Annotated in this window: 49 protein-coding genes and 1 rRNA gene (1 of these 50 only partly in view); 26 read left to right on the plus strand and 24 right to left on the minus strand. The window is 63.4% G+C overall.

The features are described 5' to 3' along the window. Nucleotides 1–133 precede the first annotated feature (133 nt). The 7 genes from rrf to LU684_RS21415 all read left to right on the plus strand — a co-directional run bounded on the left by rrf (nt 134) and on the right by LU684_RS21415 (nt 12,231). Nucleotides 134–249, plus strand: a 5S ribosomal RNA gene (rrf, locus tag LU684_RS21385). A gap of 278 nt (nt 250–527) precedes the next feature. Beyond that, the gene (gene recC / locus LU684_RS21390) at nt 528–4,010 is read left to right on the plus strand and encodes an exodeoxyribonuclease V subunit gamma (RefSeq protein WP_191086982.1); all 3,483 of its coding nucleotides are present in this window, start codon (nt 528–530) and stop codon (nt 4,008–4,010) included. Next, the gene (gene recB / locus LU684_RS21395; RefSeq protein WP_232895000.1) at nt 4,007–7,681 is read left to right on the plus strand and encodes an exodeoxyribonuclease V subunit beta; all 3,675 of its coding nucleotides are present in this window, start codon (nt 4,007–4,009) and stop codon (nt 7,679–7,681) included. Before recC ends, recB begins: the two co-directional genes overlap by 4 nt. Continuing rightward, nucleotides 7,678–9,765 (plus strand): exodeoxyribonuclease V subunit alpha, encoded by a 2,088-nt coding sequence (recD, locus tag LU684_RS21400; protein ID WP_060517389.1) that lies wholly within the window; start codon nt 7,678–7,680, stop codon nt 9,763–9,765. The genes recB and recD overlap by 4 nt, the downstream gene beginning before the upstream one ends. A gap of 135 nt (nt 9,766–9,900) precedes the next feature. Continuing rightward, entirely contained in the window at nt 9,901–10,467 is a 567-nt protein-coding gene (locus LU684_RS21405) for a YfiR family protein (RefSeq protein WP_016489130.1), read from the plus strand. Next, nucleotides 10,464–11,735 carry a diguanylate cyclase domain-containing protein gene (locus LU684_RS21410; RefSeq protein WP_023046901.1) on the plus strand — a complete coding sequence of 424 codons (1,272 nt, stop codon included), beginning with the start codon at nt 10,464–10,466 and terminating at the stop codon, nt 11,733–11,735. Before LU684_RS21405 ends, LU684_RS21410 begins: the two co-directional genes overlap by 4 nt. Nucleotides 11,736–11,739: 4 nt before the next feature. After that, the gene (locus tag LU684_RS21415; protein WP_016489128.1) at nt 11,740–12,231 is read left to right on the plus strand and encodes an OmpA family protein; all 492 of its coding nucleotides are present in this window, start codon (nt 11,740–11,742) and stop codon (nt 12,229–12,231) included. A gap of 142 nt (nt 12,232–12,373) precedes the next feature. On the opposite strand, the gene LU684_RS21420 is transcribed toward LU684_RS21415, so the two are convergent. Beyond that, a complete protein-coding gene (locus tag LU684_RS21420) occupies nt 12,374–13,324 on the minus strand; it encodes a LysR family transcriptional regulator (protein WP_023046902.1) in 951 nt (316 codons plus the stop codon). Nucleotides 13,325–13,456: 132 nt separating this feature from the next. Between LU684_RS21420 and LU684_RS21425 the strand changes: the two genes are divergently transcribed. Together LU684_RS21425 and mmsB are read left to right on the plus strand one after the other, a co-directional pair. Next, nucleotides 13,457–14,983: a CoA-acylating methylmalonate-semialdehyde dehydrogenase gene (locus LU684_RS21425; RefSeq protein WP_232895002.1), complete on the plus strand. Its 1,527-nt coding sequence runs from the start codon at nt 13,457–13,459 to the stop codon at nt 14,981–14,983. Between the two features lie 9 nt (nt 14,984–14,992). Beyond that, nucleotides 14,993–15,880, plus strand: coding sequence for a 3-hydroxyisobutyrate dehydrogenase (mmsB, locus tag LU684_RS21430; protein WP_016489125.1), 888 nt, complete (start codon nt 14,993–14,995; stop codon nt 15,878–15,880). 232 nt (nt 15,881–16,112) lie between these two features. Here the strand turns inward: mmsB and LU684_RS21435 are convergent, their stop codons facing one another. From LU684_RS21435 to LU684_RS21470, 8 genes are all read right to left on the minus strand, one after another. Beyond that, nucleotides 16,113–16,457, minus strand: a complete 345-nt coding sequence (locus LU684_RS21435; protein WP_003258412.1) for a cupin domain-containing protein — start codon at nt 16,455–16,457, stop codon at nt 16,113–16,115. A gap of 119 nt (nt 16,458–16,576) precedes the next feature. Continuing rightward, nucleotides 16,577–17,509 carry a phosphatidate cytidylyltransferase gene (locus tag LU684_RS21440; RefSeq protein WP_016489124.1) on the minus strand — a complete coding sequence of 311 codons (933 nt, stop codon included), beginning with the start codon at nt 17,507–17,509 and terminating at the stop codon, nt 16,577–16,579. A 1-nt stretch (nt 17,510) separates the two neighbouring features. Beyond that, on the minus strand, nt 17,511–18,134 hold the full coding sequence (locus LU684_RS21445; protein WP_016489123.1) for a lysophospholipid acyltransferase family protein: 624 nt from the start codon (nt 18,132–18,134) through the stop codon (nt 17,511–17,513). A gap of 10 nt (nt 18,135–18,144) precedes the next feature. Next, a complete protein-coding gene (locus LU684_RS21450) occupies nt 18,145–18,576 on the minus strand; it encodes a hypothetical protein (protein WP_023046903.1) in 432 nt (143 codons plus the stop codon). Further along, on the minus strand, nt 18,573–20,024 hold the full coding sequence (locus LU684_RS21455; RefSeq protein ID WP_016489121.1) for a phosphatase PAP2/dual specificity phosphatase family protein: 1,452 nt from the start codon (nt 20,022–20,024) through the stop codon (nt 18,573–18,575). The genes LU684_RS21450 and LU684_RS21455 overlap by 4 nt, the downstream gene beginning before the upstream one ends. Then, nucleotides 20,025–21,779 (minus strand): bifunctional alpha/beta hydrolase/class I SAM-dependent methyltransferase, encoded by a 1,755-nt coding sequence (locus tag LU684_RS21460; RefSeq protein ID WP_145913672.1) that lies wholly within the window; start codon nt 21,777–21,779, stop codon nt 20,025–20,027. A gap of 31 nt (nt 21,780–21,810) precedes the next feature. Beyond that, a complete protein-coding gene (locus tag LU684_RS21465; protein ID WP_023046905.1) occupies nt 21,811–22,416 on the minus strand; it encodes a CDP-alcohol phosphatidyltransferase family protein in 606 nt (201 codons plus the stop codon). 83 nt (nt 22,417–22,499) lie between these two features. Then, nucleotides 22,500–23,381, minus strand: coding sequence for a LysR substrate-binding domain-containing protein (locus tag LU684_RS21470; protein WP_060517397.1), 882 nt, complete (start codon nt 23,379–23,381; stop codon nt 22,500–22,502). Nucleotides 23,382–23,458: 77 nt separating this feature from the next. Between LU684_RS21470 and LU684_RS21475 the strand changes: the two genes are divergently transcribed. Further along, nucleotides 23,459–24,223 (plus strand): sulfite exporter TauE/SafE family protein, encoded by a 765-nt coding sequence (locus LU684_RS21475; protein WP_023046907.1) that lies wholly within the window; start codon nt 23,459–23,461, stop codon nt 24,221–24,223. Here LU684_RS21475 and LU684_RS21480 read toward each other — a convergent pair. Further along, on the minus strand, nt 24,213–24,527 hold the full coding sequence (locus tag LU684_RS21480; protein ID WP_023046908.1) for a putative quinol monooxygenase: 315 nt from the start codon (nt 24,525–24,527) through the stop codon (nt 24,213–24,215). The genes LU684_RS21475 and LU684_RS21480 overlap by 11 nt on opposite strands. Nucleotides 24,528–24,690: 163 nt before the next feature. Between LU684_RS21480 and LU684_RS21485 the strand changes: the two genes are divergently transcribed. From LU684_RS21485 to ggt, 3 genes are all read left to right on the plus strand, one after another. Next, nucleotides 24,691–25,284 (plus strand): NAD(P)H-dependent oxidoreductase, encoded by a 594-nt coding sequence (locus LU684_RS21485; protein ID WP_016489115.1) that lies wholly within the window; start codon nt 24,691–24,693, stop codon nt 25,282–25,284. A gap of 182 nt (nt 25,285–25,466) precedes the next feature. Then, a complete protein-coding gene (locus tag LU684_RS21490) occupies nt 25,467–26,363 on the plus strand; it encodes a LysR family transcriptional regulator (protein ID WP_016489114.1) in 897 nt (298 codons plus the stop codon). 117 nt (nt 26,364–26,480) lie between these two features. Beyond that, nucleotides 26,481–28,148 carry a gamma-glutamyltransferase gene (gene ggt / locus LU684_RS21495; RefSeq protein ID WP_016489113.1) on the plus strand — a complete coding sequence of 556 codons (1,668 nt, stop codon included), beginning with the start codon at nt 26,481–26,483 and terminating at the stop codon, nt 28,146–28,148. Between the two features lie 134 nt (nt 28,149–28,282). Here ggt and LU684_RS21500 read toward each other — a convergent pair whose 3' ends face one another. Both LU684_RS21500 and ypfJ read right to left on the minus strand, forming a co-directional pair. Next, nucleotides 28,283–30,202 carry a HAMP domain-containing methyl-accepting chemotaxis protein gene (locus LU684_RS21500; protein ID WP_060517399.1) on the minus strand — a complete coding sequence of 640 codons (1,920 nt, stop codon included), beginning with the start codon at nt 30,200–30,202 and terminating at the stop codon, nt 28,283–28,285. Between the two features lie 173 nt (nt 30,203–30,375). Next, complete coding sequence (ypfJ, locus tag LU684_RS21505) at nt 30,376–31,269, minus strand: KPN_02809 family neutral zinc metallopeptidase (protein ID WP_016489111.1); 894 nt, start codon at nt 31,267–31,269, stop codon at nt 30,376–30,378. Between the two features lie 201 nt (nt 31,270–31,470). On the opposite strand from ypfJ, the gene pcaH reads away from it, so the two are divergent. Both pcaH and pcaG read left to right on the plus strand, forming a co-directional pair. Continuing rightward, entirely contained in the window at nt 31,471–32,190 is a 720-nt protein-coding gene (gene pcaH / locus LU684_RS21510; RefSeq protein ID WP_016489110.1) for a protocatechuate 3,4-dioxygenase subunit beta, read from the plus strand. Between the two features lie 10 nt (nt 32,191–32,200). Next, on the plus strand, nt 32,201–32,806 hold the full coding sequence (pcaG, locus tag LU684_RS21515; protein WP_003251601.1) for a protocatechuate 3,4-dioxygenase subunit alpha: 606 nt from the start codon (nt 32,201–32,203) through the stop codon (nt 32,804–32,806). A 98-nt stretch (nt 32,807–32,904) separates the two neighbouring features. Here pcaG and trmA read toward each other — a convergent pair whose 3' ends face one another. The 3 genes from trmA to LU684_RS21530 form a co-directional block, all read right to left on the minus strand. Next, nucleotides 32,905–33,990 carry a tRNA (uridine(54)-C5)-methyltransferase TrmA gene (trmA, locus tag LU684_RS21520; RefSeq protein WP_060517401.1) on the minus strand — a complete coding sequence of 362 codons (1,086 nt, stop codon included), beginning with the start codon at nt 33,988–33,990 and terminating at the stop codon, nt 32,905–32,907. Further along, on the minus strand, nt 33,987–35,282 hold the full coding sequence (locus tag LU684_RS21525; protein WP_016489108.1) for an NCS2 family permease: 1,296 nt from the start codon (nt 35,280–35,282) through the stop codon (nt 33,987–33,989). Before LU684_RS21525 ends, trmA begins: the two co-directional genes overlap by 4 nt. Before the next feature lie 222 nt (nt 35,283–35,504). Continuing rightward, complete coding sequence (locus LU684_RS21530; RefSeq protein WP_191086972.1) at nt 35,505–36,725, minus strand: MFS transporter; 1,221 nt, start codon at nt 36,723–36,725, stop codon at nt 35,505–35,507. A gap of 356 nt (nt 36,726–37,081) precedes the next feature. On the opposite strand from LU684_RS21530, the gene LU684_RS21535 reads away from it, so the two are divergent. From LU684_RS21535 to LU684_RS21545, 3 genes are read left to right on the plus strand one after another with little or no spacing between them, the layout of a single operon-like run. Further along, a complete protein-coding gene (locus tag LU684_RS21535) occupies nt 37,082–38,518 on the plus strand; it encodes a cytochrome ubiquinol oxidase subunit I (protein ID WP_016489106.1) in 1,437 nt (478 codons plus the stop codon). Between the two features lie 3 nt (nt 38,519–38,521). Next, nucleotides 38,522–39,529 (plus strand): cytochrome d ubiquinol oxidase subunit II, encoded by a 1,008-nt coding sequence (cydB, locus tag LU684_RS21540; protein ID WP_016489105.1) that lies wholly within the window; start codon nt 38,522–38,524, stop codon nt 39,527–39,529. A 9-nt stretch (nt 39,530–39,538) separates the two neighbouring features. Further along, complete coding sequence (locus tag LU684_RS21545; protein ID WP_016489104.1) at nt 39,539–39,694, plus strand: DUF2474 domain-containing protein; 156 nt, start codon at nt 39,539–39,541, stop codon at nt 39,692–39,694. A 174-nt stretch (nt 39,695–39,868) separates the two neighbouring features. On the opposite strand, the gene LU684_RS21550 is transcribed toward LU684_RS21545, so the two are convergent. Next, the gene (locus LU684_RS21550; protein WP_023047385.1) at nt 39,869–40,993 is read right to left on the minus strand and encodes a methyltransferase; all 1,125 of its coding nucleotides are present in this window, start codon (nt 40,991–40,993) and stop codon (nt 39,869–39,871) included. A gap of 96 nt (nt 40,994–41,089) precedes the next feature. Next, entirely contained in the window at nt 41,090–41,797 is a 708-nt protein-coding gene (locus tag LU684_RS21555; protein WP_060517403.1) for an autoinducer binding domain-containing protein, read from the minus strand. Between the two features lie 212 nt (nt 41,798–42,009). On the opposite strand from LU684_RS21555, the gene LU684_RS21560 reads away from it, so the two are divergent. Beyond that, a complete protein-coding gene (locus tag LU684_RS21560; protein WP_024718028.1) occupies nt 42,010–42,786 on the plus strand; it encodes a ferredoxin--NADP reductase in 777 nt (258 codons plus the stop codon). A gap of 33 nt (nt 42,787–42,819) precedes the next feature. Here the strand turns inward: LU684_RS21560 and mscL are convergent, their stop codons facing one another. Next, nucleotides 42,820–43,239 carry a large-conductance mechanosensitive channel protein MscL gene (gene mscL / locus LU684_RS21565; protein ID WP_016489100.1) on the minus strand — a complete coding sequence of 140 codons (420 nt, stop codon included), beginning with the start codon at nt 43,237–43,239 and terminating at the stop codon, nt 42,820–42,822. A 176-nt stretch (nt 43,240–43,415) separates the two neighbouring features. Between mscL and radA the strand changes: the two genes are divergently transcribed. Continuing rightward, nucleotides 43,416–44,786 (plus strand): DNA repair protein RadA, encoded by a 1,371-nt coding sequence (gene radA / locus LU684_RS21570; RefSeq protein WP_016489099.1) that lies wholly within the window; start codon nt 43,416–43,418, stop codon nt 44,784–44,786. Between the two features lie 172 nt (nt 44,787–44,958). Here the strand turns inward: radA and LU684_RS21575 are convergent, their stop codons facing one another. After that, a complete protein-coding gene (locus LU684_RS21575; RefSeq protein ID WP_016489098.1) occupies nt 44,959–46,476 on the minus strand; it encodes a nucleobase:cation symporter-2 family protein in 1,518 nt (505 codons plus the stop codon). Nucleotides 46,477–46,739: 263 nt separating this feature from the next. Next, nucleotides 46,740–47,105 (minus strand): PilZ domain-containing protein, encoded by a 366-nt coding sequence (locus LU684_RS21580; protein WP_232895003.1) that lies wholly within the window; start codon nt 47,103–47,105, stop codon nt 46,740–46,742. Between the two features lie 177 nt (nt 47,106–47,282). Between LU684_RS21580 and LU684_RS21585 the strand changes: the two genes are divergently transcribed. From LU684_RS21585 to yjiA, 3 genes are all read left to right on the plus strand, one after another. Next, nucleotides 47,283–49,349 carry a carbon starvation CstA family protein gene (locus LU684_RS21585; RefSeq protein WP_016489096.1) on the plus strand — a complete coding sequence of 689 codons (2,067 nt, stop codon included), beginning with the start codon at nt 47,283–47,285 and terminating at the stop codon, nt 49,347–49,349. 17 nt (nt 49,350–49,366) lie between these two features. Then, nucleotides 49,367–49,564, plus strand: coding sequence for a YbdD/YjiX family protein (locus LU684_RS21590; RefSeq protein WP_003251633.1), 198 nt, complete (start codon nt 49,367–49,369; stop codon nt 49,562–49,564). A 144-nt stretch (nt 49,565–49,708) separates the two neighbouring features. Next, the gene (gene yjiA, locus LU684_RS21595; protein WP_024718027.1) at nt 49,709–50,686 is read left to right on the plus strand and encodes a GTPase; all 978 of its coding nucleotides are present in this window, start codon (nt 49,709–49,711) and stop codon (nt 50,684–50,686) included. Here yjiA and LU684_RS21600 read toward each other — a convergent pair. Next, nucleotides 50,646–52,133 (minus strand): methylenetetrahydrofolate reductase C-terminal domain-containing protein, encoded by a 1,488-nt coding sequence (locus tag LU684_RS21600; protein WP_023047382.1) that lies wholly within the window; start codon nt 52,131–52,133, stop codon nt 50,646–50,648. The two genes, yjiA and LU684_RS21600, sit on opposite strands and share 41 nt — an antisense overlap. A 208-nt stretch (nt 52,134–52,341) precedes the next feature. Between LU684_RS21600 and LU684_RS21605 the strand changes: the two genes are divergently transcribed. Continuing rightward, entirely contained in the window at nt 52,342–53,142 is an 801-nt protein-coding gene (locus LU684_RS21605) for a 5-methyltetrahydropteroyltriglutamate--homocysteine methyltransferase (protein ID WP_442964206.1), read from the plus strand. A 168-nt stretch (nt 53,143–53,310) separates the two neighbouring features. Here the strand turns inward: LU684_RS21605 and LU684_RS21610 are convergent, their stop codons facing one another. Further along, nucleotides 53,311–54,489 (minus strand): acetyl-CoA C-acetyltransferase, encoded by a 1,179-nt coding sequence (locus LU684_RS21610; RefSeq protein ID WP_024718026.1) that lies wholly within the window; start codon nt 54,487–54,489, stop codon nt 53,311–53,313. 175 nt (nt 54,490–54,664) lie between these two features. On the opposite strand from LU684_RS21610, the gene LU684_RS21615 reads away from it, so the two are divergent. Both LU684_RS21615 and LU684_RS21620 read left to right on the plus strand, forming a co-directional pair. Beyond that, nucleotides 54,665–54,931: a PepSY domain-containing protein gene (locus tag LU684_RS21615; protein WP_232895005.1), complete on the plus strand. Its 267-nt coding sequence runs from the start codon at nt 54,665–54,667 to the stop codon at nt 54,929–54,931. Beyond that, nucleotides 54,928–55,461 carry a cytochrome b/b6 domain-containing protein gene (locus tag LU684_RS21620; protein WP_016489090.1) on the plus strand — a complete coding sequence of 178 codons (534 nt, stop codon included), beginning with the start codon at nt 54,928–54,930 and terminating at the stop codon, nt 55,459–55,461. The genes LU684_RS21615 and LU684_RS21620 overlap by 4 nt, the downstream gene beginning before the upstream one ends. Nucleotides 55,462–55,585: 124 nt before the next feature. Here the strand turns inward: LU684_RS21620 and LU684_RS21625 are convergent, their stop codons facing one another. Together LU684_RS21625 and LU684_RS21630 are read right to left on the minus strand one after the other, a co-directional pair. Continuing rightward, a complete protein-coding gene (locus LU684_RS21625; protein WP_016489089.1) occupies nt 55,586–56,695 on the minus strand; it encodes an agmatine deiminase family protein in 1,110 nt (369 codons plus the stop codon). A gap of 3 nt (nt 56,696–56,698) precedes the next feature. Beyond that, nucleotides 56,699–57,162, minus strand: partial view of an extracellular solute-binding protein gene (locus tag LU684_RS21630; RefSeq protein ID WP_031311934.1) — the final stretch only. The gene runs 622 nt beyond the window's last position; only the last 464 of its 1,086 coding nucleotides appear in the window; its start codon lies beyond the right edge, outside the window; the stop codon is at nt 56,699–56,701.

The following is a 57,162-nucleotide window of genomic DNA, read 5'->3' on the forward strand; positions in this document are numbered from 1 at the left end:
TAACACCCAAGCAATTTGCTGACGCAGATTGCGGTGGTGAAGATGATACGAACCGAAAGTTCGCAAAAAACCACAAACATCACATATCCGAATTCGCTGGGCTGTCCATCTGGACATTCTGGCTACAGAATTTCTTGACGACCATAGAGCATTGGAACCACCTGATCCCATCCCGAACTCAGCAGTGAAACGATGCATCGCCGATGGTAGTGTGGGGTTTCCCCATGTGAGAGTAGGTCATCGTCAAGATTCATTTCGCAAAACCCCTATCTGCGCATGCAGGTAGGGGTTTTGTCTTTGGGGGCAAAAAATTCAGCCCAGCTCGAATCCCTGTGGGAGCGGGCTTGCCCCGCGAACACGGGCGAAGCCCGTGGCATCCACCGCGCAGCCTGTTTCGCGGGCACGCCCGCTCCTACAGTGAAAGGGGCAACGCCAGCCAAGGGGGCTCAAAATGATGGCATTCGGCCCTTTCATGTTCGCGTGATATCGTTCCCCCTCAGCCACCAGCGCCTGCCAGAGACCCGCCGATGCCCAACATCACCCACCTCCACCCCGGCTTCATGATCGTCCACGGCAACCGCCTCGACGACCTGCGCAGCCTGGTGGTGAGCTGGATGCGTCGCTACCCCTTGGCGCCGCTGGAAAACGAAATTGCCCTGGTGCAAAGCAATGGCATCGCCCAATGGCTCAAACTCGCGCTGGCTGAAGACCCGCAGGCAGATGACCTGGGCGGCTGCGGCATCGCCGCCGCAATCGATGTGCAACTGCCCGGCAGCTTCATGTGGCAGTTGTACCGAAGCGTGCTGGGCCGTGACGAAATTCCCGAGGTTTCCCTGCTCGACAAGGCCCCGCTGACCTGGCGACTGATGCGCCTGCTGCCGGCCCTGATCGAGCGCCCGCATTTCGAGCCGCTGCGGCGCTTCCTCACCGACGACAGTGACCTACGCAAGCGTTACCAGCTCGCCGAGCGCCTGGCTGACCTGTTCGACCAGTACCAGGTCTACCGTGCCGATTGGCTCAAGGACTGGGCTGCGGGCGAGCACATCCTCAACACCGCCCGCGGCGAGCGCAAAGCGCTGCCCCCGGGCAACCGCTGGCAAGCCGAACTGTGGCGTGCGCTGCTGGAGGATGTTGGCCAAGAGGGGATGGCACAGAGCCGCGCCGGCGTGCATCAACGCTTCGTCGAGCGTATCAACAGCTTGCAGCAGGCACCCGCAGGGCTCCCGCCGCGGGTGATCGTGTTCGGTATCTCTTCGCTGCCTGCCCAGGCCCTGGAGGCATTGGCGGGCCTGGCGCGTTTCAGCCAGGTGCTGCTGTGCGTGCACAACCCCTGCCGCCACCACTGGGCCGATATCGTTGCCGACAAGGATCTGCTGCGCCATCAGTACAAGCGCCAGCAGCGCAAGCAGGGCATGCCCCTGCAACTGGACGACCAGTCGCTGCATCAACATGCCCACCCGTTGCTGGCAGCCTGGGGCAAACAAGGTCGCGACTATATCAACCTGCTCGACAGCTATGACGACCCTGGCAGCTACCAAGGTGTGTTCAGCGATGGCCGCATCGACCTTTTCAGTGACGGTTCGCCCACAACCCTGCTTAACCAACTGCAGGACGACATTCTTGAACTGCGCCCGCTCGCCGAAACCCGCGAGCTGTGGCCGCCAGTCGACACGGCGAAGGACCGCTCTGTTCGATTCCACATTGCCCACAGCCCGCAACGTGAAGTGGAGATCCTGCACGACCAACTGCTGGCCCGCTTCAGCGCCGACCCGACGTTGCGCCCGCGTGACGTGATCGTCATGCTGCCGGCTGTCGACACCTATGCGCCTCATATCCGCGCAGTGTTCGGCCAGTTGCACCGCAATGATCCACGCTACATTCCATTCACCCTCACTGACCAGGGCCAGCGCGGTCGCGAGCCTTTGCTGATCGCCCTCGAACACCTGCTCAAGTTGCCAGACAGCCGCTTTGCGGTCAGCGAAGTACTTGACCTGCTGGACGTCCCGGCAGTCCGCGCCCGCTTCGGTATCCGCGAAAACGAATTGCCCACGCTGCACCGCTGGATCGAGGGCGCAGGTATCCGTTGGGGCATCAACGCCGAGCAGCGGGCCAGCCTGGGCTTGCCCGCCGGGCTTGAACAGAACAGCTGGCGCTTCGGCCTGCGGCGCATGCTGCTGGGCTATGCCGTGGGGGTGGGCGAAGCCTGTGACGGCATCGAACCCTATGATGAAATCGGTGGCCTGGACGCGGCACTGATCGGCCCGCTGGTCGCACTGCTTGATGCGCTCGAAGTGGCCTGCCAGGCCTTGTCCGAGCCTGCGACCGTCAGCGAGTGGGGCGAGCGCCTGCATGCTTTGCTGCAGGTGTTTTTCCTCGCTGAGGGCGAGCGTGACGAGCTCCTGCTGATGCAGCTGCAGGAGCTGCGCGATGGCTGGCTTGAGGTGTGCGAGGCCGTCGGCCTGCAAGACCCGTTGCCGCTCACCGTAGTGCGTGAAGCCTGGCTGTCGGGCCTCGACCAGGGCAAGCTGTCGCAACGCTTCCTCGCCGGCTCGGTGAACTTCTGCACCCTCATGCCTATGCGCGCCATCCCGTTCCGGGTGGTCTGCCTGCTGGGCATGAACGATGGTGATTACCCGCGCGCCCAGCAACCACTGGACTTCGACCTGATGGCCAGCGACTACCGCCCCGGTGACCGCTCACGGCGCGAAGACGATCGTTACCTGTTGCTGGAAGCGCTGCTGTCGGCGCGTGACCAGCTGTACGTCAGCTGGGTCGGGCGCAGTATCCGCGACAACAGCGAGCGACCTGCCTCGGTCCTGGTAGGCCAGTTGCGTGATCACATCGCTGCAGGCTGGCATCTGGCCGGGGCGCAGGAGGGGTCGCCAGCGCAACCGGGCGAGCAACTGCTGCACGCACTGACCCAGGAGCATCCCCTGCAGCCTTTCAGCTCACGCTACTTCCAGAAGGGCAGCCCGTTGTTCAGCTTCGCCCACGAATGGCAGCTGCTGCACCAGCAGGGCGAGGAGGATGAGCAGATTGATACCGGCCTGCCGCCTTATCTTGACGATGAAGCCCTGAGCCTGACCCAGCTCAATGACTTTTTGCGCCACCCGGTGCGGCATTTCTTCAGCCAGCGCTTGAAGGTGTACTTCGAGGCGCTGGAAGCGCCCACTCCGGACGAAGAACCTTTTGTCCTTGATACCCTGCAGCGCTATGGCGCCAGTGAAAGCCTGCTTGGCGCCGCGCTGGCCGAACCGGATAACGCCGAACAGGCCTTGCGGGCCCAGGCCAGGCGCCTTCAGGCCTGTGGTTTGCTGCCGCTGGCCGGTTTCGGCGAGCTGCTGCAAAGCGAGTTGATCGAACCGCTCCCCGACCTGCTGCAACGTCACCAGCAGTTGCTGCAACGCTGGCCGCAGCCGGTCGAGGGCGCCTTGCCGGTGCATTTCAGGCACGGCCAGCACCGCCTCGAAGGCTGGCTGGGGCGGGTCTTCCAGGCGGATGACCAGAGCCTGCTCAGTATCACCACCGTACCCAATACGATCAGCGCAGGGCGCAACAACCTTAAGTGGCACCGCCTGATCGCCCCTTGGGTTACGCACCTGGCGGCCTGTGCGGCGGGCTATTCCTATTACAGTGCCTTGGTAGCCAGCGACCTGACCCTGTTGCTCGCACCGCTGGCGCAACAGCAGGCTGCGCAGCTGTTGGGCGACCTGCTGGTGGCCCGTCAGGCGGCGATGAATGCGCCGTTGCCCGTCGCGGCCAAGACCGCGTTCGCCTGGCTGGCCGAGGACGATGCCGATAAAGCCCTGGCTGCAGCTGCGCGCGCCTACGAAGGCGATGAACGCACCCGTTTCGGCGAGCGAAGTGAGAGCATTGCCTTGGCCCGCCAGTTCCGCGACTTTGCCGCACTCACCGCTGACGAAACCTTTGAAGGCTGGTGCGAAACCTTGTACCGCCCATTGTTCACCGCCCCTTGGCAGACCCTGGGCAACTCGGAGAAAGGCGCATGACCCAGGACCGTCCCCTGGCACTGAGTTTCCCCCTGCACGGCAGCCAGCTGATCGAGGCCAGCGCTGGCACGGGCAAGACCTTTACCATCTCGGCGCTGTACTTGCGCCTGATCCTCGGTCATGGGGGCGAGCAGGGCTTCGCACGCGAGCTGCTGCCACCGCAAATCCTCGTGGTCACCTTCACTGATGCAGCCACCAAAGAGCTGCGCGAACGCATCCGCGCGCGCCTGGCGGAGGCTGCACGGTTCTTCCGTGGCGAACTGGAAGGCGCCGATCCGCTGTTGCACCAACTGAGTGACGATTACCCGCAAGAGGCTTGGCCACGTTGTGCCGGCCGCCTGGAAATCGCCGTGCAGTGGATGGACGAGGCGGCGGTATCGACCATCCACGGCTGGTGCCAGCGCATGCTGCGTGAGCATGCCTTCGACAGCGGCAGCCTGTTCACCCAGACCCTGGAAACCGACCACAGCGAGTTGCTGGGCCAGGTGATGCGCGATTACTGGCGGCGCTTCTGCTATGGCATGCAAGGTGACGCACTGGCCTGGGTGCGTGACAACTGGGGTAGCCCCGATGCTTTGCTGCCGCGCATTCGCCCACTGTTCGGCCGCGTGCGTGCCCAGCAGGATGGGCCAGAGCCAGCCGCATTGATCCAGGCCTCGCTGCAGCAACGTGGCGAACAGTTGGCCAGGCTGAAAGCACCGTGGGCGCAGTGGGCCGAAGAACTGCGGCAGATCTGCCGCGATGCGCTGGCTGCCAAGCAGGTCGATGGCCGCAAGATGCAAGCCCGTTACTTCGAGCCTTGGTTCGACAAGCTCTGCGCCTGGGCCGGGGATGAGCAACGGGTAGAGCTCGACTTGGGCACGGGCTTCACCCGCCTGACCCCGGCGGGCATGGCCGAGGCCTGGAAGGGGGAACCGCCCGAGCACCCGGGCCTGAACGCCATGCAGAGCTTGCAGCAGCAATTGCAGGCCCTGGACAGTCCGGATGCCGCCCTGCTTGAGCACGCGGCCAATTGGGTATTGGCGCGTTTCGAAGTGGAGAAGCGCCGGCGTGCAGAAATGGGCTTCGACGACATGCTCGTGCGCTTGCAGCACGCCCTTGCCAGTGAGGCCGGCGAGCGCCTGGCCAGCCTGATCCGTGAACAGTTCCCGGTAGCCCTGATCGACGAGTTTCAGGATACCGACCCGGTGCAGTACGGCATTTTCGAGCGCATCTACCCTGTCAGCGAAAACCGCGCAGAAACCGGCCTGTTCATGATCGGCGACCCCAAGCAGGCGATCTACGCCTTTCGAGGGGCCGACATCTACACCTACCTTGCTGCCCGGCGCGCCACCAGCGGCCGCCTGCACAGCCTGGACACCAACTACCGGTCCAGCAAGGCCATGGTCGCGGCGGTCAACCAGGTGTTCCTGCAGGCCGAGGCGCGTGAGGCGGGGCGGGGGGCGTTTCTGTTCCGCGAGGCCGATGACAACCCGTTGCCGTTCGTCGAGGTCCGCGCCAAGGGCCGTGGCGAACAGCTGCTGATTGACGGGGTTGCCAGTGCAGCCCTGCACTGCTGGCAGCTGCAAAGCGAAGAACCAGTCTCCAGCAGTGTCTACCGCCAGCAGCTGGCAGCCAGTTGCGCCAGCCATATCGTCGCCTTGCTCAATGGCGGTCAGCAGGGCACGGCGGGCTTCCAGAATGCCGAGGGCGAATTGCGCCCGTGCCTGCCCTCCGACATTGCCATCCTGGTGCGTGACGGGCATGAAGCGCAGATGGTGCGCGCCGAATTGGCCGCACGCGATGTGCGCAGTGTGTACCTGTCAGACAAAGACTCGGTATTCACGGCTCAGGAGGCCCACGATGTGCTGGCCTGGCTCAAGGCCTGCGCCGAGCCAGACTCGGAGCGCCTGCTCAAGGCGGCCCTGGCCAGCCTCACCCTGGGCTTGTCGCTGGTAGCGCTGGACCGCTTGAACCAGGACGAACGGGTCTGGGAAGGCTGGGTCATGCGTTTTCGCCATTATCGCGATACCTGGCAACGCCAAGGCGTGTTGCCCATGCTGCGGCACCTGCTGCATGACTTCGAGCTGCCGCGCACGCTGGTCCGCCGCAGTGATGGCGAGCGTGTCCTGACCAACCTGCTGCACCTGGCCGAGCTGTTGCAGCAGGCGGCGGGTGAGCTGGACGGCGAACAGGCGCTGATCCGCCACCTCGCCGATCATCTGGCCAGTTCCGGGCAGGCCGGTGAAGAGCAGATCCTGCGCCTGGAAAGCGACGAGCAGCTGGTCAAGGTGGTGACCATCCACAAGTCCAAGGGCCTGGAGTATCCCTTGGTCTACCTGCCGTTCATCTGCACCAGCAAGCCGGTGGATGGCAGCCGCCTGCCACTGGCCTGGCATGACAGCGAAGGTAACGCCCACCTCACCCTCACCCCGAACCCGCTACAGATCGAGCGCGCCGATGACGAGCGCCTGGCCGAAGACCTGCGTCTGCTCTACGTAGCCCTGACCCGTGCCCAGCATGCTTGCTGGCTAGGTGTTGCCGACCTCAAGCGCGGTAACCAGAAGACTTCGCAGCTGCACCGCTCGGCTTTTGGCTACCTGCTGGGTGGCGGCCTTGCCCTGGCGGGCTCGGAGCAGCTTGCAGGCTGGTTGCAAGCGTTGGCGTCAACATGCCCGTACATCACCTGCTCGGGCCTGCCGCAGGCTGATGACCGGGTGTATCGCATGCCGCACGCCGAATGTGAGCGTGTGCCCGCACGCAAACCGCGCCGCGCGGCAGCCGAGCATTGGTGGATCGCCTCGTATAGCGCCCTGCGCATCGGCGATCAGACGCTTGTTGCCGACAGCTCGCAGGCACAGCAGTTGCTGGATGACGAAGTGGTCGATGCCCAGATACTGCGAGAGGTACCGGCCGACAGTGGCGATATCCACCGCTTTCCGCGAGGGCCGAACCCTGGCACTTTCCTGCATGGCTTGCTGGAATGGGCCGGCCGGGAGGGCTTCAGCCAGGTCAGCGAAAACCCTCAGCAGATCGAGCGTACCGTGGGCCAGCGCTGTAATCGCCGTGACTGGGCGGGCTGGATTCCCACCCTCAGCCACTGGATGCAACGCCTGCTGGGCGAGACGCTGCCATTGCCGGGCTGTGAAAAGGGCGTGACGCTCGGGCAGTTGCGTCATTACCAGATCGAAATGGAGTTCTGGTTCGCCAGCCACCGGGTCGACACCGAACAACTCGACCGCCTGGTGGCGCGCCACACCCACCCCGGCCTGGCGCGCCCGGCGGCGCAGCCGACCGTGCTCAACGGCATGTTCAAAGGTTTCATCGACCTGGCGTTCGAGCTGGACGGGCGTTACTACGTGACTGACTACAAGTCCAACTGGCTGGGCCCGGATATCCAGGCCTACGACGCCATGGCCATGGAAAAGGCCATTCTCGAGCACCGCTACGACCTGCAGTACGTCTTGTACCTGCTGGCCCTGCACCGCCAGTTGCGCGCTCGCTTGCCGGACTACGATTACGACCGCCATGTTGGCGGTGCATTGTTCATCTTCCTGCGGGGCGCCAGCAGCAGTGGCCACGGTGTGTATCACACCAAGCCACCGCGCGAGCTGATTGAACGCCTTGATGCGCTGTTCCGTGGCGAGCACCCGCCGGCACAGCAAGACCTGTTTGCCGGAGCCGTGATATGAGCCGCGCCAAGCGCCGAAACCTGGTCGACCTGTTGCCCACCCCGTTGCACGCCGAACACCTGCTGGCGCTGGCGCCACAGCATGACAGCGGTGACCTGCTGCAACTGCTCGACCGCTGGGTAGAGCGGGGCTGGCTGCGTGCCCTGGACCGCGCGTTCGTCTCGTTCCTCGAAGAGCGCGCCCCCGGTAGCGACCCCCTGCTATTGCTGGCGGCGGCGCTGGCCAGCCACCAACTGGGCCACGGGCATGTCTGCCTGGACCTGCAACAAACCCTGGCCGAGCCCGATTTTGCATTGTCACTGCCGCCGGAAGGCGACGCCTTGACAGGCCCCTTGCTGCTGCCCTCGCAGTTGCTGGCCGACCTCGATTTGAAGGACTGGCGCCAACGCATCGCCGCCAGCGCGCTGGTGGCTGCCGGCGATACCCCGGGGCAGCAGGCGCGGCCACTGGTGCTCAGCGGTGAGCGCTTGTACCTGCGCCGCTACTGGCGCTACGAGCGGCGCATCGACCAGATCCTGCGCCAGCGCCTGACCCAGGCCGAGGCGCCGCTGGCCGATCTGTCAGGTCGCCTGTCGCAACTGTTCGAAGGGGGAGCGCCAGCTGGCCAGGTGGACTGGCAGAAGCTTGCCTGTGCGCTGGCAACCCGTGCCGGTTTCAGCATCATCACCGGTGGCCCCGGCACAGGCAAAACCACTACCGTGGTGCGCCTGCTGGCCTTGCTGCAGGGGCCGGCAGTGGAGCAGGGCAGGCCGCTGCGCATCCGCTTGGCCGCGCCGACCGGCAAGGCTGCTGCGCGCCTGACGGAGTCGATTGGCCAGCAAGTCGAGCGCTTGCAGGTCAGCGCCGAAGTACGTGATCAGATCCCCACTGAAGTCAGCACTGTGCACCGTCTGCTCGGCAGCCGCCCCGGCTCGCGGCACTTTCGCCACCATGCAGGCAACCCGTTGCCGCTGGACGTGCTGGTGGTCGATGAAGCGTCGATGATCGACCTGGAAATGATGGCTAACCTGCTCGACGCCCTGCCACCCCGCGCGCGCCTGGTGCTACTGGGCGACAAGGACCAGCTGGCTTCGGTCGAGGCCGGTGCGGTGCTGGGCGACCTGTGTCGGGATGCCGAGGGGGGCCACTATTCGTCGGCGACCTCTGCGTGGCTGGAACAGATCAGCGGCGAGTCGCTGGCCGCCAGCGGCCTGAAGGCCGGTGATGAGCAGCGCAACCCGCTGGCCCAGCAATTGGTGATGCTGCGCTTCTCACGGCGCTTCGGGGAAGGCAGCGGTATTGGTCAACTGGCGCGGCTGGTCAACTGCCAGGACTCCCATGCGGCGCGCAACCTGCTGGCCACGCCGCCGGCCGATGTGCACAGCCTTGCCCTCAAGCACGAGCAGGACCGGGCTTTCGACCGCCTGCTACTCGACGGCCTGAACCGCGGTGCCGAAGGCCCGCAAGGCTATCGCAGCTACCTGCGCACACTTGGCCGCTACCGGCCTGCACTCGAAACTGCATTTGACGACCCCGCGTGGGAGCAATGGGCGGGCAAGGTGCTGCACAGCTTCGAGGACTTCCAGTTGCTGTGCGCGGTGCGTCGTGGCGCCTGGGGTGTCGAAGGCCTCAACGAACGGGTGGCGCGGGTGCTGCACGCTGCCGGGCTGATCGATAGCCAGCAGCCCTGGTACGAAGGCCGTCCGGTGCTGGTGACCCGCAACGACTACGGGCTGGGGCTGATGAACGGCGACATCGGTATCGCCCTGCGCCTGCCGGACGAGCGTGGTGAGCCGCTGCTGCGGGTGGCCTTCCCGCGTAACGACGGCAGTGGTGGTGTGCGTTTCGTGCTGCCGAGCCGGCTCAATGAAGTGGAAACGGTATTCGCCATGACCGTGCACAAGTCCCAGGGCTCGGAGTTCAGCCACACGGCCCTGGTGCTGCCGGATGCGCTCAACCCGGTGCTGACCAAGGAACTGGTGTACACCGGCATCACCCGGGCCAAGCACTGCTTCAGCCTGGTCGAGCCACGCCAGGGCATTTTCGAAGAAGCGGTGGCGCGCAAGGTGCGGCGTATTTCCGGGTTGATGCTCGAACAGGTGTAAGACCGCGAGGCCCTAGCGCTGGCTTGCCGGCGAAAGGGCCATCAATCCCGATACATGAGGGGCTCCTTCCTACAACGATGCGGCCATGTGCTATCGTTGCGCCGATAGCGGTAAGGACTTTAAGAGATTTCCCACATGAACGTGGCCGCAAGGCGAGTGACAAGCTGTGCGCTTTCGCTACTGCTGGCCGGCCTGTTCTATTGCGCAGACCCTGCCCGGGCAGACCCCGGCACAACCGCCGCCCAGGCGCAGCAACGTGCAAAGGCCGTCACCCAGGTGGTCCTGGGCATCTTCAGTTACGCCCGCTGGCCCGTCGAACCCTCACCCTTGCGTTTGTGCCTGGTCGGCCCGACCGAGTACGCCGATGACCTGATCAAAGGCCATGTTCAGGAGTCCGGGCGCCCGCTGCAGGTGCGGCGCCTGCTGGCAGAAGACACCCAGGTCGCCCAGGCCTGCGATGCCATCTACATCGGCAAACTCGACCAAGGCCAGCGCGACCGGCTGTTCGAGCGCGTCAGCGGCCACCCGGTACTGAGCATCAGCGAAGCGAACGACCCGTGCACGGTTGGTAGCCTGTTCTGCCTGCGGGTCAGCGATCAGCAGGTGGCCTTTGACGTCAACCTCGACTCGGTGGCGCGTTCCGGCGTACGCATCCACCCCAGTGTGCTGCAATTGTCGCGGCGCCGGGCGGTGCAGCCATGAAGCCGACCCGCAAGCATGGCGTGCGCCCAACCCTGCGTTCGGTGCTTGGGCGTGGCCACCTCAGCGTTGCCTTGCTCGCCGTGGGCCTGGCCGGTATTTCACTTACCCTGCTGGGCGTGCTGGCCTTGCGTGTCTACGCCAATCACAACCTGCACCTGATCGCCCGTTCGATCAGCTACACCGTGGAAGCGGCGGTGGTATTCGATGACAGTGCCGCAGCCAATGAATCGCTGGTGCTGATCGCCAGCAAAGAGGAGGTGGCCGAGGCCAAGGTCTTCAACGACGAAGGCGAGCTGCTGGCGCACTGGCAACGGGGCGATACGGGCATGCTCGCCAAGCTTGAAGTGCAGGTTGCCACCGCCTTGCTGGATGAACCGATCAACCTGCCGATCCTGCACCAGCAGCAGCAGGTCGGGCACATCGAACTGGTTGGCCAGGGCCGTAGCCTGTTGCTGTTCCTGCTGAGTGGCTTGGCCGGCATCCTGTTCTGCACAATACTCAGTGCCTTGGCTGCGCAATACCTGTCGCGGCGCCTGCTCAGCGATATCGTCCGCCCGCTGCGTGGCTTGGCCAGCGTCGCCCACGCCGCCCGCCGCGAGCGCAGTTTTGACCGGCGCGTGCCGGAAGCGGGGATTGCAGAACTCAACGAACTGGGCAACGACTTCAATGCCTTGCTCGACGAACTCGAGGTATGGCACAGCCACCTGCAGAACGAAAACCAGACCCTGGCGCACCAGGCCAGTCACGACAGCCTGACCGGCCTGCCCAACCGCGCCTTCTTCGAGGGGCGGCTGAGCCGTAGCGTGCGTAACGCGGCGCGGCAGCAGGAACACCTGGCGCTGCTGTTCCTCGACAGCGACCACTTCAAGCAGATCAACGACACGCTCGGCCATGCCGTGGGCGACGAAGTGCTGATCAGCGTGGCCGACCGCGTGCGGGCCCAGCTGCGCGAACACGACCTGGTGGCACGCTTGGGCGGTGATGAGTTCGCGGTGCTGCTGACGCCTTTGCAGTCGCGCGAGGACGCCGAGCACATTGCCGAAAAGATCATTGCCAGCATGCAGCTGCCCGTGCAGTTGGACAGTGGCCGCAGTATCGCCACCTCACTGAGTGTCGGTATTGCCTATTACCCGGATGACGGCGCTGACCCCGCCAGTCTTCTCAATGCCGCCGATGCGGCGATGTACCAGGCCAAGCGCAAGCGCCGTGGCCATTGGCAAGTGGCGCAGACGGAACGGTCCGCCAGTGAAATCAAGAACAGGAGTTGAACACGTGATACACGCTTTACGCTTTTCCCTTTGGACCTTGTTACTCGCCGTGCTGGCGCTGACCGGTTGCCAGAGCGCACCCCCCAAGGGCCTTACCCCAGAACAGATTGCCGTACTCAAGCGCGAAGGGTTTACCCCGACCGATGAAGGCTGGGCTTACGACTTGTCTGGCAAGGTGCTGTTCGGCAGCGATCTGGACGGCCTCAACGGCCAGAGCCAGGCGATTGTCGAACGCATTGGCAAGGCGTTGCTTGGCGTTGGCATCCAGGGCGTACGGGTGGATGGCCATGCCGATTCGTCGGGCAAAGCGGCGTACAACCAGCAGCTGTCCGAGCGCCGCGCGCAGAGCGTGACCAGGGCGCTGGTCGGGGTTGGCATGCAGGCGCAGAACATCCAGAGCCGCGGCCTGGGCAGCACACAACCGGTGGCGGACAACCGTACCAGTGCGGGGCGCACCGAGAACCGTCGGGTGTCGATCGTGGTGGCGTCCTACTGACCGCTGTCCGCTGAGCTATCACACTTCTCTGTATGAGCAGCCTTGTGCTGCGAAGAGGCCAGACCAGGCACAGCAGCCGTATTGCCATGACTGGCCCCTTCGCAGCACAAGGCTGCTCCTACAAAGGCGCTACGCAGCACCATCACTCCTGGGCAAAGCGCATCTCGCGAGTTTCGCCCATCAACAACGGTGCATTCGCCTCGGTCACCCCACGGATGTAATCCCACAGCAGGGTAATGCGCTTCAATTTGCGCAAATCCTCCCGGCAGTACATCCAGAACTGCCGCGTCACCTCGATCTCCTCGGGCAGCACCGTCACCAGTCGCGGGTCTTGCGCCGCAAGGAAGCACGGCAGTATCGCCAGCCCACGCCCCTGCAACGCGGCGGTGTACTGCGCAATCACACTGGTACTGCGCAAGTGTGCGCTGGCGCCGGGAATCAGGTTGGCCAGGTACAAAAGCTCCGAACTGAACGCCAGGTCATCCACGTAACTGATGAACGGGTGTTTGGCCAAGTCCGCTACCTGGCGGATCGGTGCATGGCTGTCCAGGTAGTCCTGGGTCGCATACAGCCGCAAGCGGTAGTCGCACAGCTTGCAGCACACATAAGGCCCATGCTCCGGTCGCTCCAGGGCAATTACGATGTCCGCCTCACGCTTGGACAGGCTGATGAAGTGCGGCAGCGGCAGGATATCCACAGAAATCGCCGGGTAGGCATCGACGAAGTGGCTTAGCTGCGGGGTAACGAAAAAGCTGCCGAAGCCTTCGGTGCAGCCCATGCGTACATGCCCCGACAATGCCACGCCCGACCCGGACACCTGCTCGCACGCCATGTGCAGCGTGCTTTCGATCGATTCGGCATAACCGAGCAAGCGCTGCCCCTCGGCGGTAAGGACAAAGCCGTTGGTCCGCGACTTTTCAAACAACAGCGTGCCCAACGCCCCCTCCAGCGAGCTGATGCGCCGCGACACCGTGGTGTAGTCCACGCTCAGGCGTTTGGCAGCGCTGCTGGCCTTGCGGGTGCGCGCCACTTCGAGGAAAAACTTCAGGTCGTCCCAGTTGAGCGCGCTCAGGGATGTGAGGTCTTTTTGCATGATGATCCGGTTTTTTTGTGCGTTCTTGTTGGATGTTTGCACATCTATACTCGAAACAAGCCTCAGGACGCCACCTCGCGTTTGCTTGGCGCTGGCGATCTCGTCCCGACAATAATTCCAAGGAGAACGCAGATGAACGCACCGCAATCCCCAAACCAGGCCAAGGTAGAGCAGGTGAAGCTGCTGATCGACGGCCAGTGGGTCGAGTCAAAGACCACCGAATGGCGCGACATCGTCAACCCGGCCACCCAAGAGGTGCTGGCGCGGGTGCCGTTCGCCACCGTCGAGGAAGTCGACGCTGCCGTGGCCGCTGCCCACCGCGCCTTCCAGACTTGGCGAAACACCCCGATCGGCGCGCGCATGCGCATCATGCTCAAGCTGCAGGCGCTGATCCGCGAACACACCAAACGCATTGCCCAGGTGCTCAGCGCCGAGCAGGGCAAAACCCTGGCCGACGCTGAAGGCGATATTTTCCGCGGCCTGGAAGTGGTCGAACACGCCGCGTCCATTGGCACCCTGCAAATGGGCGAATTTGCCGAGAACGTCGCCGGCGGTGTCGATACCTACACCCTGCGCCAGCCAATCGGCGTATGCGCCGGTATCACCCCGTTCAACTTCCCGGCCATGATCCCGCTGTGGATGTTCCCCATGGCCATCGTGTGTGGCAACACCTTCGTGCTCAAACCGTCCGAGCAAGATCCGCTGTCGACCATGCTGCTGGTCGAGCTGGCGCTGGAAGCCGGCGTACCGGCCGGCGTGCTCAACGTGGTGCATGGCGGTAAGCAAGTGGTGGATGCCATCTGCACTCACCCGGATATCAAGGCCATTTCGTTCGTCGGCTCTACTGAAGTCGGCACCCACGTGTACAACCTCGGCAGCCAGCACGGCAAGCGCGTGCAGTCGATGATGGGTGCCAAGAACCACGCAGTGGTGCTGCCCGATGCCAACCGCACGCAAACCATCAACGCCCTGGTCGGTGCCGCCTTCGGCGCGGCGGGCCAACGCTGCATGGCCACCTCGGTGGCGGTGCTGGTGGGCAAGGCCCGTGAGTGGCTGCCCGACATCAAGGAAGCGGCAAGCAAACTGAAGGTCAATGCCGGCTGCGAACCGGGCACCGACGTTGGCCCGGTGGTTTCCAAACGCGCCAAGGAGCGTGTGCTGGGCCTGATCGAAAGCGGCATCAAGGAAGGCGCCAAGCTGGAACTCGACGGCCGCGAGGTCACGGTGCCCGGTTACGAGCCGGGCAACTTCGTTGGCCCAACCCTGTTCTCGGGCGTGAAGACCGACATGCAGGTCTATACCCAGGAAATCTTCGGCCCGGTACTGGTTACCCTGGAGGTCGATACCCTCGACGAGGCCATCGCCCTGGTCAACGCCAACCCGTTCGGTAATGGCACCGGGCTGTTCACCCAGAGCGGCGCGGCAGCGCGCAAGTTCCAGAGCGAAATTGATATCGGCCAGGTCGGCATCAACATCCCGATCCCGGTACCGGTACCGTTCTTCAGCTTCACCGGCTCCCGCGGCTCCAAGCTCGGCGACCTCGGCCCGTACGGCAAGCAAGTGGTGCAGTTCTACACTCAGACCAAGACCGTCACCGCTCGCTGGTTCGATGACGACAGCGTCAATGACGGTGTGAACACCACCATCAGCCTGCGCTAAGGAGAAGTCATGCGTATTGCATTCATTGGTCTGGGCAATATGGGTGCGCCCATGGCCCGCAACCTGATCAAGGCCGGGCATCAACTGAACCTGTTCGACCTCAACAAGGCCGTGCTGGCCGAGCTGGCAGAGCTGGGTGGGCAGATCAGCCCATCACCCAAGGACGCGGCAGCCAACAGCGAGCTGGTGATCACCATGCTGCCGGCTGCTGCCCATGTACGCAGCGTGTACCTGAACGAAGATGGCGTGCTGGCCGGTATTCGTGCCGGTACGCCTACCGTGGACTGCAGCACCATCGACCCGCAAACCGCCCGTGATGTGTCCAAGGCGGCAGCGGCCAAAGGCGTAGACATGGGCGACGCGCCGGTGTCCGGTGGCACTGGCGGCGCGGCGGCCGGCACCCTTACCTTCATGGTAGGCGCCAGTGCCGAGCTGTTCGCCACGCTCAAGCCGGTACTGGAGCAGATGGGCCGCAACATCGTGCACTGCGGTGAAGTCGGCACCGGGCAGATCGCCAAAATCTGCAACAACCTGCTGCTGGGCATCTCGATGGTCGGTGTGTCCGAGGCCATGGCCCTGGGCAACGCGCTGGGCATCGATACCAAGGTGCTGGCCGGCATCATCAACAGTTCGACCGGGCGTTGCTGGAGTTCGGACACCTACAACCCGTGGCCGGGCATTATCGAAACGGCGCCGGCATCGCGTGGTTATACCGGTGGCTTTGGCGCCGAACTGATGCTCAAGGATTTGGGGCTGGCCACTGAAGCGGCACGCCAGGCTCACCAACCGGTGATCCTGGGTGCTGTGGCCCAGCAGCTGTACCAGGCCATGAGCCTGCGTGGCGAGGGTGGCAAGGACTTCTCGGCCATCGTCGAGGGTTATCGCAAGAAAGATTGACGCAAGAGGTGGGCTTCATCGCGGGCCAGGCGGCCTTCCCTCTGTAACTGCGCACCAGAGGGAAGGGCACCTGCCCCGCGATTTTTTTTGCCCGTATTTCAGGCTAGAGATGGTTGTAGGAGCAGCCTTGTGCTGCGAAGAGGCCAGCCAAGACAACACAACTGCTGTGTCTGAACTGGCCTCTTCGCAGCACAAGACTGCTCCTACACAGGGCTATGTGTAGCTTCAGGGATCAGGCGAAGACAAAATACTTGCGCACGGTCTCGACCACTTCCCAGGTGCCTTTCATACCTGGTTCGATCACGAACACGTCGCCGGCCTTCAGGTGCTTCGGCTCTTCGCCTTCCGGGGTGATGATGCAGTAGCCATCGAGGAAGTGGCAGAACTCCCACTTCTCGTAGTTGACCTCGAACTTGCCCGGGGTGCAGATCCAGGTGCCCATGATCTTGCTGCCGTCGGCCGACAGGTAGGCATTGAGGTTGACGGTGTGCGGATCGCCGCCGATGCGCTTCCACTTGGTGGCGTCCACGACCGGCGTCGGGCAGGTTTCGCGCAGGACGGTGATGAAATCGGACATGTGGCAACTCCTGGTGACTGGCTGAATGACGGGTCACCATAGGGCCATCGGCCGAGCCGCAGTTGCCTGGGCTCGACGTCCAGCTGTCTGGTCGCGCTATGCCAGACGTTTGATATTCGCTACGCCCACCAGTACCGCACAAAGTGGAAGAACACTGGCGCGGCAAAGCACACCGAGTCCATGCGATCGAGCATGCCGCCGTGGCCTTCGATCATGTGGCCCCAGTCCTTCACCCCGCGGTCGCGCTTGATCGCCGACATCACCAGCCCGCCGAAGAAGCCCATGGCGTTGACCGCCAACGCCATCAGCGCGGCCTGCCAGAAGGTGAACGGGGTGATCCAGCACAACAGGGCGCCGATCAGGGTGGCCAGTGCCACGCCGCCGGCCAACCCTTCTACGGTCTTGGACGGTGACAGGTTGGGGGCCACCTTGTGCTTGCCAAACAGCTTGCCGCACACGTACTGCAGCACGTCGCTGATCTGCACCACCAGGATCAGCCAGGCGATCAGCAGCAGGTTCCGCCCCTCGTAGCCGGGGATGTCCAGGGTCATCAAGGCGGGCACCGACGATACGCAGTACACCGCGATCATCAGCCCCCACTGCACCTTCGACGCACGTTCGAGAAAGCGCGTGGTATCGCCGCCGAAGCTGGCCAAAATCGGCAGCAGCAGGAACAGGTACACCGGGATGAAGATGCTGAACAGGCCGTACCAGTCCATGGCGATCAGCACGTACTGCACCGGCAGTGCCACATAAAACGCTGCCACCAGCGCCGGGTAGTCGCTGCGCCGGGTCGGGGTGAGGGTCATGAACTCGCGCAGGGCGTAGAACGACACACCATAGAACAGCACGATCACGCCGTATTTACCGAACAGGAAGGCAATGCCGATTACCAGCACCATCACCCACCAGGCGTTGATGCGGGCGTTGAGGTTGTCGATTACCGCGTGTGGCGCCGGGCCGGCGCGCCACTTGAGCAGGCGGCCGGTCACGCTGGCGAGCAGCAGCAGGGCGCCGATGCCGGCGAACAGGGAAAGGGTGTTGTCGTCCATCTCAGGCATCCTTCGGGGCCAGGTTCAGCAGGGCCTGGCTGGCCCGCTCGAGAAAGGCCTGCTTGCTTTCGTCAGCGTGCAGGTGCAGGGGTTCGCCAAAGCTCAGTGTGCACAGCAACGGCAGGGGCAGGGCACGGCCCTTGGGCATCACCCGGTTGAGGTTGGCGATCCATACCGGTACCAGCTCGACATCGGGATGGGCCGCGGCCAGGTGGTACAACCCGCTCCTGAACGGCATCAGTGGCTCGTCACCCAGGTTACGCGTGCCTTCCGGGAAGAAGATCAGCGAGTCGCCTTGGGCCACGGCTTCAAGGATCGGCTGTAGCGGGCTGCCTTGCCCTTCGCTGCGTTGGCGGTCGATCAATACGCCGTTGAACACCTTGCGAATGAGAAAATCGCGGATGCCCGGCTTGGCCCAGTAGTCCGCGCCGGCCACCGGGCGGGTGCGTTTGCGCAAGGGCTGCGGCAGCGAAGCCCACAGCAGTACGAAGTCACCGTGGCTACTGTGGTTGGCGAAGTACAGGCGCTGCACTGGCAGCGGCGTGCAACCCAGCCACAGGGCGCGGGCGCCCGTGATCAGGCGGGCGGCGGAGGTGATGAGGTAGGCGGTCAGGTTGGCGAGCATGGATCGGTGGTCATCCCTTCAAAGGCAGTGTCAGCAGGGTAGCCAAGGCCAGCGACAACTGCAGGCCCAGGCACACTGCCTGGCGGCGCAACAGGCCCAACGCGGCCTGGCTGCGTTCAGGCCAGGCGCGGGCGTCCGTGGCCTGCGGTTTCAGTTTCAGCTCGAACAGGGCGCGGTCCAGGGCCTGGGTGTCCGCTGCCAGGTGGTTGCTGCTGGCGAGGTGGGTGAACAGTTCGGCATCCATGGCCACGCGGATGGCCCAGTACTTGTGCACTACGCCAAGCACCAGCAGCACGCCGCACAGCAAGCTTGCCAGCGTTTGAAGGGGCGCACCCAGCAACGGCGCAAGGCCGTAGGCCAGGGCCAGCAGGGTGAACCCGTCGGACACGCGTTCCAGCTGTTTGCCGCGGCCCAGCAGGCAGGCCACCACCCGCAGGTTCATGGCTGTGCTCCAAGCTGTTGCAGGGCCCGGCGGTGTGCCGGGTGCAGGACGATGCCGGGGCGGGCTTTGCGGATCAGTGCTTCGGCCTGCTGGGCGTCGCTGCAGCGGCCGGAGAGCAGCAGCCAGGCGGCCACGGCGCTGGCGCTGCGTGAATAGCCCAGAGCGCAGCAGACCAGTACGGGGCCTTGGGCGCGCAGGCGTTCGATGGCGTCGGCGGCCTGCTGTAAAAGGGCAACGTCCGGCGCTATCAGGTCCAGGGTAGGGAAACACTGATACTCAAAGGCTGGCGCGGCCGTTGTAGGAGCGGCCTCGTGTCGCGAAAGGGGCGCGAAGCGGCCCCGGTTTTTCAGCTTTGCGGCAGACATCGCCGGGGCCGCGGCGCAGCCCTTTCGCGACACAACGCCGCTCCCACAAATGTGCGCAGCAGGGCGGCTGACAGCGCACGGCAGCTCGGCGCACAAATCGACAATTGCGGCGAACGGCGTGCTGCGCCCAGGGACCCTCCCCAGATACACGCCATCGCACACCTCATCGGCCTGCGGGTGGTGCCAGGTCCAGAGCCGCGAATTGACCCACGCTCCAACCAGGTACGGTGTCAGCAGCCATATGGCCGCGCTCGACAAGCGCCCATCGGCGCCTTTCTGAAACCCGCCTGCACCGAACACGGCATAATTCAGCGCAACCAGCGCCAGCGATAGACTCGGCCAAGCCAACCACAACCAGGCACCGCTCAATTCAACGGCAGGCACTGCGCACAACACTGCGCCCAGGGCATAACAAAACGCGACCCACCAGCGCTTGGCATCCCGTGCAAAGTGCACCTGCTGCCAGGGCAGCCGCCCTTGATACGGCCACAGCCAGACGCAGGCAAACCCCGCCAGTGCCCCCGTGGGTACATCGATGAAATGGTGCTGCCAGGTGGTCAGTACCGACACCCCGATCAACGCCATCCAGCCATGCATCAGCCATCGCCAGGGCTGACGCCGCACATGCCGGGCAAACATCGTCCAGATGATCACCAGCAGCGCAATGTGCAGCGAAGGCGCCTGGTTGAACGGCTTGTCGAACCCCATTAGCACATCGAACAGCCAGCCGAACAGCCCGCCCAGCTCCGGCCGTTCGAAGGTGAACCGCAGCGGCCACAGCAGGAAGCAGGTGACACTGATCACTTGTGCGCTGAGCAGTGCCAGCGCATGCCGGTCCATTTCCTGGCGCGTACGCGGCAGCAGAAAGGACAGCCCGTAGAGCAAGTCGATCGACCAGTACGGGATGATCGTCCAAGGCCACAGCGGCATGCTGCGCTCCCAGCCGAACACCAGGCTACCGACATCACTGCGGCCGGCGGTATGGTTGTTCGCCAGCCCGTAACTGAGGAAGAACAACGGCCCCAGCAGCAGAAGCCAGAACACCCCTCGGCGTACCAGCCCAGGCTCGCGTGGTGGGTTCATTCAGCGCACCCGCTGTGCCAGGCTGACGCTGAAAATACCCCATTCATCGATGCGCTGGGCCAGCTTGCGGAAGCCGGCTGCTTCTACCAACTGGTCCATTTCGGCCTGGCTGCGGCGTCGCATCACCCAGGCCTCGCCGCCTCGGTGGCTGGTGAGCGCGCGGGCGATCATTTCCAGTTGTGGGTGCCACGGCTGGCCGGTGTAGACCAGATAACCGCCATCTTCCACTGCATCGGCCAGGCCGGCCAGCGAGTTGCCCACCAGTTGGTTGCTGGGGAACAGTTCGTAGAGCCCCGATACAACGGCCAGGGTCGGTGGCTGCTCCAGCGTGGCGAGGCTCTGGCGGTCGAAGGCATCGCCCTGGACGAAACGGGCGATGTCAGCCAGGCCCTTTTCGGCGATCAGCGCGCTGCCTTGCTGCACGTTCAGCTCGCTGTAGTCGCGCAGCAGGATCGAATCAGGCAACTGCTCAAGGTCTTGCAGGGCTTCGAGGATGTAGCGGCCATGACCGGCGGCGATATCGACAATGTGCACTGGCCGTTGTTGTTCGCGCAGCCGGTTGATGGCCAAGCGCAGCAGCTCTTCGACGTGGAGCTTGCGCTGGCGAATACCGCGCCAGCCGATAGCGTCGAGGTAGTGCTGGTCGATCAGGCGGCCCAGCTTGCCCTTGCCGGTCGGTTGGTTGCGGTACACATAGTCGAGCGTGCTGCCCGAGTCGAAGCCGGTGTCAAAGCCCAGTTTCACACCCGCAGACAGTCCCTTGCCCAGGCTTAGCCCAGCGCGGGTAGCGCGCCAGTAAAGGTCACGCGGCGAGTGGCGTGGCAATGGTGCGGCCAGGCTTTCGGCTTCGGCGCAACTGGCGCCGGTCTTGTCGGCATCGAGCAGTGAGGGCAGCGCGGCGGGGCTGGCGAAGCAATGCTCCACAAATCGCTCGATGCGCTTCAGGGCATGGGCCCGGTCACGTTCGCCAAGGGTATCGTGGAAGAAACCCGGCAGGAGGTGCATTTCCTTGCGCGTGCTGCCCAGCCGTTCGAAAAAGCGTTCCTGCGGCTGGCGCTCGACCACGAAATCGGCCCCGGATACCAGCAACTGGGTCGGTACCTGAATGGCCTGGGCATCCGCCACCACCCGGTCAGCGGCTTCGTACAGGCCCAGCAGCATGGTCACCGAAATCGGCCGGCTGATCAGCGGGTCGGCCACGTATGACATGACCCGCTCGGGGTCGTGCGTGAGCAGGCGGGGCTTGACGTAGCTGTTGACGAAGAAGTTGCCGCGCAAGGCCTTGAGCAGCTTCAGGCCCGGGCGGGCGAACGGCACGTAGAGCTTGACCTTGAACGCTGGTGAGGCCAGTACCAGGCAGCGCACCTTGGGTGCATAGTCGTGGGCCCAGGTGGCAATCAGTACAGCGCCGACGCTTTGCGCCAGCACCACCATGTCGTGCTCGGCGATGCCGTGATGTGCCTGGATATGTTCGATGAAGGTTTGCACGTCGCGCACGCTGGTGGCAAACCCCGGGCTGTCGCCACGTGCGCCTGGCGACTGGCCATGGCCGCGGGCATCCCAGGCGAAGAAGTCATAGCCCTGCATGTCCAGTTCATCGGCCAGGTGGGCCATGCGCCCGCCGTGTTCATGGCCGCGGTGGAACATCACCACGGCCCGGCGTGGCTGGTGCTCGTTGCGGGTGGCAGGCCAATGACGGTAGTGCAACTCGACACCGTCATGGGTGGAGAAGTGCAGCGCTTGCGCTTGGCGCATGATCAACGTCCTTTTTGCGGCGGCTTTGGGCTCAGCGGGTTTCGGCCAGCCCCTGGCGAACCCGGTTGTAGAGGGTATAGAGCGAGAGCGCGAGGATGACCAGCAGCAAGCCATTGACCCAGCTGCCGTTCAGCAGGCCAAAGGCGACCCCGGTGCCCAGCACGCCGAAGGCAAAGGCCCGGTCGCTTTTGCCCATGGGGCCGTCATAACGCCGCGATGCACCGGCTAGCGGGCCCATGACACCGGCGTATTCACTGAAGGTGGCACACAGCACCAGCAGCACCACCAGCGTTGGTGAAACCCCGGCCAGCAGGGCGAAGGGCAGGTACAGGGCGGCGTCGGCGATTACGTCGCAGAGTTCATTGAGGTAGGCGCCGAGGGTGGATTGCTGGCCGAACTCCCTGGCCAGCATACCGTCGACCGCATTCAGCGCCATGCGCAGCAGCATCCAGACCGGTATCAGGATGAACAGCCAGGTAATGTGGGGCAGGCTGGCCAGCAGCAGGCCCAGCAGGATCGACACCACTGCGGCGGCGACGGTGACCTGGTTGGCGGTGACACCGCGGTCGTAAAGGCGCTGGACTGCCGGGCGCAGCAGGGCCTGGAAGCGTGGTTTGAGCTGGTAGATCGATGCCACTGTGAAATCCTTTTTCGTGGTGCGATGGGAGGATTGTGTGCGACCGGCCAAAAAAATGCACTTCCTGTGCAGGAACTGCCGCTTCAACGGGTGAGGGTGGTTACCAATGCTGCGGCATAGCCCGGTAACGCCGCAAAATCCCGCGCGCACACCAGCAACTTGCGGTTGGCCCACGCCTCTTCCAGCGCCACCCAGTGCAATGGCAACACGCCCTGCCAGCGCTTCACGGCTGCCAGCGGCACCACCCCGACGCCGGCCCCGCCAGCAACCATGCGGATCACCCCATCGAAACCCTCGGCCCGCACCCGTACTTGCATGCGGCGCCCCTCGCGCAGTGCCTGCTCCTCCAGATACTGCGCCAACGCGCTACTGGCGCCCAGCCCGACATGGCCATGGACCAGGCTGTCGATGAAGCGGGGCGCGGCCTCACTGGCCAACGGGTGGCCCAAGGGCGTCACCAGCACCAGCGGGTCATCGCGAAACGGGCGGGTCTGCAGGTGTTGATTGGGCGCGGCGGTCGATACGATGCCAAGGTCCGCCATGCCCTGGGTAATCGCCTGCACGATGCGCAGGCTCGGCAACGCCTGCACATCCACGCTGACCCCGGGGTTTTCAGCCAGATAGCTGGCCAGCAGCTCCGGCAGGTACTCTGTAAGTGCTGCTGTGTTGCACAGCAAGCGCACCTGGCCCTGCTGCCCTTGCGCGTACTGGCCCAGATCAAACTGCAGGCGCTCGACCTGCTGGCCTATCAGACGTGCATGCTGCAGCAGTGCCTGGCCAGCCGGGGTCGGCTGCACGCCACGGCGGTTGCGCGCCAGCAACGGGATACCCAGCGATGCCTCCATGGCGCGGATGCGCGCGCTGGCGGCCGGCAGCGACAGGTGGCTGCGGCTGGCGCCGGCGGTGATGTTGCCGCATTCCAGGGTGTGCTGGAACAGTTTGAGGTCGATCAGGTCGAAATGCATGTGGCTCTGTCATTGCAAGAGTCTGGCTGAGTATATGGCAGATTTTCCCGCAGCCCGGAACCGGCCATCATCCGCCCATGACTACTTCGCTCGCTTTCTACCAGAACATTGGCCCGGCATTGTCGCTGCTGGTGGTACTGACCTTCCTGCTGGCGGGTGCGGTGAAGGGGGTAATCGGCCTGGGCCTGCCGACCATCGCCATGGGCCTGCTGGGCCTGGCTATGCCACCGGCGCAGGCTGCAGCATTGCTGATCGTGCCTTCGACCCTCACCAACATTTGGCAACTGGCCAGCGGCGGGCACCTGCGTGCGTTGCTGGCGCGGCTGGGGCCGATGCTGGCGCTGATCTTCATTGGCACCCTGCTGGGCAGTGCCTGGTTGGGGATCGACAGTGGTCCATGGGCCGCGCACGCACTGGGTGCGGCCTTGTTGGCATATGCGTTGTACGGCCTGCTCGGCCCAAGCTTGCACCTGGCGCCGGCGCACGAGCGTTGGCTAGGGCCGGTCTGCGGGCTGATGACGGGGGTGATCACGGCGGCAACCGGGGTGTTCGTGATACCTGCTGTGCCCTACCTGCAGAGCCTGGGCCTGAGCCGTGAACAGATGATCCAGGCCCTGGGCCTGTCGTTCACGGTTTCAACCGTGGCGCTGGCGGTTGGCCTGGCCGGGCAGGATGCCCTGGGGGGCCAGGCGTTGGGGGCTTCGCTGCTGATGCTGGCGCCCGCCTTGCTCGGCATGCTGGCCGGGCAGTGGTTGCGTCAGCGCATCAGCGCGCTGCTGTTCAAGCGTTGCTTTTTCATCGGCCTGGCCGCACTCGGCGGCCACTTGCTGATCAACGGCTAGCGGACGAGGCACTGAGCATGTCGACCCGCTGGATATCGAAATCGCGCTCCAGGTAGTCCATGCGCTTTTCAAAAAACGCCTTCATGTGCGGCAAAGCCGAGTGCACGTCCAGTGCAGCCTGGTCGGCCCACACTTCAAAGAACACGAACAGGCTTGGGTCCTGCTGGTCGCGCAGCATGTGGTACTCGATGCAGCCCGGTTCCTGGCGGCTGGGCTCGACGTAGGGGCGGAACAGGGTTTCGAACGCATCAGCCATTTCCGGGCGGGTCTTGGCTTTGAGGATGAAGGCGAACTGCTCACTCATGGGGCACTACTCGATGATGGGTGGTGAAACGATTCTAAGGCAATAATGCTTTACCCATTCGTGACTTCTGCTCAATTGTATTTTGCCCCGTCATTGCTGTATCCCAGCCCCGCGAGCCTCTAACCTGCCGGCATCAAATTTTCACTCGGCCCGGGAGGCCAGCATGAAAAAGATCCTTCTGCTTAATGGTGGTAAACAGTTCGCCCATTCCGAAGGCCGCCTCAACGCGACCTTGCACGAAGCGGCCATCGCTCACCTGGACCGTGCCGGTTACGATGTGCAGCAGACCTTCATCGACGGCGGCTACGACGTGCAGGCCGAGGTCGAGAAGTTTCTCTGGGCCGATGTGATCGTGTACCAGATGCCGGGCTGGTGGATGGGCGCACCCTGGACCGTGAAAAAGTACATCGACGAAGTCTTTACCGCGGGCCATGGCAGCCTTTACGCCAACGATGGCCGTACCCGTTCGGACCACTCGCAGAAATACGGCAGCGGTGGGCTGGTGCACGGCAAGCAGTACATGCTGTCGCTGACCTGGAATGCGCCGCAGCAGGCGTTCGATGACCCGAGCGACTTCTTCGAAGGCAAAGGTGTGGATGCCGTGTACTTCCCGTTCCACAAGGCCAACCAGTTCCTTGGCATGACTGGCCTGCCGACTTACCTGGCGGTGGATGTGATGAAGCGCCCGGATGTGCCGGCGGCGTTGGCTGCTTATGAAGCACATCTGGACAAGGTGTTCGGCAGGGCACAGCAGTAGGTTGCCTTTACCGGCCTCTTCGCGGGGCAAGCCCGCTCCCACAAGTTCTCCACAGTTCCTGATAGTTGTGCAAAACCTGTGGGAGCGGGCTTGCCCCGCGAAGAGGCCGGTAAAGGCGCCGCTGGACGTGGCCTCGACAAGCGGCTATCTAATCCTTGCGCAGACCAACCACAGGCCCAGATGTGAAAACCCGATCCGAAGAACTCCAGGTATTCGTCGCCGTCATCGACTGCGGCTCGATTTCTGCTGCCGCCGAGCAGATGGGCCAGACCCCATCCGCCGTCAGCCGCACCTTGTCGCGCCTGGAGGGCAAGCTGGGTACCACCTTGGTCAACCGCACCACCCGGCGCATGGACCTCACGGAAGAGGGCCGTTACTTCCTTGAGCGCTCGCGGCAGGTTCTGGAGCAGATGAACGAGATGGAAGAGCGTCTGTCGATGAACCGCCAGACACCCAGCGGGCGCTTGCGTATCAACGCCGCTGCGCCGTTCATGCTGCATGCCATCCTGCCGTGGATCGGCGAGTTTCGTCGCCAGTACCCCGGCATCGAGCTTGAACTGAACACCGATGATCTGATCATCGACCTGCTGGAGCAAAGCACCGATGTGGCGATCCGCATTGGCGAGCTGGCCGATTCCAGCCTGCACGCACGCAACCTGGGGTGCAGCCCGGTACAGGTGCTGGCCAGCCCGGCCTACCTTGAGCAGCACGGCACGCCGCAGCGGGTCGAAGACCTTGCCAGCCACTGCCTGCTCGGTTTCAGCCAGCCCGAATCGCTCAACCATTGGCCGCTGCGCCACGCTCAGGGTGACCGCTTCAGCATCCGCCCGGCGCTGATCGCCTCCAGCGGTGAAACCCTGCGCCAGCTGGCGTTGGCCGGCGAGGGCATCGTCAGCCTGTCGCACTTCATGACCCACGAGGACATCCGCACCGGGCGCCTGCAGGTGCTGCTGAGCGAGGCCAACAATGGCTACCGCCAGCCGATCCACGCGGTGTACTACCGCAACACCCAGCTGGCGCTGCGTATCCAGTGCTTCCTCGATTTCATCCAGCGCAAGCTGGCGATGTACGCCTGCTGAGTTGCCTGAACGCGACAGATCCTGTCCACAGGCGGCGAAATTTCCTACGGTTGATTGCACAGTCGAAACGCTTGGGTCTTACTGAGTGCTCAACAAAAACAACACCAAGGAAGTGTCATGCGTATTGTCCCGTTCCAGTACCTGGCTCTCGCAGCCGCGATCCTGAGCTGTTCCTCGGTTTATGCCGCCACGCTGGAGGGCGGCGCGGTGGCTGCACCCGATCAATATGGTGCACAGGTCGCCGCCGATATTCTGAAAAAGGGCGGTAACGCGGTAGATGCCGCAGTGGCCACTGCCTTCACCCTGGCGGTGACTTATCCGGAGGCCGGTAACATTGGCGGTGGTGGGTTCATGACCCTGTTCGTCGACGGCAAGCCGTACTTCCTCGACTACCGCGAAGTCGCGCCAAAGGCCGCTACACGCAACATGTACCTGGACGACAAGGGTGAGGTCATCGAAAACCTGAGCCTGGTCGGAGTTCGCGCTGCGGGTGTGCCAGGCACGGTGATGGGCCTGTGGGAGGCGCACCAGAAGTTCGGCAAGCTGCCCTGGAGCGAGCTGCTGACCCCGGCCATCGGCTATGCGAAAAACGGTTTCAAGGTGGCTGAAAAACAGTACCAGTACCGCAACGATGCCCAGGGCATGTTCAAGACTGCGACCAACTTCAATGACTACTTTGGCAACATGAAGGTCGGCGAGTTGTTCAAGCAGCCAGAAATGGCTCAGACCTTGGAACGCATTGCCGACAAGGGCGTGAGCGAGTTCTACCAGGGCAAGACCGCCGACCTGCTGGTGGCACAGATGCAGGCTGACAAGGGCCTGATCACCAAGGATGACTTGAAGGATTACAAAGCCGTATGGCGTGAGCCGATGGCGGTGAGCTGGCGTGGCAATGTGGTCTATACCGCACCACCGCCAAGTTCTGGCGGTGTCGCCCTGGCCCAGCTGTTGGGCATCAAGGAAGACCGCGCGGCGGACTTCAAGGGCGTAGCGCATAACTCGGCGCAGTACATTCACCTGTTGGCCGAAATCGAGAAGCGCGTTTTCGCTGACCGTGCCGACTACCTGGGCGACCCGGCCTTTACCAAGGTGCCGGTGGACCAATTGGTGGCCAAGGACTACCTGGCCAAGCGCGCCGCGCAGGTCAACCCCAAGGCCATTTCCGACACCGACAAGGTCAAACCGGGCCTTGAGCCGCACCAGACCACGCATTTCTCGATCGTGGACAAGCAGGGCAATGCGGTCAGCAACACCTACACCCTCAACCTCGACTACGGCAGTGGCGTGGTGGTGAAGGGCGCAGGCTTCCTGCTCAACGATGAGATGGACGACTTCAGCGCCAAGCCAGGCGCTGCGAATGCCTTTGGCGTAGTCGGTGGCGATGCCAACGCAATCGAACCGGGCAAGCGCATGCTGTCCTCGATGAGCCCCAGCCTTATGACCCGTGATGGCAAGGTCGAGCTGGTCATCGGTACCCCAGGCGGTTCGCGGATCTTCACCTCGATCTTTCAGGTGATGAACAACCTGTACGACTACGGTATGCCGCTGGACAAGGCGGTGGCGGCACAGCGCGTGCACCATCAGTTGCTGCCCAAGGACACTATCTACTTTGACAGCTATGCACCCCTGACCGGGCCGGTGGCGGATGAGCTGAAGAAGATGGGCTACGTGCTTGAGGACCAAGGCTGGGAGATGGGCGATATCCAGGCGATCCGGGTGGATGGGGCGAAGCTTGAGACCGCTTCCGATCCGCGTGGGCGTGGGGTGGGGATGATCGTCAAGTAAGCGGACACCTGTACCGGCCCTATCGCCGGCAAGCCAGCTCCCACAGGGATGCCGATGCCCACGAGGCCTGTGCGGTCCCTGTGGGAGCTGGCTTGCCGGCGATAGGGCCGCAAAGCGGCCCCGGGTTACCCAGGTCAGACGCGGAACTGGCTGACCAGCATTTGCAACTGCCCACCCAACCGCGCCAGCTCCACACTCGACGCTGCCGTCTCGTCACTGGCCGCCGCCGTCTGCTCGGACACATCACGCACATTCAGGATGCTGCGGCTGATCTCTTCAGCCACCGCACTCTGCTGCTCCGCCGCCGCCGCAATCTGCTGGTTCATCGACTGGATGCCCGACACCGTACTGGTGATGTTCTCCAGCGAGGCTCCGGCCTTGCGCGCCAGCTCGACGCTGCTGTCGGTCAAGCTACGGCTGCCCTGCATGGCGTTCGCCACTTGCTGGGTGCCATGCTGCAGGCTGGCAATCAGCTCTTCGATCTCTTCGGTGGACTTTTGCGTGCGCTGGGCCAAGCCGCGCACTTCGTCGGCGACCACGGCAAAACCACGCCCGGCCTCGCCAGCCCGTGCCGCCTCGATCGCCGCATTGAGCGCCAGCAGGTTGGTCTGTTCGGCCACCGACTTGATCACGTCCATCACGCTACCGATCTTCTGGCTTTCCTGCTGCAGCAGGTTCATGGCTTCGGTGGAACGGTGCATGTCCTCCGCCAAGCGCTCGATCTGGCCAATCGCTTCGCCGACCACGCGGTCGCCGGCGCGGGCTTCGTCGTCGGCACCGGTGGCGGCATGCGAGGCCTGCTCGGCGTTGCGCGCCACTTCCTGAACGGTCGCGGCCATTTCGTGCATGGCAGTGGCCACCTGGTCGGTTTCGACCTTCTGGCTGTTGGCGCCGGCACTGGTCTGCTCGGTGACCGCCGACAGCTCTTCGGCGGCGCTGGCGATCTGGGTGACGCCATCACGGATGCCGCTGATCAGCTCGCGCAGGGTGGTGCCCATGCGCGCGATGCCTTGCTGAAGCACGCCCAATTCGTCGCGGCGGGTGATGCGCGCGTGGTGGGTGAGGTCGCCGCTGGCGATCTTTTCCACCGCTACCAGGGTTTCACGCAGTGGGCCGGTGATCTGGCGGGTGATCAGTACCGCTGCCAGGATGCCGACCAGCAGTGCCAGCAGGGTAGCGATGGCCTGCAGGCTACGGGCCTGGGTGCTCTCGATGTCGCGGCGTTCCAGCTGGATCTGGTACAGCGCATCGCTGCGCTTGACGATATCGGCGCCCTGCACGGTCATTTCGGCGCGTGAGGTGGTGATGTTGGCGACCGCGTCGCGGAACTGGCGCACGGCGTCACGGTAGGCCAGTACCGCGCTTTCGAACTGTTGCAGGCGGGCGTCTTCGGTGGGCAGCTGGCGCTTGAGGTTGTCGATATCGGCTAGCGCTGCATCCAGCTGGCGCAGGGCGGCCTGCTCGTTGGCAGCGCTGTTGTCGGCAATGTAGCCGCGCACGTCGATGCGCACCTGCAGCAGTTGCTGGCGGGCCTTGCTGATCAACAGGTACTGGGCCAGGCGTACGCTGTCGGCCTCTGGGCGCGCCATGACTTCCTGACTGAGGGCGTCCATCGCCTGATCGGCGCGGGTGGCCGAGCTGTCCATGGAGACGCGGGCTGCGCGGGTGGCGTCGTAGCCTTGGCGCATCTTGTTGAGCGACACCTTGTAGGCGCTGATGGTTGCGCCCAGCTCATTCAGCAGTTTGACGTTGTCCGGGCTGTTGAAGGTGCTGGCCAGGTAGGCCTGCTGCTTGCTGAAGGCATCCAGCTTGGTCTGGGTGTTGGCGGCGGCGGCATCGTCGCCGTTGGCGATCATGTACTGCAGACGCGCAATACGCAGGTCGGTCAGGTCTTTGTTGAGCTGGCCGATGTCACCCATCCAGTTGCTGCGGTCGATGAGGCTGCCCAGGCTGGTCCAGCCAGTCAGGGCCAGCAGGCCAGTGAGGATCAGCACCAGGCCGAAGCCCAGGCCAAGTTTTAGGTTGACGCTGATGTTGGCGAACCAGCTGTTCATGCACGCACTCCAGAAGTAGTTTTCGCTCTCTTGATCTTCGATCGCAAGGCGTTGTTGTTCTGGGTGCCCGCTGACTCGTGCAGGGGTTATCGGCAATGATCCGGGAAGCTGAAACGCTTTTTCAGCAGATTTGTAACTGGATAACCAGGGGCCGCTATGCAGCCCCGGCAGTTTCAGAGGCTGCGCGCGCTGAAGGTATCGCAGCTGTTCACCTCACCTTGCGCAAACCCGGCCTTGAACCAGCGCACTCGCTGCGCCGAGGTGCCATGGGTGAAGGAGTCCGGTACCACGCGGCCGCGGCCTTGCTGTTGCAGGCGGTCATCGCCAATGGCGTTGGCCGCGTTCAGCGCTTCCTCGACGTCGCCCGGCTCCAGCCAGTTCAGGCGTTTTTGCGCCTGGTAGGCCCATACGCCGGCCAGGCAGTCGGCTTGCAGCTCCTGGCGTACCAGCAGCCCGTTGTCGCCCTCCATGCGCTGGCCGTTGCGGCGGGCGGCGTCGACCTTGGCCGAAACGCCCAGCAGGGTCTGCACATGGTGGCCGATTTCGTGGGCAATCACGTAGGCTTGGGCGAAGTCGCCGGCCGCAGCGAAGCGGGTTTCCATTTCACGGAAGAACGACATGTCCAGATAAACCCGCTGGTCTGCCGGGCAGTAAAAGGGCCCCACGGCCGCCGAGGCAAAGCCGCAGGCCGAATTGACCTGGCCACTGAACAGCACCAGCTTGGGGTCACGGTATTGCTTGCCGGCTTCGGCAAACAGCGCTTTCCAGGTGTCTTCGGTGTCGCCCAGGACCGAGGCAACGAACTCGGCTTGCTGGTCGTTGGCCGGTGGCGCCTTGCCGCCCGCACCACTGGGCGCTGTCTGCTGTTGCTGCTGCGCCATCTGGCCGGTGAGCTGGCCAAGAATCTGCAACGGGTCCTGCCCCGTGAGCCAGCCGATGCCGACGATCAGCAGAATTGCGCCGAGCCCCAGCCCCTTGCCGCCGCCGAAGCGCATGCCGCCGCCACCGCCACCTTCGCCCCGGGCATCGACCACGTTGTCGCTGCGTCGGCCTTTTCGCCATTCCATGTGTGCTCTCCCGAGCCGTGAAACAAGAAGACAAAGATTAGTTCACGGCAGCGTCAGGTGTCAGGCCAAAGTGTTCATCCATAACCATTTGGTTATGGAACTAGTGGTCGATTTCAATATTCAATGGCCGCGACCTGCCGGAAACTGTAAGTCCGCCTGCCACGCCCAGGCGTTCACATAATTCCAAGAGAGGAAACCGGCATGCCCGCCCAGGACAACAGCCGCTTCGTGATCCGTGATCGCAACTGGCACCCCAAAGCCCTTACGCCTGACTACAAAACGTCCATTGCCCGCTCGCCGCGCCAGGCACTGGTCAGCATTCCACAGTCGATCAGCGAAACCACTGGTCCGAACTTTTCCCACCTGGGCTTCGGCGCCCACGACCATGACCTGCTGCTGAACTTCAACAACGGTGGCCTGCCAATCGGCGAGCGCATCATTGTGGCCGGCCGCGTCGTCGACCAGTACGGCAAGCCTGTGCCGAACACCCTGGTGGAGATGTGGCAAGCCAACGCCGGTGGCCGCTACCGGCACAAGAACGACCGTTACCTGGCACCGCTGGACCCGAACTTTGGTGGTGTCGGCCGTTGCCTGACCGACAGCGACGGCTACTACAGCTTCCGCACCATCAAGCCGGGCCCGTACCCATGGCGCAACGGCCCGAACGACTGGCGCCCGGCGCACATCCACTTCGGCATCAGCGGCCCGTCGATTGCGACCAAGCTGATCACCCAGTTGTATTTCGAGGGTGACCCGCTGATCCCGATGTGCCCGATCGTCAAGTCGATCGCCAACCCTGAAGCTGTACAGCAGTTGATCGCCAAGCTCGACATGAGCAACGCCAACCCGATGGACTGCCTGGCCTACCGCTTTGACATCGTGCTGCGCGGCCAGCGCAAGACCCACTTCGAAAACTGCTGAGGAACCCGCCATGCCAATCGAACTGCTGCCGGAAACCCCTTCGCAGACCGCCGGCCCCTACGTGCACATCGGCCTGGCCCTGGAAGCGGCCGGCAACCCGACCCGCGATCAGGAAATCTGGAACCGCCTGGCCAAGCCGGACGCGCCAGGCGAGCACATTCTGCTACTCGGCCAGGTGTATGACGGTAACGGCCACCTGGTGCGCGACTCGTTCCTGGAAGTGTGGCAGGCCGACGCCAATGGCGAGTATCAGGATGCCTACAACCTGGAGAACGCCTTCAACAGCTTCGGCCGCACCGCCACCACCTTCGATGCTGGCGAGTGGACGCTGCACACGGTCAAGCCGGGTGTGGTGAACAATGCTGCTGGCGTGCCGATGGCGCCGCACATCAACATCAGCCTGTTTGCCCGTGGCATCAACATCCACCTGCACACGCGCCTGTACTTCGATGATGAAGCCCAAGCCAACGCCAAGTGCCCGGTGCTCAACCTGATTGAGCAGCCGCAGCGGCGTGAAACCTTGATTGCCAAGCGTTGCGAAGTGGATGGGAAAACGGCGTATCGTTTCGATATCCGTATTCAGGGGGAAGGCGAGACCGTCTTCTTCGACTTCTGAGTTGAAGCCCGGGGCCGCTTTGCGGCCCATTCGCGGGGCAAACCCGCTCCCACAGGTACTGCACTGTCCTGTGGGGGCGGGCTTGCCCCGCGAATGCTTTAACGCCGAACCAGCAACACCCCACTCTCCATGTGGTGGGTATAGGGGAACTGGTCAAACAGCGCACAGCGCTCGATGCGGTGGGTGTCCTGCAACTGGGCGATGTTCGCCGCCAGGGTTTCCGGGTTGCACGAGATGTACAGAATCCGCTCGAAACGCCGGGTCAGCTCGCAGGTGTCCGGGTCCATCCCTGCCCGCGGCGGGTCGACGAACACCGTACCGAACGCGTAGCTCTTCAGGTCGATGCCTTCCAGACGACGGAACGGCCGCACCTCATTCAGCGCCTGGGTCAGCTCCTCTGCCGACAAACGCACCAGTCGCACGTTATCCACAGCGTTCTCTTCGAGGTTGCTGAGCGCAGCATTGACCGAGGTCTTGCTGATTTCGGTCGCCAGGACCTGACGCACGCGGGTGGCCAGTGGCAGGGTGAAGTTGCCGTTGCCGCAGTACAGTTCCAGCAAATCGTCCTGGCGCTCGCCAATGGCCTCGTAGGCCCAGCTCAGCATTTTCTGGTTCACCGCGCCGTTGGGCTGGGTGAACGCACCTTCCGGCTGGCGATAGCTGAACACACGGCCGGCCACGTCGAGTTTTTCCACCGCGTAGTCGCGGCCGATCACCAGGCGCTTGCCCTTGGAGCGGCCAATCACGCTCACACCCAGCGCTTCGGCCAGTTGCCGCGCTTGCGCTTCCCAGGCCTCGTCCAGCGGGCGGTGGTAACACATCGTGATCATCGCATCGCCGGCCAGGGTGGTGAGGAACTCCACCTGGAACAGGCGATTGCCCAGTTCCTCACTGGCTTGCCAGGCCGCCTTCAGGCGCGGCATCAGTGCATTGATGCGCTCGCTGGCAATGGGGAAATCGTCGATCAGAATCGCCTTGTGCTTGTCGCCCGGGGCGAACATGGCGTAGTGGCGCTGGCCGTCCTCGCGCCACAGGCGGAACTCGGCGCGCAGGCGGTAGTGCTCGCGCGGCGAGTCGAAAACTGCGGGTTCCGGCGCACCGAAGGGCGCCAGCAGCTCGCGTAGCCGGGCCACCTTGGCGTCCAGCTGGGTGGCGTAGGAGGAGGGGTCGAAAGCAGCACTCATGCGTTGAACCAGCCCAGCTTGATGACGAACAGGATGGAAAGGATCACCAAGGCCGGGTTCAGGTCGCGGTGGCGGCCGGAGATCAGCTTGACGGCGGTCCAGGAGATGAAGCCGAAGGCGATACCGTTGGCGATCGAGTAGGTCAGCGGCATGGCCAGGGCGGTCACTACCACCGGCGCGGCTTCGGTGACGTCGTCCCAGTTTATTTCTGCCAGGCCCGAGGCCATCAGCACCGCGACGAACAGCAGCGCCGGTGCGGTGGCGAACGCCGGCACGCTACCGGCCAGCGGAGCGAAGAACAACGCCAGCAGGAACAGCACGGCAACCACGATGGCGGTCAGGCCGGTGCGGCCACCGGCGCTCACGCCCGCAGCGGACTCGATATAGCTGGTGGTGGTCGAGGTCCCCAGCAGGGAACCGGCCATGGCGGCGGTGCTGTCGGCGATCAGGGCGCGGCCCATCTTCGGCATGTGGCCGTCCTTGCCCATCAGGCCGGCGCGCTTGGCCACGGCGATCAGGGTGCCGGAGTTGTCGAACAGGTCAACGAACAGGAACGCGAAGATCACGCTGATCAGGCCCACATCGAGGGCACCGGCGATGTCCAGCTGCAGGAAGGTGGGTGCCAGCGAAGGGGGCATCGACACGACCCCGCCGAACGGCGTCACACCCATTGCGATCGACGCGACGGTGACGGCCAGGATGCCGATCAACACCGCGCCGCGCACCTTCAGCGACTCAAGGCCGACGATCAGGAAGAAGCCCAGCGTGGCGAGAATCACCGAGGGCTGCTTGAGGTCGCCCATGCCCACCAAGGTGGCTGGGTTATCGACGACGATGCCCGCGTTATGCAAGGCGATCAGCGCCAGGAACAAACCAATACCAGCAGCGATGGCCGAGCGCAGCGGCAGCGGGATGCTGTTAACGATCCACTCGCGGATGCGGAAGATCGACAGCAGGAAGAACATCACCGCCGACAGGAACACCGCGCCCAGCGCGACTTGCCAGGTGTGGCCCATGTGCAGCACCACGGTGTAGGTGAAGAACGCGTTCAGGCCCATGCCCGGCGCCAGGGCGATCGGGTAGTTGGCAATCAGGCCCATGGTGGTGGAGCCGATGGCCGCTGCCAGGCAGGTGGCGACGAAGATCGCGCCCTTGTCCATGCCGGTCTCGCCGAGGATGCTCGGGTTGACGAACAGGATGTAGGCCATCGCCAGGAAGGTGGTGACGCCCGCGAGAATCTCGGTGCGCACGTTGGTGTTGTGTGCTTTTAGTTGAAACAGCCTTTCCAGCATGCCCGCTCCCCAAGGCGCCCCCGGCGCCATGAATGTATCGACCCCATCAGCAAAGCACAGACCGTACCGGTTGCCGTGGTTTTGTGTGGGGAGGAAAAAAGCCGCGCATCATACCAGCATGCTTGGCAGGGGCCTATGGCCGTTGGGGAATGGGTTTCCATAGCCGGTACCGGCCCTGTGGGAGCGGGCTTGTCCCGCGAAGAGGCCGGCACAGGCAACTGATCAACCGTTATGCAACCGGTCCCGCTTGGCCAGTGTCGGGAACATTTTAATCCACACCCCGGTCACCAGCAGCGTGCCCACCCCGCCCATCACCACTGCCGGCACTGTGCCAAACCAGTGCGCCGTCACCCCGGATTCGAACTCGCCGAGCTGGTTCGAGGCACCAATGAACAACCCGTTCACCGCGCTTACCCGGCCACGCATTTCATCTGGTGTCTCCAGCTGCACGAACGAACTGCGAATGACCATGCTGATCATGTCCGCCGCGCCTAGCACCACCAGCACCGCCAGCGAGAACCAGAACGAGGTCGACAGGCCGAAGGCGATGGTGGCCACGCCGAACACGCCGACAGCGGTAAACATGGTCCGCCCGACGTTGCGCTCGAACGGGAAGCGTGCCAGCCACAGCGACATGCACAACGCCCCCACCGCCGGTGCCGAGCGCAGCAGGCCCAGGCCCAGCGGGCCGGTCAGCAGGATGTCCTTGGCGAACACCGGCAGCAGCGCGGTGGCCCCACCCAGCAATACAGCGAACAGGTCCAGCGAAATGGCCCCGAGAATATCGGGCCGGCTGCGGATGAAGCGGATGCCGGCCAGCAGTGATTCGATGCTGGCGCGCCCGCGCTGCACGACCTGGCCGCGTGCCTGCAGGCTCAGGGTGAGCACGCAGGCGATGGCGTACAGGGCCACGGTGGGGCCATACACCCAGAGGCTGCCAAAGGCATACAGGAAGCCGCCCACCGCCGGCGCCACGATGGTTGCCGACTGGGTCGCCGACGCCGACGCTGCCACTGCCCGAGGGAACAGGCCGGGCGGCACCACGTTGGGCAACAGCGCCTGGGTTGCCGGCATTTCGAACGAGCGCGTGGCGCCGAGCAGGAAGGCGAGGGCGAAGATCAACTCGCGGGTGACGTTGTCGGTGGCGCTGCCTACGGCCAGTGCCAGGGCAATCAGCCCCTGCAGGCTCTGGCACAGGGCAGCGACCTTGCGCCGGTCATAGCGGTCAGCCACATGCCCGGTGTGCAGCATGAACAGCACACGCGGGGCGAACTCGACCAGGCCGACCAGGCCCAGGTCCAGCACATTGCCGGTCAACTGGTAGAGGTGCCAACCAATGGCCACGGTGAGCATCTGAAAGCCGCTGGCGGTGAATACACGGGCCAGCCAGAAGGCCAGGAAGGGACGGTGGTGACGCAACAACTGCGGTGCGGAATCGGACATCGGAAACCAAGGGCCTCGGCGCAGTAGAGGGGGTGCGCAGCGTATCACCTGTTTGTAACAAGTGGTTACTGTTTGCCCGGATCGGCACTTTTTCACGCTGTATGAAAGAGGGTGGGGCAACGGGTCACGCGACAAACAACCACACGGCTCGCCGGCCTATTCGGGACTATGCTTCTAGGCATTCGTTGATCTGGGTCAACCGTTGCTTTTGCAACAACCGACGAACGAATTGGCCTGCGGGCCGGAATCCCCACGATCGAACAGAACAATTCCAACGCGCCGCACTCGACTACCGTGGGGGCAGTGGGCGACGGGGCCACAAGCCCGGACGCCGGATTATCTGAAGAGGAAGCACCATGTTCGGAATAGAGGCCTTAGAGCTCGCCCGAATGCAGTTTGCCTTTACCGTGTCGTTCCACATCCTGTTCCCGGCCATCACCATTGGCCTGGCCAGCTACCTGGCAGTCCTCGAAGGGCTATGGCTGCGCACCCACCAGCAGGTCTACCGCGACCTCTATCACTTCTGGTCGAAGATCTTCGCCGTCAACTTCGGCATGGGCGTCGTCTCTGGCCTGGTCATGGCCTACCAGTTCGGCACCAACTGGAGCCGTTTCTCCGAGTTTGCCGGCGCCGTGACCGGACCGCTGCTGACCTATGAAGTACTGACCGCCTTCTTCCTCGAGGCGGGTTTCCTTGGCGTCATGCTGTTTGGCTGGAACCGTGTGGGCCGCGGCCTGCATTTTTTCTCCACGTGCATGGTGGCGCTCGGCACGCTGGTCTCCACGTTCTGGATCCTCGCTTCCAACAGCTGGATGCAAACCCCCCAAGGCCACGAGATCATCGATGGCCGGGTGGTGCCGGTGGACTGGTTTGCAGTGGTGTTCAACCCATCGTTCCCCTACCGACTGATGCACATGGCCACGGCCGCGTTCGTTTCCACAGCCTTTTTCGTCGGCGCCTCGGCGGCCTGGCACCTGCTGCGTGGGCGTGACAACCCGGCTGTGCGCAAAATGCTGTCGATGGCCATGTGGATGGCGTTGATCGTGGCTCCGGTCCAGGCGGTGATCGGCGACTTCCACGGCCTCAATACGCTCAAGCATCAGCCGGTGAAAATCGCGGCGATCGAAGGGCATTGGGAGAATGTACCTGGCGAGCCGACCCCGTTGATCCTGTTCGGTATCCCCGACATGAAGGCCGAGACCACGCGCTTCAAGGTCGAGATCCCGGCGCTCGGCAGCCTGATCCTGACCCACAGCCTGGACAAGCAGGTGCCGGCGATGAAGGAGTTTCCACCCGAGGACCGGCCCAACTCCACCATCGTCTTCTGGTCGTTCCGGATCATGGTCGGGCTCGGCTTCCTGATGATCTTCGTTGGCCTGTGGAGCCTGTGGCTACGCAAGCGCGGCACGCTCTATACCTCCCGCCCGTTCCTGTATATGGCGCTATGGATGGGGCCCTCCGGGCTGATCGCATTGCTCGCCGGCTGGTTCACCACCGAGATCGGCCGCCAACCGTGGGTGGTGTATGGCCTGATGCGTACGGCGGACGGTGTGTCGAATCACAGCTACGCCCAGCTTGGTTTCACGTTGGTGGCCTTTGTGGTGGTGTATTTCGCCCTGTTCGGCACCGGGCTTGGCTACATGATGCGCCTGGTGCGCAAGGGCCCGCAGACTGGAGAAGGCGACGCGCCTACACCGGGCGGACCTGGCCAGAAGCGCACGCCCGCGCGGCCGCTGTCTGCCGCCGATGATGGCCATGAGGCCAAGACTGCCAGCCTGAGCAAGGAGGACTGAGCCATGGGTATCGACCTTCCGCTGATCTGGGCCGTAATCATCATCTTCGGCGTCATGATGTACGTGGTGATGGACGGTTTCGACCTGGGGATCGGCATGCTTTTCCCCTTCGTCAAGGGCGAGCAGGACCGTGATGTGATGATGAACACCGTCGCCCCGGTATGGGACGGCAACGAAACCTGGCTGGTCCTGGGCGGTGCCGGGCTGTTCGGGGCGTTCCCGATGGCCTATGCAGTGATACTCGAAGCATTGTACCTGCCACTGATCCTGATGCTGATTGGCTTGATCTTCCGCGGTGTTGCCTTCGAGTTCCGCTTCAAGGCCACCTCCGACAAGCGGCATATCTGGGACAAGGCGTTCATCTGGGGCTCACTGGTCGCTACCTTCTTCCAGGGCGTGGCCCTGGGCGCCTTCCTCGAAGGCTTCAAAGTGGTCGACCGGCATTTTGCCGGGGGTACCCTCGACTGGCTCACCCCGTTCAGCCTGTTCTGTGGCGTGGGGCTGATCGTTGCCTACACGCTGTTAGGGTGCACCTGGCTGATCATGAAGACCGAAGGGTCGCTGCAACAGAAGATGCACGATCTTGCACGGCCGCTGGCGCTGGTATTGCTGGTAGTGATCGGTATCGTCAGCCTGTGGACACCCATCGCTTATCCACAGATTGCCGACCGCTGGTTCAGCATGCCTAACCTGATCTGGTTCATGCCGGTGCCGCTGCTGGTACTGGTGACGTTCTACGGGCTGCTCAAGGCGGTGGCGCGCAATGCGCACTACACGCCGTTCCTGCTCACCCTGGTGCTGATCTTCCTCGGCTACAGCGGGCTGGGCATCAGCCTGTGGCCGAACATCATCCCGCCGTCGATTTCGATCTGGGATGCTGCAGCGCCACCGCAAAGCCAGGGCTTCATGCTGGTGGGCACGCTGTTTATCCTGCCGTTCATCCTCATGTACACCTTCTGGAGCTACTACGTGTTCCGCGGCAAGGTGACCCATGAAGACGGCTATCACTAGGAGGGCCGCATGATGACCGGCAAACATGGCCTGGAAGAGAAGAAACCGCTGTGGCAGCGACTGGGTTGGCTGGTGCTGATCTGGGCAATGAGCGTTGCGGCCCTGGGGGTGGCAGCGTGGGTGATGCGGCTTTTCATGGGAGCAGCAGGATTGACCACCCATTGAGAACAACGGGGACATCTGTGGGAGCGGGCTTGCCCCGCGAACACCGGCAAAGCCGGTGCCATGCACCGCGCGGCCCCCTTCGCGGGACAAGCCCACGCCCACAATGACCGGTGTTCTCTGCGTGACAGCGCAGCCCAAGGGCTGGGCAACCTCCCACAGGATGCCCGCAGGGGCTTACTTGCGGGCTTTCAGGATGACGAACTTGGGCGTCGCCGCCACCTGCTCCACCCCTCGGAACAACCGCGCCAGCTTGCTGTGATAGCCCAGGTGGCGGTTACCCACGATATACAACGCCCCACCCACCACCAGCGCTTCGCGCGCCTGCTGGAACATGCGCCAGGCAAGGAAATCGCCCACCACCTGCTGCTGGTGGAACGGCGGGTTGCACAGCACTACATCGAGCGACTGCTTCTCCACCCCTGCCAACCCATCGGCTGCAATGAAAGTCGCCGGGCGCTCGCCCAACGCGGCTTGCCAGTTTTCCTGCGCCGATTGCACCGCCATGTACGATTCGTCGACTAGCGTGTACTGGGCATCGGGGTTGGTCAGTGCGCTGGCAATTGCCAGCACGCCATTGCCGCAGCCAAGGTCCGCCACCCGTGCGTTGCCCAAGTCGCGTGGGAGGTGTGGCAGGAATGCCCGGGTGCCGATATCCAGGCCTTCACGGCAGAACACGTTGGCGTGGTTGACCAGCTCCAGCGCAGGCGCGTCGAGGCGGTAGCGGCTCGGGTAGGGCGAGCTTGCGGCCGGCCGTTCGGCCAGCGTCGCGGTCAGCAGGCGAGCCTTTTTCTGCGCCAGCGAGGCTTGCACCGGGCCGATGTACTTTTCCATCAGGTCGCCGGCTGCGTGTGGCAAGTGCTTGATCATCGCCCCGGCAATCACCTGCGCGCCTGGCGCCAGGTGGCCCTGCAGGCGGATCAGTTGTTCTTCAAGCAGGGCCAGTGTCTTGGGCACGCGCACCAGCACCCGGTCGAACGTGCCATTCCAGTGTTCGCTGGCCGGTACGAAGGGCACGCTGTCGAACGGCAAACCGTTGCGCGCCAGGTTCTTTTCCAGGGCAAGGTGCGCCAGGTGAGAATCGCCGCTGCTGACCACCTGCAGCCGGCCCGCCAGGCTGGCGGCCAGGGCACCGAAGCTGTCATTGAGCACCAGTACCCGGCAGTTGGCGTCGGGTGCCTGTGCGTGCAACTGCGCAAGCAGGTACTCGTCGGCGGCGTCGAACGCCTGCAGCGGGTCGTTGGCCTGTTCCGGCTGGCGGATCAGGTCGAGTTCGGCGTAGGGGGTGGTCAACAGGGGCATGGCGTCTGGCTCGGGTATGAAACTGCCCGTTGCGGTTCGCCCCGGGCTTTGCCGGGCAATTCTACAGGGCTTTGCCCAAGGTCGCAGGTCTGAAGGTCAGATCCAGCCACGCAGGGCAGCGATGGCGATGGCGCCGGCCTTGTTGGCGGCGTTGGTCTTGGTGATCACGCTGCGGATATGGAAGTTCACGGTGCTCTGCGACAGTGACAGGATGCAAGCCACGTCGGCTGCGGTCTTGCCAGCGGCCGACCATTTCAGTACTTCCAGTTCACGCTCGCTCATTTTAGGTTGCGGTGGGCACAGTGCGCTCAGGTGGTGTTCGCCGAGTACGGCATGCAGGGTATGGCACAGCCACTGCACGCTGCCGGCCTTGTCGTACAGCTCCACGATGTCGATTGATTGGGCTGGTCTGGCCACGCTGATCTGGCTTTCATTGTGCTGCAGGTCGTGCAGTGATTGCGTCCAGCCATGACGCAAGCCGTACTGGCAGGCCGCTTCGCGAAACTGCGGGGCCTCACGATACAGTTCGTCGGTCCACAGCACCGGCATGGTCGAACTGTGGCTGACGCTGGCGGCCGGGTCCTGCTTGTAGAACTCATCGCGCTGGTAGCGCTCGATCCACTCCGCCGGGTAGTTGCTGTAGAGGTACACCCTGGGTGTCTGCGTGGCGATCTGGATGCGCATGTTCAGCCCGAGGTACTCCATGTCCAGGTCTTGCGCCAGATGTACCGCGATGTCGAACAGCTTCCGTGGGCTGCGTTCGTTGACGAACGCTTGAAGGTGTTCGGGATTCCAGTGAAGCATCAGAAATTCCTCGGGTGCGTCGGATCCAATCCATTTGGGTACCCGGCTTATTGTAGGAAAAGACCTAGCATGGCGTTGGGAATTTTTTGTTATAGCGCTTAGGGGTTTCTGCAAATTCGGCACGATCCGGTTGTGTGAGGCCCTACAAAGCAGTGGTTTTTATCCGCGCCACTTTGCGCGACACTGTGCGCACGTCAACCCTGGAGCCCGATATGACCGCTAGCGCCGAAAAGTTCACCCGCCAGACCCTGCTCGATGTTCAGCCGCTCACGCCGAACCTCTTCAGCCTGCGGGTTACGCGCGATGCGGGGTTCCGCTTCCGTTCCGGACAGTTCGCCCGCCTTGGTGTGACCAAGGCCGATGGCAGCGTGGTGTGGCGCGCCTACTCCATGGTCAGCGCACCCCATGACGAGCACCTCGACTTCTTCTCCATCGTGGTGCCAGGGGGGGAGTTCACCAGTGAGCTGAGCCGGCTGGGGGCGGGTGATACCTTGCTGATCGACCGCCAGGCCTTCGGTTTCCTTACCCTTGACCGCTTCGTGGGCGGGCGCGACCTGTGGCTGCTGGCGACCGGCACCGGTATTGCGCCATTCATGTCGATCCTGCAGGACTTCGAAGCCTGGGAGCGTTTTGACAGCATCAAGCTGGTGTATTCGGTGCGTGAAGCGAAAGAGCTGGCCTACGTGGATGAAATCGCAGGGCTGGAGCAGCGCGACTATCTGGCTGAGTATGCCGGCAAGCTGCAGTTCATTCCGGTGGTGACCCGTGAGCAGCACCCCGGGGCTTTGAATCAGCGGATTACCACGCTGATCGAGAATGGCGAGCTGGAGCAGGCGGCGGGGTTGGAGCTGTCGCCCGAGCATTCGCGGGTGATGCTGTGCGGTAACCCGGAGATGATCGATGAAACTCGCAAGGTGCTGAAGGCGCGTGACTTGCAGCTGAGCCTGAGCAAGCGGCCGGGGCAGGTGGCGGTCGAAAACTATTGGTAATGCTATTGGGGCCGCAAAGCGGCCCCAGCAACCTCAAGGCAACCGATTCTGGTTCTGCGTCTTGAGCAAATCGCGAATTTCGGTCAGCAGCGTCTCTTCAGCAGAAGGCACCGGCGGCGCAGTCGGTGCCACGGCTTCTTCGCGCTTGAGCCTGTTGATCGCCTTCACCCCCATGAAGATGGCAAAGGCAACGATCAGGAAGTCGATCACGGTCTGGATGAACTTGCCATAGGCCAGCACCACTGCCGGAATGTCACCGTCGGCAGCCTTCAGGGTAATGGCCAGGTCGCTGAAGTCCACCCCCCCGATCAACAGGCCCAGTGGCGGCATGACCACGTCGCCGACGAAGGACGAGACGATCTTGCCGAAGGCCGCGCCGATGATGATACCGACCGCCATGTCGACGACATTGCCTTTGACCGCGAAGGCCTTGAACTCACTGATCATGCCCATGTTTGGTTCCTTGTAACAAAAGGTAAGGTTAACGCAGTGTAAGCCACTAAAACGCTTCATGCGTTGTGTTCAGGGCTACTGACTGCGCTTAGAACGAATAGTTTTGTCGCATCCCGAAGCGTTCGAGACACGTCCTGCTCGGCTATGATGGCGGTTTTTTCCAGGAGACCCCACCCATGGCCAAGGCCAAGCGCTTGTATGGCTGCACCGAGTGCGGCGCGACCTTCCCCAAATGGGCCGGCCAGTGTGGCGAATGCGGAGCCTGGAACACGCTGGTCGAAACCATGATCGAAAGCGGTGGTGCGGCCGCGCCCAGCAGCGGCCGCGCCGGCTGGACCGGCCAGCAAGCGCAGATCAAGACCCTGGCCGAAGTCAGCGTTGAGGAAATCCCGCGCTTCACCACCAGCAGCACCGAACTGGACCGCGTGTTGGGCGGTGGCCTGGTGGATGGCTCGGTGGTGCTGATTGGTGGCGACCCAGGCATCGGCAAATCGACCATCCTGCTGCAGACCTTGTGCAACATTGCCTCGGGCATGCCGGCGCTGTACGTCACGGGTGAAGAGTCGCAGCAGCAAGTGGCCATGCGCTCGCGGCGCCTGGGCTTGCCCCAGGACAAGCTCAAGGTCATGACCGAAACCTGTATTGAAACCATTATCGCCACCGCGCGGGTCGAGAAGCCTCGGGTAATGGTGATCGACTCGATCCAGACTATTTTCACCGAGCAGTTGCAGTCGGCTCCTGGCGGGGTAGCCCAGGTGCGCGAGAGCACGGCGCTACTGGTGCGTTACGCCAAGCAGAGCGGCACGGCGATCTTCCTGGTCGGCCACGTGACCAAGGAAGGCTCGCTGGCCGGCCCACGGGTACTGGAGCACATGGTCGATACCGTGCTGTATTTCGAAGGTGAGTCCGACGGCCGCCTGCGCTTGTTGCGAGCGGTGAAAAACCGCTTTGGTGCGGTCAACGAACTGGGCGTGTTCGGCATGACCGACCGGGGCCTGAAAGAGGTGTCCAACCCGTCGGCGATCTTCCTTAACCGTACCCAGGAAGAAGTACCGGGCAGTGTGGTGATGGCGACTTGGGAAGGCACCCGGCCAATGCTGGTCGAGGTACAGGCGCTGGTCGACGACAGCCACTTGGCCAACCCGCGCCGGGTAACCCTGGGCCTGGACCAGAACCGCCTGGCCATGTTGCTGGCGGTGCTGCACCGCCACGGCGGTATTCCCACCCACGATCAGGACGTGTTCTTAAATGTGGTAGGCGGGGTCAAGGTGCTGGAAACGGCGTCGGACCTGGCGCTGCTGGCGGCGGTGATGTCCAGCTTGCGTAACCGGCCACTGGCCCATGGGCTGCTGGTGTTTGGCGAGATCGGCCTGTCGGGCGAGGTGCGGCCGGTGCCTAGCGGGCAGGAGCGGTTGAAGGAAGCGGCCAAGCATGGCTTCAAGCGGGCGATCGTGCCCAAGGGCAATGCGCCGAAAGAGGCGCCGGCGGGGCTGCAGGTAATTGCCGTCACCCGTCTGGAACAGGCCCTGGATGCATTGTTCGAGTAATCCGTAGTCAGGCCCGGCCCTATCGCCGGCAAGCCAGCTCCCACAGGACCACAGTTTCCAGGTCCTGTGCAGTACCTGTGGGAGCTGGCTTGCCGGCGATAGGGCCAGTACAGTCAAACGAAAAAGGGGCCGACGATGCGCGTCGGCCCCCCTCTCACCGCTCAGTCAGCGGTCAATGCTCGGCAACTGCCTCGCGCCTGACCGTCTGGTTGCCATGCTCGTCCAGCTCCAGCATCGGCACTTCGTTGCCTTCGGCATCGAACAGCTTGCCATCCTTGAAGTAGTCGCCATCACGCAGCGCGGAAATGTCGGAGTACTGGATGGTGCGTTCGTAAGCTGCAGCGAACACGGACTGGTTTTCCGAGTTGCCGGTGGTGAAGTGGTTGAATATCAGGTTCAGCAGGATGGCCATGATTGCCGCCGAGCTGATGCCCGAGTGGAAGATGGTCTCGAACCAGTTCGGGAAGTGGTGGTAGAAGGTTGGTGCGGCGATCGGGATCATGCCGAAGCCCAGCGAAGCCGCGACGATGATCAGGTTGACGTTGTTCTTGTAGCTGACCTTGGACAGGGTGCGGATACCGCTGGCCGCCACGGTGCCGAACAGCACGATGCCCGCGCCGCCCAGTACCGGGGTCGGTACTGCCGCAATCACCCGGCCCATGACCGGCAGAAGGCCGAGTACCACCAGAATCACGCCACCCGTGGCCACCACGTAACGGCTCTTGACCCCGGTCACGGCCACCAGGCCAACGTTCTGGGCGAACGCGCTCTGGGTAAACGAGCCGAAGATCGGCGCCAGGATGCTCGATGCCATGTCGGCGCGCAGGCCGTTGCCCAGGCGTTTGGAGTCGACCTTGGTCTCGATGATCTCACCCACGGCGAGGATGTCGGCCGAGGTTTCCACCAGGGTTACCATGATCACGATGCACATCGACAGGATCGCGGCGATGTGGAATTCCGGCATACCGAAGTGGAACGGCGTGGGGAAGGCGAACATCGGGCCTTCGGCGACCTTGCTGAAGTCGGTCATGCCCAGCGCCCAGGCGATGAGGGTGCCGAACACCATGGCCAGCAGGATCGACAGGCGCGAGATGGTCGCGCTGCCCAGCTTGCTCAGCAGCAGCACGATGGCAAAGGTCAGCCCCGCCAGGCCGATGTTGGCCACGCTGCCAAATTCCGGCGAAGCGCTGTTGCCGCCCATCACCCAACGAGCGGCGACCGGCATCAGCGTCAGGCCGATGGTGGTGATGACGATGCCGGTCACCAGCGGCGGGAAGAACTTGGTGATGCGCGAGAACACCGGGGTGATCAGAAAGCCGATCAGCGATGCTGCCATGACTGCGCCGAGCACACCGGGCAGGCCACCGCCGCCCTCGCTGCTGAGGATGGCACCCATGGTCGCCACACCGGCAAACGACACGCCCTGCACCAGCGGCAACTGGCAGCCGAAGAACGGCAGGCCGAGGGTTTGCAGCAGGGTGGCCAGGCCACCGGCAAACAGCGAGGCGGCAATCAGCATGCCGATCTCGGCGCCGTTGAGGCCTGCGGCCTGCCCCAGGATCAGGGGTACCGCGACAATCCCTCCGTACATGGTCAGCACATGTTGCAGACCGTAGGCCAGGTTGGCACCAAGGCCGAGGTTTTCGTCCTCGGGGCGCTTGGCGGGAGACGTGCTAGGGGACGTAGTCATGGAGCAGGCTCTCTGTTTATTTTTGTGTCGCTACTGTAGACAGTTCCTGCAAATGATTGCCACTAGAATTGTATACAATATTTTGATCGGAGCGCGCACATCGGCGGCCTCCGGATGTGCGAAAACCCAATGCAGAAGGCGTACCAACTCATCAAATGCTGTATTAGAGGGGTGTGTACAAAGTGCAGCTACCCAGCCTTAAAGCTGTCTGGGTAGACAGGAAACACAACGCGGGAAGGCTATTAGCTAGCTAAAAGATTTCATTATTCGATGAGTTCGCGCAGCTCACGCATCATTCTGGTGCTGTCAGCCCCGTTCAATTCCACAAGACGGTGCAAATGGCTCATCGAATCAATGTCGATGTACAAGCAGATGAAGCCCAGTCGGTTCGGTTCTTCGTGGCGCAGTTCGACCTGCGTCTGCACCTCGGTCACTTCGTCGTTGAGCACAATGTAGGCTTCGAAGTCCTGGCTCAGGTCGGGATCCCAGGGTTGCGGGCTTTCGACCAGCAGGCCTTTGAGGGACAGGTCGAGCAGTTTCACCTCCCAGCAACGTTCGCCCTGGCACAGCCTGGTCGGGGCGTCGAACGGGATACGCAGGAAACGGCGGCGTTCGTCGTGATCGCTCATGGCATGGATCCTCGGGTAGGTCCTAAAGTGACATCCTGACTATAGTTAAAATGCTACGTGCATCAGGTACCGCAATCTGGCCGCAGAGGCTCTAGACCAAAGCAAGTGTGGCAATGCGCGATGACTCGCCCTAGACTCGGTGGGCGGTCTTTCCAATCCACCAGCTGGAAGCTAACCATGAACAACAATAATAGCCTGCTACGCCACATTCCGTGGCTGGCGCTGGCAGTCATAGGGGCCTGCGCGCTGGGTGTGGTCGCCCTGCGTCGCGGTGAGGCAATCAACGCCTTGTGGATCGTGGTCGCGGCAGTGGCCATCTACCTGGTTGCCTACCGTTACTACAGCCTGTTCATCGCTACCAAGGTGATGCAACTGGACCCGCGCCGTGCTACCCCTGCGGTGCTCAACAACGACGGCCTGGACTACGTCCCGACCAACAAACACATTCTTTTCGGTCACCACTTCGCTGCCATCGCCGGCGCAGGCCCCTTGGTCGGCCCGGTGCTCGCCGCGCAAATGGGCTACCTGCCCGGCACGCTGTGGCTGATCGCCGGCGTGGTGCTGGCCGGTGCGGTGCAGGACTTCATGGTCCTGTTCCTGTCCACCCGCCGCAACGGCCGTTCGCTGGGCGACATGGTGCGTGAGGAGATGGGCCGCATTCCGGGCACCATCGCCCTGTTCGGCTGCTTCCTGATCATGATCATCATCCTCGCGGTGCTGGCGCTGATCGTGGTCAAGGCCCTGGCCGAGAGCCCGTGGGGCATGTTCACCGTCATGGCGACCATCCCGATCGCGATGTTCATGGGCATCTACATGCGCTATATCCGTCCGGGCCGCATTGGCGAGATCTCGGTCGTTGGCGTGGTACTGCTGCTGGCCTCGATCTGGCTGGGCGGCGTAATTGCTGCGGATCCGGTCTGGGGCCCGGCGTTCACCTTCACCGGCGTGCAGATTACCTGGATGCTGGTGGGCTACGGCTTCGTCGCCGCAGTGCTGCCGGTGTGGCTGGTGCTGGCGCCGCGTGACTACCTGTCGACCTTCCTCAAGATCGGCACCATCGTTGGTCTGGCCATCGGTATCCTGATCATCGCGCCCGAGCTGAAAATGCCCGCGCTGACCCAGTTCACCGACGGCACTGGCCCGGTATGGAAGGGCACCCTGTTCCCGTTCCTGTTCATCACCATTGCCTGTGGTGCGGTGTCCGGCTTCCACGCGCTGATCTCTTCGGGGACCACGCCCAAGCTGCTGGACAACGAAACCAACGCCCGCTACATCGGTTACGGCGGCATGCTGATGGAATCGTTCGTTGCCATCATGGCCATGGTCGCCGCGTCTGTGATCGAGCCGGGCGTGTACTTCGCCATGAACAGCCCGGCCGCCGTGGTGGGCGCAGACGTTGCCTCGGTGGCGCAGACGGTCAGCAGCTGGGGCTTCCTGATCACCCCCGAGCAGCTCGAAGCCGTCGCCCGTGACATCGGCGAGCACACCATCCTGGCCCGTGCCGGCGGTGCGCCAACCCTGGCGGTCGGTATCGCGCAGATCCTGCACCAGGTGTTGCCAGGTGAGAACACCATGGCGTTCTGGTACCACTTTGCGATCCTGTTCGAGGCGCTGTTCATCCTCACGGCGGTGGACGCCGGTACCCGTGCCGGGCGCTTCATGCTGCAGGACCTGCTTGGCAGCTTCGTGCCGGCGCTCAAACGCACCGAGTCGTGGGGGGCCAACCTGCTTGCCACCGCGGGTTGCGTGGCAATGTGGGGTTATCTGCTGTACCAGGGCGTGATCGACCCGCTGGGTGGCATCAACACCTTGTGGCCGCTGTTTGGCATCTCCAACCAGATGCTGGCCGGTATCGCCTTGATGCTCGGTACTGTGGTGCTGATCAAGATGAAGCGTCAGCGTTACATCTGGGTCACCTTGGTGCCGGCCGTGTGGCTGCTGATCTGCACCACTGCCGCAGGCCTGATCAAGCTGTTCGACCCGAACCCGGCCGTTGGCTTCCTGGCCCTGGCCAAGAAGTACAGCACTGCACTGGACGCCGGCCAGGTACTGGCCCCGGCCAAGGACATCGGGCAGATGCAGCACGTGATCTTCAACGCCTACACCAACGCGGGCCTGACGATTCTGTTCCTGCTGGTGGTCTTCAGCATCCTGTTCTTCGCCATCAAGGTCGGCTACGCCGCCTGGGGCCGCAAGGAGCGCAGCGACAAGGAAACCCCGTTCCAGGCCCTGCCTGACGCGTAATCGAGAGGACTGCAATCATGTTCAACGACTTGGGTCGACTGGGAAAATACCTGGGGCAGGCAGCCCGCCTGATGGTCGGTATGCCCGACTACGACAACTATGTCGAACACATGCAGAAGACGCACCCGGACAAGCCGGTGATGAGCTACGAGGCGTTCTTCCGCGAACGCCAGGAAGCCCGTTACGGCGGCAAGTCCGGGCCCAAATGCTGTTGAACCCTAAGCGTTGACCTGTCCGGCCTCATCGCCGGCACGCCAGCTCCCACAGGTACTCCATAGGCCACAAGTCTGTGCAGTACCTGTGGGAGCTGGCTTGCCGGCGATGAGGCCACTGTTTTTTCCGCACAGGAGATGTTCTGCGTGCAGACGCCTATTCCCGTAACCGTACTCACAGGTTTCCTTGGTGCTGGCAAGACCACCTTGCTCAAGCACATGCTCAAGGCCGAGCACGGCCTGAAGATTGCCGTGATCGAAAACGAATTCAGCGAGGCCGGCATCGACAGCCAGCTGCTGGGCGACGAGCCGGTGCAGGTGATGACCCTGGCCAATGGCTGCGTGTGCTGCAGCATCCACGGCGACCTCACGCGCGCCTTGTACCTGCTGCTCGAACGCCTGGACGCAGGCGAGATCGCCTTCGAGCGCCTGGTCATCGAATGCACCGGCCTGGCCGACCCGGCGCCGGTGGCGCAAACCTTTTTCATCGACGAGGAGCTGCGTGAGCGCTATATCCTTGACGGCATCATCACCCTGGTCGATGCGGTTCATGCCGAACTGCACCTGACCCAGACCATCGCCCAGGCCCAGGTCGGCTTTGCCGATCGCCTGCTGCTGAGCAAGACCGACCTGGCTGAACCGGCTGCGGTGCAGGCTCTGCGCGAGCGCCTGGCGCGCATCAATGGCCGGGCCGCCATCGGTGTCGTCGAACACGGCCGCATCGACCTGGCTGAGCTACTGGATGTGCGTGGTTTCAACCTCAACCCTGACCTGGGCGCAAACCTGAAACCGGCGCTTCGCCCGGTGCTCAAGCCCGCCACGCCGGACAGGATCTCGACGCTGGTGCTGCGCACGGAAACCGCGCTGGATATCGACCGCCTCAGCGGTTTCATGAACGAGTTGCTGGAAACTCATGGCAAACAGCTGCTGCGCTACAAGGGCGTGCTGAACATCGCCGGTGAAGACCGCAAGCTGGTCTTCCAGGGCGTGCTCAAGCTCTACGGCTTTGACTGGGACGCCCAGTGGGCCGAGGGTGAACCCCGTGAGAGCGTGATGGTGTTCATCGCCGATGAACTGCCCGAGGCTATGATTCGGGCTGGCTTCGAGGCGCTGGCTGCGGGCTGACCCGCCGCGGCGTTGCGGCCTGGAACCACTGCGGCCACGAGCTGCGGTGGCGGGTTTCAACCTCGATGCATGGGATCAGGCGCTCGGTCAGCACAGCGGTCTGCCGCACTGCCTTGGCGGTGCGGTACTTGACGCTGTGGATGCACTCGCGGTCGCCGAACTCGCAGCGGTTCAGTGCGGTACCGCCGCAAGGGCCGTTGGCCAAGCCCTTGGGGCAGGTTTCCGGGCAGACGTACAGCGTGTCTTCCAGACGGCAGCGGCCGCACGTATCGCAACCCACCCATGGCCGTTTCACCGCACGTTCCACTTTGTGCAACACCTGAGCACCAACGCGCGTAGCCCACAGCGGCCGGCGAACCGCCCAGCCAAATGCCTTGCTCAAGCCATTGCGGCGGCTGAACAGCAGCGAATGCATGCCGTGCATCAGGTGATAGCGTGCTTTCTCTTTGAAGGAGGCATCGACCCGCGATTCGCCCTGCCGCCAGGCCGCTTGCGGCGGATGGAAGATCACCGCCGGCAGCCCGGGCATCTGCCAACTGGCCTGCCAGGCGGGCGCCCACTGCTCCAGCGTGTGGACCTGGGTTTGCCAGTGCTCGATACGGGCTTCCAGAGCCAGCAGCTGTTTGAGTTCGTGAACCCCTGACAGGTGCACACCGGCGTAACCCATCAGCTTTACACCGATGATCTGCAAGGCCAGGCGGTCAACACTGCGCGCCTGGGCAAACACCTTGGACTGCGCGGTCTCCGCTTCGAGCATGTCACGCATGGACGGGGTGACAGTGACGCCGGCCACGTGGTCGAGCATGGCCGCACGCCCGTGGGTAAGGCTCATGAGGCAGGCCAGCATGGGCAGGGGCGTGGGCTGGCGGCGCATCCAGTGCATGGCTTCCTGATGCTTGGCGGCGTCGAAGCCCAGTTGCAGCGTGAGGAAGTCGGCCCCCGCTGCCAGCTTTTTCTCGGCCTTGAAATACTGGGCGCCGCCTTCTTCCTCACAGTACTTGAACGGGTTCAGGGCAGCGCCCAGCAGCCAGTGCGGGCAAGCCTGGCGGGCGAGCTGCAGGGCGGCGACCGATTCCAGGTAGCGTACGGGGCGCTGGCCGGGCTCGTGGCCGGGCAGGCGGTCGCCGGTCAGCAGCAACAGCTGGTCGAGGCCCGCGGCGTCCATACGCTGCAGTTGGGCGAGCAGGTGGTGACGCTCGCGGTCCTTGCCGGAAAAGTGCGGCAAGGCAGGTACCGGGTTGCTGAAAGCGGCGAGGGCGTCCAGCGGCGACATGTCCAGCGGGCTGCCGACGCGATCGCCGATGGCCACGGTCATCGGCCAGCCGCACAGGTGCGCACGGGCCATGATCGCTTCCATGGCGGCGAAGCGTTCTGTGGAAGGCTTGGGGACGAACTCCATGACGCAGACGAAGTTCTGTTCGCGCAGCGCGGTTTTCAGCAGGCTCATGTGGCCGGGCACCTGGTGTGGTCAGGGTGGCATTGTGCGGCACAAGGCGGGCGGGGTCATGTCCGGATGCGCAGGGTGGTGCTCTGAATGAGACATCAGCATGATCATGAAAAAATCTTGGGTTCATCTCAAATTTAATGAGTTTGTCTCAAACCATTGTCAACCGGACAATCCCCTCATTCATTTATGCATGCTGAAGGGACAAGACATGGCACTGGCACACAACCTGGGCTTTCCACGCATCGGTGGCAACCGCGAGCTGCGTGCCCGCCACTGGCAGGTGCAGAAAGACGCCGGCATCGAACTGCTGCCCGTTGGCGACTTTGCCTGGCTTGACCAACCGTTCGACCTTGGCTGGGCGCAACTCTTCGACGAAGTGGCGCAAGCCAAGGCCTTGGGCCACGCGGTCAAGCCAGTGGTAATCGGCCCATTGACCTATTTGTGGCAGGGCGAAAACAACGACGGGACCGACAAGCTGGAGCGCCTCGAGACCCTGCTGCCGCTCTATGACCAGTATCTCAACCGCCTGGCTGCGCTGGGCGTCGAGTGGGTACAGATCGATGAGCCGATTCTCGCCGAAGATCTGCCTCAAGACTGGAAAAACGCTTTCGAGCGCGTCTATAACATCCTTCAGCGCGCGCCCTTGAAGAAGCTGATTGCCACCTACTCGGGTGGCCTTGGCGGCAACCTCGGCCTGGCCGCCAACCTGCCGGTCGATGGCCTGCACATCGACCTGGTGCAGGCACCCGACCAGTACGTGACCATCCTCGACCGCCTGCCGGCCTACAAAGTGCTTTCGCTGGGCCTGGTTGACGGCGTCAACGCCGCGCCTTGCAACCTGGGACAGACCCTGGACCTGCTGTACGATGCCCATGAGCGCCTGGGAGAGCGGCTGTGGCTGGCGCCATCTTGTGCGCTGCTGCACTGCCCGCTGGACCTGGCTGTGCAGAAGTGCCAGGAAGTCGCGGTGCTGGCTGCTGCACTGGAACAGAACCGCGCTGCGGCTTGATCATCGGCTGCCTGTGCCGGCCTCTTCGCGGGTGAACCCGCTCCCACAGGTACAGTGCAAGCCTTGAAAATTCATGTGGTCCCTGGCCCCACAGGTACAGCATAAACCTTGAAACTTGTGCGGTCCCTGTGGGAGCGGGTTTACCCGCGAATAGGCCGGGCCTGCTGATCAGCGCTCGATCGCCAGCGCCACGCCTTGCCCACCCCCGATGCACAAGGTCGCCAGGCCTTTCTTGGCGTCCCGCTTGATCATCTCGTGCAGCAAGGTCACCAGCACCCGGCACCCGGAAGCGCCAATCGGGTGGCCCAGGGCAATCGCCCCGCCATTCACGTTGACCCGCGCAGCATCCCATTCCAGCACCTTGCCCACTGCCAGCGCCTGTGCGGCAAAGGCTTCGTTGGCTTCGATCAGGTCCAGTTCGGCCAGTTGCCAACCGGCCTTGTCCAGGCAACGCTGAGTCGCTGAAACCGGGCCGATACCCATGATTGCCGGGTCTACCCCTGCACTGGCATAGGCGGCGATCTTCGCCAGCACCGGCAGGCCCAGGGCTTTGGCCTTGGCGGCACTCATCAGCAGCACGGCGGCGGCGCCGTCGTTCAGGCTGGAGGCGTTGCCCGCGGTAACGCTGCCATCTTTCTTGAACGCAGGACGCAGTTTGGCCAAGGAGTCTGCGGTGGTGTCCGGGCGTGGCTGTTCGTCCTGGGCGAACACCTTGGGCTCACCTTTTTTCTGCGGCAACACGATCGGGGTGATTTCATCGTTGAAGCGCCCGGCCTCGATGGCCGCCACGGCCTTGCGCTGCGACTCGGCGGCAAAGGCGTCCTGCTGTTCACGGCTCAGGCCGTACTTGTCCACAAGGTTCTCGGCGGTGATGCCCATGTGGTAGTCGTTGAAGGCATCCCACAGGCCATCGGTGATCATGCTGTCGATCAGCTGGCCATGGCCCATACGCTGGCCAGTGCGGGCTGAAGGCATCACATAGGGGGCAAGGCTCATGTTTTCCTGGCCACCGGCAATCACAACATCGGCATCACCGCAGCGGATGGCCTGTGCGGCCAAGTGCAGTGCCTTGAGGCCCGAGCCGCAGACCTTGTTCAGGGTCAGTGCCGGTACGCTGTAGGGCAAGCCGGCCTTGATCGCGGCCTGACGCGCCGGGTTCTGGCCGGCGCCGGCGGTGAGCACCTGGCCGAGGATCACTTCGTCCACCTGCGCCGGGTCCAGCCCGGTCTGCTCCAGCAGGCGCTTGATCACGGCGGCACCGAGGTCGACCGCAGGTACCGTGGCCAGGGCGCCCTGAAAGCTGCCGATGGCGGTGCGGGTAGCGGCGACGATGACCACGTCATTCATGTTGTTGTTCTCCGTGCGATGGGCGTAATGCCCAAGCATCGGTGGCTTTGGCTCATTTGTTAAGTTTGTTTTTCTTTCGGATTGATGTGAAAAACAAATCAATGGGCGCTCGGCGGGCTATCCAACTAAGCTGAATTCCGTGCTGTTTTCACTCAACTGAATGGAGCCCATACCCATGCGCACCCTCATCGCCTTGATGCTACTGATCGGCAGCAGCACAGCATTCGCCGCCACCCAATGCACCACCTCAGACAAAAGCACCTGGCAAGACCAGGAAAAGTTCCAGGCCCAGCTCAAGGAGCAGGGTTACAAGATCAACAAGTTCAAGGTTACCAAGGGCAACTGCTACGAGATCTATGGTCTCGACAAGGATGGCCGCAAGGTCGAGATCTACCATGACCCGGTGAGCGGCAAGGCGGTCAAGTCCGAGTACCACGATTGAACAGCGACGGCACGGTGCAGCTGTGGGACCCGCTCCTGCGGCTGTGCCATCTCTCCATCGCCGGTGTGTTCTTCGCCGACTATTTTTTCAACGAAGAAGGTGACGACTGGCACCAGTGGCTGGGTTACTACGCACTGGCCTGTGTCGTGGTGCGCGTGGTCTGGGGCTTTGTCGGGCCACCCAGTGCGCGCTGGGCCGATTTCTGGCCAACCCCGGCGCGCCTGGCAGTGCATGCCCGTGCGCTGCTGCGCGGCGAGCCTTGTCATCGCCTGGGGCATTCGCCAATTGGCGCCCTGGTGATGCTGTTGATGCTCACCGGTATCGCAGGGCTGGTCCTGACCGGCTGGGCGTCCCAGGAGGTGGACGCGCTGTGGGGCGCCGATTGGCCGACCGACCTGCACAGCTGGTTGGCCGATGCGGTGTTGGCGTTGGTGTGTGTGCATGTGCTGGCGGCGATCTACGAGAGTGTGCGCCTGCGCGAGAACCTGCCGTTGTCTATGATCACCGGGCGTCGACGGCGCCGGGATTGAATTTAACTGTGCCGGCCTCTTCGCGGCTAAAGCCGCTCCCACAGGTATTACACAGCCCTTGAGAGCGGCGGGGCCCTTGTGGGAGCGGCTTTAGCCGCGAAGAGGCCAGGTCAGGCAACACAACTCAAACAGCCGGACACTGATGGGTCACACAGTGAATCCCGCCACCCCCGGCGGCAATGGCATCAATATCCAGCTGCACGATATCGCGCCCCGGGTACAACGCCGCCAGCAACGCCCGAGCCTCTTCATCCGCCTGCGCATCACCAAACTGCGGCGCGATGATCGCGCCATTGATCACGAAGTAATTGACGTATCCGGCCGCAAAGTCTTCATTGCCCTTGCTGAACCTGTTACGCCGCCCGCGCTGTGGCGGTGACACGACATGAATCTGCAACGTCCGGCCTTCTGCATCGGTGGCGCGCTTGAGAATCTCAAGATGCTTGCGCGTCACGCCGTGGTCATACGATTCCGCGTCGTTGTCCAGGTTGGCAATCACCACCCCCGGCCGCACGAAGCGGGCATAGAAATCCACATGCCCGTCAGTGATGTCCTCACCGGCGATGCCCGGCAGCCAGATAACCTTGCTCAACCCCAAGCGCTCCTTGAGCTCGGCCTCGACCTCGGCCTTGCTCCAGCCCTTGTTGCGGTTGGCATTGACCCAGCTGCTTTCGGTCATGATGCCGGTGCCATGGCCATCCACTTCGATGGCACCTCCTTCACCGACCAACTCGCTGCGCTGATAGCGCGCGCCGGCGAGTGTGGCGATCCGCTTGGCCAGCTGTGCATCGTTGCGGTGGCGCTGCTTGTTGCCCCAGCCGTTGAAGTTGAAATCCACCGCGCCCAGCGCGCCGTCGTCATTGAGGACGAAGTTGGCGCCGATGTCGCGCATCCAGATGTCGTCCAGTTCGCACTCGACAAAGCTTGTGCGCGGGCTGGCGCAGTGCTGCTCGGCCAGCTTTCGTTCGCTTGCCCGGCAGAACACGGTGACCGGCTGATAACGCGCGATGGCTTGGGCTATGCGGCCCAGGGCAGCTTGCACATCGGCGGTGAAGTCTTCCCAGATGACATCCTGGGCGCCGAAGGCGATGAAGGCGCGCTGCTGCGGTTCGCCCTCGTCAGGCATGAGCCAGCGCCCGGGCTCGTCGGCGCGAGTCAGGCCCAGGGGCAAGCCAAGGCCGGTGCCGAGGCCGGCCGCCAGTGACAGTTGCAGGAAGGTTCTACGGCTTGGCATGGCTCAGTCCTGTGCAGTCTTGAAGCGTGTCCACACGCGCATGCGTGCCCGCATGTCAGCCTGTGGAATATCGCGGCCCGGTATTAGTCGGGCATAGGTTGCTTCGTCGAGGTAGATATCGGGGTTGTCGCGCATGCGTGGGTCCACCGCCTGGCGCGCCTTGGCGCTGGCAGTGGGGTAACCGGTGAAGTTGCTGATGGCAGCCATGTTCGCCGGGCGCATGACGAAGTTGATGAAACGATAGGCGTATTCCGGGTGCCTGGCGTCGGCCGGGATGGCCATGGTGTCCATCCACACCGTGGTGCCTTGGCGGGGCACGCGGTACTGAAAGTCCAGGTGCTTGCCTGCGGCCTCGGCCGTGCGCTGGGCCTGGATCACGTCGCCGCTATAGCCCAGGGACACGCACAGGTTTTCGTTGACCAGTTCGGTCACCGGCTGCGACTGGAACTTGCGCACATACGGGCGTA

The organism is Pseudomonas sp. NMI542_15 (assembly GCF_021283425.1).
Taxonomy (GTDB): domain Bacteria; phylum Pseudomonadota; class Gammaproteobacteria; order Pseudomonadales; family Pseudomonadaceae; genus Aquipseudomonas; species Aquipseudomonas fortuita.

What these genes read in the sequence shown, in the direction of transcription:
- recC (WP_191086982.1), top strand. Translation starts at nt 528, where the DNA reads ATGCCCAACATCACCCACCTCCACCCCGGCTTCATGATCGTCCACGGC.
- recB (WP_232895000.1), top strand. Translation starts at nt 4,007, where the DNA reads ATGACCCAGGACCGTCCCCTGGCACTGAGTTTCCCCCTGCACGGCAGC.
- recD (WP_060517389.1), top strand. Translation starts at nt 7,678, where the DNA reads ATGAGCCGCGCCAAGCGCCGAAACCTGGTCGACCTGTTGCCCACCCCG.
- LU684_RS21405 (WP_016489130.1), top strand. Translation starts at nt 9,901, where the DNA reads ATGAACGTGGCCGCAAGGCGAGTGACAAGCTGTGCGCTTTCGCTACTG.
- LU684_RS21410 (WP_023046901.1), top strand. Translation starts at nt 10,464, where the DNA reads ATGAAGCCGACCCGCAAGCATGGCGTGCGCCCAACCCTGCGTTCGGTG.
- LU684_RS21420 (WP_023046902.1), bottom strand. Translation starts at nt 13,324, where the DNA reads ATGCAAAAAGACCTCACATCCCTGAGCGCGCTCAACTGGGACGACCTG.
- LU684_RS21425 (WP_232895002.1), top strand. Translation starts at nt 13,457, where the DNA reads ATGAACGCACCGCAATCCCCAAACCAGGCCAAGGTAGAGCAGGTGAAG.
- mmsB (WP_016489125.1), top strand. Translation starts at nt 14,993, where the DNA reads ATGCGTATTGCATTCATTGGTCTGGGCAATATGGGTGCGCCCATGGCC.
- LU684_RS21435 (WP_003258412.1), bottom strand. Translation starts at nt 16,457, where the DNA reads ATGTCCGATTTCATCACCGTCCTGCGCGAAACCTGCCCGACGCCGGTC.
- LU684_RS21440 (WP_016489124.1), bottom strand. Translation starts at nt 17,509, where the DNA reads ATGGACGACAACACCCTTTCCCTGTTCGCCGGCATCGGCGCCCTGCTG.
- LU684_RS21445 (WP_016489123.1), bottom strand. Translation starts at nt 18,134, where the DNA reads ATGCTCGCCAACCTGACCGCCTACCTCATCACCTCCGCCGCCCGCCTG.
- LU684_RS21450 (WP_023046903.1), bottom strand. Translation starts at nt 18,576, where the DNA reads ATGAACCTGCGGGTGGTGGCCTGCCTGCTGGGCCGCGGCAAACAGCTG.
- LU684_RS21455 (WP_016489121.1), bottom strand. Translation starts at nt 20,024, where the DNA reads ATGAACCCACCACGCGAGCCTGGGCTGGTACGCCGAGGGGTGTTCTGG.
- LU684_RS21460 (WP_145913672.1), bottom strand. Translation starts at nt 21,779, where the DNA reads ATGCGCCAAGCGCAAGCGCTGCACTTCTCCACCCATGACGGTGTCGAG.
- LU684_RS21470 (WP_060517397.1), bottom strand. Translation starts at nt 23,381, where the DNA reads ATGCATTTCGACCTGATCGACCTCAAACTGTTCCAGCACACCCTGGAA.
- LU684_RS21475 (WP_023046907.1), top strand. Translation starts at nt 23,459, where the DNA reads ATGACTACTTCGCTCGCTTTCTACCAGAACATTGGCCCGGCATTGTCG.
- LU684_RS21480 (WP_023046908.1), bottom strand. Translation starts at nt 24,527, where the DNA reads ATGAGTGAGCAGTTCGCCTTCATCCTCAAAGCCAAGACCCGCCCGGAA.
- LU684_RS21485 (WP_016489115.1), top strand. Translation starts at nt 24,691, where the DNA reads ATGAAAAAGATCCTTCTGCTTAATGGTGGTAAACAGTTCGCCCATTCC.
- ggt (WP_016489113.1), top strand. Translation starts at nt 26,481, where the DNA reads ATGCGTATTGTCCCGTTCCAGTACCTGGCTCTCGCAGCCGCGATCCTG.
- LU684_RS21500 (WP_060517399.1), bottom strand. Translation starts at nt 30,202, where the DNA reads ATGAACAGCTGGTTCGCCAACATCAGCGTCAACCTAAAACTTGGCCTG.
- ypfJ (WP_016489111.1), bottom strand. Translation starts at nt 31,269, where the DNA reads ATGGAATGGCGAAAAGGCCGACGCAGCGACAACGTGGTCGATGCCCGG.
- pcaH (WP_016489110.1), top strand. Translation starts at nt 31,471, where the DNA reads ATGCCCGCCCAGGACAACAGCCGCTTCGTGATCCGTGATCGCAACTGG.
- pcaG (WP_003251601.1), top strand. Translation starts at nt 32,201, where the DNA reads ATGCCAATCGAACTGCTGCCGGAAACCCCTTCGCAGACCGCCGGCCCC.
- trmA (WP_060517401.1), bottom strand. Translation starts at nt 33,990, where the DNA reads ATGAGTGCTGCTTTCGACCCCTCCTCCTACGCCACCCAGCTGGACGCC.
- LU684_RS21525 (WP_016489108.1), bottom strand. Translation starts at nt 35,282, where the DNA reads ATGCTGGAAAGGCTGTTTCAACTAAAAGCACACAACACCAACGTGCGC.
- LU684_RS21530 (WP_191086972.1), bottom strand. Translation starts at nt 36,725, where the DNA reads ATGTCCGATTCCGCACCGCAGTTGTTGCGTCACCACCGTCCCTTCCTG.
- LU684_RS21535 (WP_016489106.1), top strand. Translation starts at nt 37,082, where the DNA reads ATGTTCGGAATAGAGGCCTTAGAGCTCGCCCGAATGCAGTTTGCCTTT.
- cydB (WP_016489105.1), top strand. Translation starts at nt 38,522, where the DNA reads ATGGGTATCGACCTTCCGCTGATCTGGGCCGTAATCATCATCTTCGGC.
- LU684_RS21545 (WP_016489104.1), top strand. Translation starts at nt 39,539, where the DNA reads ATGATGACCGGCAAACATGGCCTGGAAGAGAAGAAACCGCTGTGGCAG.
- LU684_RS21550 (WP_023047385.1), bottom strand. Translation starts at nt 40,993, where the DNA reads ATGCCCCTGTTGACCACCCCCTACGCCGAACTCGACCTGATCCGCCAG.
- LU684_RS21555 (WP_060517403.1), bottom strand. Translation starts at nt 41,797, where the DNA reads ATGCTTCACTGGAATCCCGAACACCTTCAAGCGTTCGTCAACGAACGC.
- LU684_RS21560 (WP_024718028.1), top strand. Translation starts at nt 42,010, where the DNA reads ATGACCGCTAGCGCCGAAAAGTTCACCCGCCAGACCCTGCTCGATGTT.
- mscL (WP_016489100.1), bottom strand. Translation starts at nt 43,239, where the DNA reads ATGGGCATGATCAGTGAGTTCAAGGCCTTCGCGGTCAAAGGCAATGTC.
- radA (WP_016489099.1), top strand. Translation starts at nt 43,416, where the DNA reads ATGGCCAAGGCCAAGCGCTTGTATGGCTGCACCGAGTGCGGCGCGACC.
- LU684_RS21575 (WP_016489098.1), bottom strand. Translation starts at nt 46,476, where the DNA reads ATGACTACGTCCCCTAGCACGTCTCCCGCCAAGCGCCCCGAGGACGAA.
- LU684_RS21580 (WP_232895003.1), bottom strand. Translation starts at nt 47,105, where the DNA reads ATGAGCGATCACGACGAACGCCGCCGTTTCCTGCGTATCCCGTTCGAC.
- LU684_RS21585 (WP_016489096.1), top strand. Translation starts at nt 47,283, where the DNA reads ATGAACAACAATAATAGCCTGCTACGCCACATTCCGTGGCTGGCGCTG.
- LU684_RS21590 (WP_003251633.1), top strand. Translation starts at nt 49,367, where the DNA reads ATGTTCAACGACTTGGGTCGACTGGGAAAATACCTGGGGCAGGCAGCC.
- LU684_RS21600 (WP_023047382.1), bottom strand. Translation starts at nt 52,133, where the DNA reads ATGAGCCTGCTGAAAACCGCGCTGCGCGAACAGAACTTCGTCTGCGTC.
- LU684_RS21605 (WP_442964206.1), top strand. Translation starts at nt 52,342, where the DNA reads ATGGCACTGGCACACAACCTGGGCTTTCCACGCATCGGTGGCAACCGC.
- LU684_RS21610 (WP_024718026.1), bottom strand. Translation starts at nt 54,489, where the DNA reads ATGAATGACGTGGTCATCGTCGCCGCTACCCGCACCGCCATCGGCAGC.
- LU684_RS21615 (WP_232895005.1), top strand. Translation starts at nt 54,665, where the DNA reads ATGCGCACCCTCATCGCCTTGATGCTACTGATCGGCAGCAGCACAGCA.
- LU684_RS21625 (WP_016489089.1), bottom strand. Translation starts at nt 56,695, where the DNA reads ATGCCAAGCCGTAGAACCTTCCTGCAACTGTCACTGGCGGCCGGCCTC.